This window comes from Vibrio ruber DSM 16370, assembly GCF_900163965.1.
GTDB classification, from domain to species: Bacteria; Pseudomonadota; Gammaproteobacteria; order Enterobacterales; family Vibrionaceae; genus Vibrio; species Vibrio ruber.
Genome location: NZ_FULE01000027.1, coordinates 1 through 57,671 on the forward strand (window position 1 = coordinate 1; position 57,671 = coordinate 57,671).

General features: G+C 46.8%; 54 protein-coding genes (1 of these 54 running past the window's edge). 21 read left to right on the top strand and 33 right to left on the bottom strand.

Annotation, left to right across the window (positions count from 1 at the left end; genetic code table 11):
• Nucleotides 1-1,172, bottom strand: a 1,172-nt coding sequence (locus tag VR7878_RS09510) for a YgiQ family radical SAM protein (protein ID WP_077335609.1), incomplete at its 3' end; no start/stop codon positions are given.
• 209 nt (nt 1,173-1,381) lie between these two features.
• Between VR7878_RS09510 and VR7878_RS09515 the strand changes: the two genes are divergently transcribed.
• Nucleotides 1,382-2,062, top strand: a complete 681-nt coding sequence (locus VR7878_RS09515) for an HI_1241 family integral membrane domain (RefSeq protein WP_077335784.1) — start codon at nt 1,382-1,384, stop codon at nt 2,060-2,062.
• A gap of 87 nt (nt 2,063-2,149) precedes the next feature.
• On the top strand, nt 2,150-2,347 hold the full coding sequence (locus VR7878_RS09520) for a DUF4250 domain-containing protein (RefSeq protein WP_059120617.1): 198 nt from the start codon (nt 2,150-2,152) through the stop codon (nt 2,345-2,347).
• An 88-nt stretch (nt 2,348-2,435) separates the two neighbouring features.
• On the opposite strand, the gene VR7878_RS09525 is transcribed toward VR7878_RS09520, so the two are convergent.
• A complete protein-coding gene (locus VR7878_RS09525) occupies nt 2,436-2,906 on the bottom strand; it encodes an Lrp/AsnC family transcriptional regulator (protein ID WP_077335611.1) in 471 nt (156 codons plus the stop codon).
• A gap of 193 nt (nt 2,907-3,099) precedes the next feature.
• On the opposite strand from VR7878_RS09525, the gene VR7878_RS09530 reads away from it, so the two are divergent.
• The 4 genes from VR7878_RS09530 to VR7878_RS09545 all read left to right on the top strand — a co-directional run bounded on the left by VR7878_RS09530 (nt 3,100) and on the right by VR7878_RS09545 (nt 7,201).
• Nucleotides 3,100-4,314 (top strand): trans-sulfuration enzyme family protein, encoded by a 1,215-nt coding sequence (locus VR7878_RS09530; protein ID WP_077335613.1) that lies wholly within the window; start codon nt 3,100-3,102, stop codon nt 4,312-4,314.
• A gap of 297 nt (nt 4,315-4,611) precedes the next feature.
• Nucleotides 4,612-5,418, top strand: coding sequence for a transporter substrate-binding domain-containing protein (locus VR7878_RS09535; protein WP_077335615.1), 807 nt, complete (start codon nt 4,612-4,614; stop codon nt 5,416-5,418).
• Nucleotides 5,419-5,508: 90 nt separating this feature from the next.
• Entirely contained in the window at nt 5,509-6,453 is a 945-nt protein-coding gene (locus VR7878_RS09540; protein ID WP_077335617.1) for an amino acid ABC transporter permease, read from the top strand.
• Nucleotides 6,454-6,475: 22 nt separating this feature from the next.
• Entirely contained in the window at nt 6,476-7,201 is a 726-nt protein-coding gene (locus VR7878_RS09545; RefSeq protein ID WP_077335786.1) for an amino acid ABC transporter ATP-binding protein, read from the top strand.
• 39 nt (nt 7,202-7,240) lie between these two features.
• Here VR7878_RS09545 and metR read toward each other — a convergent pair whose 3' ends face one another.
• Nucleotides 7,241-8,152 (bottom strand): HTH-type transcriptional regulator MetR, encoded by a 912-nt coding sequence (metR, locus tag VR7878_RS09550; RefSeq protein ID WP_077335619.1) that lies wholly within the window; start codon nt 8,150-8,152, stop codon nt 7,241-7,243.
• A gap of 286 nt (nt 8,153-8,438) precedes the next feature.
• Between metR and metE the strand changes: the two genes are divergently transcribed.
• On the top strand, nt 8,439-10,754 hold the full coding sequence (gene metE / locus VR7878_RS09555; RefSeq protein ID WP_077335621.1) for a 5-methyltetrahydropteroyltriglutamate--homocysteine S-methyltransferase: 2,316 nt from the start codon (nt 8,439-8,441) through the stop codon (nt 10,752-10,754).
• An 81-nt stretch (nt 10,755-10,835) separates the two neighbouring features.
• On the opposite strand, the gene VR7878_RS09560 is transcribed toward metE, so the two are convergent.
• The 4 genes from VR7878_RS09560 to VR7878_RS09575 form a co-directional block, all read right to left on the bottom strand.
• Nucleotides 10,836-11,234 (bottom strand): GspS/AspS pilotin family protein, encoded by a 399-nt coding sequence (locus VR7878_RS09560; protein WP_205409445.1) that lies wholly within the window; start codon nt 11,232-11,234, stop codon nt 10,836-10,838.
• Nucleotides 11,235-11,257: 23 nt separating this feature from the next.
• The gene (locus VR7878_RS09565) at nt 11,258-11,554 is read right to left on the bottom strand and encodes a YciI family protein (protein ID WP_077335625.1); all 297 of its coding nucleotides are present in this window, start codon (nt 11,552-11,554) and stop codon (nt 11,258-11,260) included.
• 84 nt (nt 11,555-11,638) lie between these two features.
• A complete protein-coding gene (gene yciA, locus VR7878_RS09570; RefSeq protein WP_077335627.1) occupies nt 11,639-12,040 on the bottom strand; it encodes an acyl-CoA thioester hydrolase YciA in 402 nt (133 codons plus the stop codon).
• A gap of 153 nt (nt 12,041-12,193) precedes the next feature.
• Nucleotides 12,194-12,736: a septation protein A gene (locus VR7878_RS09575; RefSeq protein ID WP_077335629.1), complete on the bottom strand. Its 543-nt coding sequence runs from the start codon at nt 12,734-12,736 to the stop codon at nt 12,194-12,196.
• A 465-nt stretch (nt 12,737-13,201) separates the two neighbouring features.
• Between VR7878_RS09575 and VR7878_RS09580 the strand changes: the two genes are divergently transcribed.
• Nucleotides 13,202-13,660, top strand: a complete 459-nt coding sequence (locus tag VR7878_RS09580) for a DUF2846 domain-containing protein (RefSeq protein WP_077335631.1) — start codon at nt 13,202-13,204, stop codon at nt 13,658-13,660.
• 179 nt (nt 13,661-13,839) lie between these two features.
• Here the strand turns inward: VR7878_RS09580 and VR7878_RS09585 are convergent, their stop codons facing one another.
• From VR7878_RS09585 to VR7878_RS09615, 7 genes are all read right to left on the bottom strand, one after another.
• Nucleotides 13,840-15,156, bottom strand: a complete 1,317-nt coding sequence (locus VR7878_RS09585; protein WP_205409444.1) for a dicarboxylate/amino acid:cation symporter — start codon at nt 15,154-15,156, stop codon at nt 13,840-13,842.
• Nucleotides 15,157-15,395: 239 nt separating this feature from the next.
• Entirely contained in the window at nt 15,396-16,202 is an 807-nt protein-coding gene (trpA, locus tag VR7878_RS09590) for a tryptophan synthase subunit alpha (protein ID WP_077335633.1), read from the bottom strand.
• Nucleotides 16,199-17,392 (bottom strand): tryptophan synthase subunit beta, encoded by a 1,194-nt coding sequence (gene trpB / locus VR7878_RS09595; protein ID WP_077335635.1) that lies wholly within the window; start codon nt 17,390-17,392, stop codon nt 16,199-16,201. Before trpB ends, trpA begins: the two co-directional genes overlap by 4 nt.
• Before the next feature lie 45 nt (nt 17,393-17,437).
• Nucleotides 17,438-18,847 (bottom strand): bifunctional indole-3-glycerol-phosphate synthase TrpC/phosphoribosylanthranilate isomerase TrpF, encoded by a 1,410-nt coding sequence (gene trpCF / locus VR7878_RS09600; protein ID WP_077335637.1) that lies wholly within the window; start codon nt 18,845-18,847, stop codon nt 17,438-17,440.
• A 6-nt stretch (nt 18,848-18,853) separates the two neighbouring features.
• The gene (gene trpD, locus VR7878_RS09605; RefSeq protein WP_077335639.1) at nt 18,854-19,852 is read right to left on the bottom strand and encodes an anthranilate phosphoribosyltransferase; all 999 of its coding nucleotides are present in this window, start codon (nt 19,850-19,852) and stop codon (nt 18,854-18,856) included.
• Nucleotides 19,853-19,903: 51 nt separating this feature from the next.
• Complete coding sequence (locus VR7878_RS09610) at nt 19,904-20,488, bottom strand: aminodeoxychorismate/anthranilate synthase component II (RefSeq protein ID WP_077335641.1); 585 nt, start codon at nt 20,486-20,488, stop codon at nt 19,904-19,906.
• Complete coding sequence (locus VR7878_RS09615; protein WP_077335643.1) at nt 20,481-22,079, bottom strand: anthranilate synthase component 1; 1,599 nt, start codon at nt 22,077-22,079, stop codon at nt 20,481-20,483. Before VR7878_RS09615 ends, VR7878_RS09610 begins: the two co-directional genes overlap by 8 nt.
• Before the next feature lie 267 nt (nt 22,080-22,346).
• Between VR7878_RS09615 and rnm the strand changes: the two genes are divergently transcribed.
• The 3 genes from rnm to rluB all read left to right on the top strand — a co-directional run bounded on the left by rnm (nt 22,347) and on the right by rluB (nt 24,914).
• Complete coding sequence (gene rnm / locus VR7878_RS09620; protein ID WP_077335645.1) at nt 22,347-23,189, top strand: RNase RNM; 843 nt, start codon at nt 22,347-22,349, stop codon at nt 23,187-23,189.
• Nucleotides 23,190-23,220: 31 nt separating this feature from the next.
• Entirely contained in the window at nt 23,221-23,841 is a 621-nt protein-coding gene (locus VR7878_RS09625; protein WP_059120634.1) for an L-threonylcarbamoyladenylate synthase, read from the top strand.
• Nucleotides 23,842-23,996: 155 nt separating this feature from the next.
• On the top strand, nt 23,997-24,914 hold the full coding sequence (gene rluB, locus VR7878_RS09630; RefSeq protein ID WP_059120635.1) for a 23S rRNA pseudouridine(2605) synthase RluB: 918 nt from the start codon (nt 23,997-23,999) through the stop codon (nt 24,912-24,914).
• 96 nt (nt 24,915-25,010) lie between these two features.
• Here the strand turns inward: rluB and cydC are convergent, their stop codons facing one another.
• The 3 genes from cydC to trxB form a co-directional block, all read right to left on the bottom strand.
• Nucleotides 25,011-26,732, bottom strand: coding sequence for a heme ABC transporter ATP-binding protein/permease CydC (gene cydC, locus VR7878_RS09635; RefSeq protein ID WP_077335647.1), 1,722 nt, complete (start codon nt 26,730-26,732; stop codon nt 25,011-25,013).
• Nucleotides 26,725-28,515: a heme ABC transporter permease/ATP-binding protein CydD gene (gene cydD / locus VR7878_RS09640; protein WP_077335649.1), complete on the bottom strand. Its 1,791-nt coding sequence runs from the start codon at nt 28,513-28,515 to the stop codon at nt 26,725-26,727. Before cydD ends, cydC begins: the two co-directional genes overlap by 8 nt.
• Before the next feature lie 153 nt (nt 28,516-28,668).
• Nucleotides 28,669-29,625 (bottom strand): thioredoxin-disulfide reductase, encoded by a 957-nt coding sequence (gene trxB / locus VR7878_RS09645; RefSeq protein WP_077335651.1) that lies wholly within the window; start codon nt 29,623-29,625, stop codon nt 28,669-28,671.
• A gap of 667 nt (nt 29,626-30,292) precedes the next feature.
• On the opposite strand from trxB, the gene VR7878_RS09650 reads away from it, so the two are divergent.
• Together VR7878_RS09650 and VR7878_RS09655 are read left to right on the top strand one after the other, a co-directional pair.
• Nucleotides 30,293-30,949 carry a 2OG-Fe dioxygenase family protein gene (locus VR7878_RS09650; RefSeq protein ID WP_077335653.1) on the top strand — a complete coding sequence of 219 codons (657 nt, stop codon included), beginning with the start codon at nt 30,293-30,295 and terminating at the stop codon, nt 30,947-30,949.
• Nucleotides 30,933-32,162, top strand: a complete 1,230-nt coding sequence (locus VR7878_RS09655) for a cysteine desulfurase-like protein (RefSeq protein ID WP_077335655.1) — start codon at nt 30,933-30,935, stop codon at nt 32,160-32,162. Before VR7878_RS09650 ends, VR7878_RS09655 begins: the two co-directional genes overlap by 17 nt.
• Before the next feature lie 134 nt (nt 32,163-32,296).
• On the opposite strand, the gene VR7878_RS09660 is transcribed toward VR7878_RS09655, so the two are convergent.
• The 4 genes from VR7878_RS09660 to VR7878_RS09675 form a co-directional block, all read right to left on the bottom strand.
• Entirely contained in the window at nt 32,297-33,133 is an 837-nt protein-coding gene (locus tag VR7878_RS09660) for a DUF2797 domain-containing protein (protein ID WP_077335657.1), read from the bottom strand.
• A gap of 153 nt (nt 33,134-33,286) precedes the next feature.
• A complete protein-coding gene (locus VR7878_RS09665) occupies nt 33,287-33,976 on the bottom strand; it encodes a SanA/YdcF family protein (RefSeq protein WP_077335659.1) in 690 nt (229 codons plus the stop codon).
• Between the two features lie 96 nt (nt 33,977-34,072).
• Nucleotides 34,073-34,396 carry a DUF3392 domain-containing protein gene (locus VR7878_RS09670; protein WP_077335661.1) on the bottom strand — a complete coding sequence of 108 codons (324 nt, stop codon included), beginning with the start codon at nt 34,394-34,396 and terminating at the stop codon, nt 34,073-34,075.
• Between the two features lie 76 nt (nt 34,397-34,472).
• Nucleotides 34,473-36,161, bottom strand: coding sequence for an NAD-dependent malic enzyme (locus tag VR7878_RS09675; RefSeq protein WP_077335663.1), 1,689 nt, complete (start codon nt 36,159-36,161; stop codon nt 34,473-34,475).
• A gap of 370 nt (nt 36,162-36,531) precedes the next feature.
• Between VR7878_RS09675 and VR7878_RS09680 the strand changes: the two genes are divergently transcribed.
• The gene (locus tag VR7878_RS09680) at nt 36,532-36,909 is read left to right on the top strand and encodes a hypothetical protein (RefSeq protein ID WP_077335665.1); all 378 of its coding nucleotides are present in this window, start codon (nt 36,532-36,534) and stop codon (nt 36,907-36,909) included.
• Between the two features lie 73 nt (nt 36,910-36,982).
• Here the strand turns inward: VR7878_RS09680 and VR7878_RS09685 are convergent, their stop codons facing one another.
• The 6 genes from VR7878_RS09685 to VR7878_RS09710 form a co-directional block, all read right to left on the bottom strand.
• Nucleotides 36,983-38,092, bottom strand: a complete 1,110-nt coding sequence (locus VR7878_RS09685; RefSeq protein ID WP_077335667.1) for a phosphoribosylaminoimidazolesuccinocarboxamide synthase — start codon at nt 38,090-38,092, stop codon at nt 36,983-36,985.
• Nucleotides 38,093-38,341: 249 nt separating this feature from the next.
• Nucleotides 38,342-38,752 carry a hypothetical protein gene (locus VR7878_RS09690; protein WP_077335669.1) on the bottom strand — a complete coding sequence of 137 codons (411 nt, stop codon included), beginning with the start codon at nt 38,750-38,752 and terminating at the stop codon, nt 38,342-38,344.
• A gap of 330 nt (nt 38,753-39,082) precedes the next feature.
• Nucleotides 39,083-40,165: a J domain-containing protein gene (locus tag VR7878_RS09695; protein ID WP_139344066.1), complete on the bottom strand. Its 1,083-nt coding sequence runs from the start codon at nt 40,163-40,165 to the stop codon at nt 39,083-39,085.
• A gap of 68 nt (nt 40,166-40,233) precedes the next feature.
• On the bottom strand, nt 40,234-40,884 hold the full coding sequence (locus VR7878_RS09700; protein ID WP_139344070.1) for a YiaD family glycine zipper/OmpA-like lipoprotein: 651 nt from the start codon (nt 40,882-40,884) through the stop codon (nt 40,234-40,236).
• Nucleotides 40,885-40,979: 95 nt separating this feature from the next.
• A complete protein-coding gene (locus VR7878_RS09705; RefSeq protein WP_038178358.1) occupies nt 40,980-41,663 on the bottom strand; it encodes a DUF2786 domain-containing protein in 684 nt (227 codons plus the stop codon).
• Nucleotides 41,664-41,891: 228 nt separating this feature from the next.
• A complete protein-coding gene (locus VR7878_RS09710) occupies nt 41,892-42,617 on the bottom strand; it encodes a DUF3334 family protein (protein WP_139344067.1) in 726 nt (241 codons plus the stop codon).
• 172 nt (nt 42,618-42,789) lie between these two features.
• On the opposite strand from VR7878_RS09710, the gene ydiJ reads away from it, so the two are divergent.
• A complete protein-coding gene (gene ydiJ / locus VR7878_RS09715; protein WP_077335675.1) occupies nt 42,790-45,855 on the top strand; it encodes a D-2-hydroxyglutarate dehydrogenase YdiJ in 3,066 nt (1,021 codons plus the stop codon).
• A 65-nt stretch (nt 45,856-45,920) separates the two neighbouring features.
• Entirely contained in the window at nt 45,921-46,382 is a 462-nt protein-coding gene (locus tag VR7878_RS09720; protein ID WP_077335677.1) for a methyltransferase family protein, read from the top strand.
• A 172-nt stretch (nt 46,383-46,554) separates the two neighbouring features.
• On the opposite strand, the gene VR7878_RS09725 is transcribed toward VR7878_RS09720, so the two are convergent.
• From VR7878_RS09725 to efpL, 3 genes are all read right to left on the bottom strand, one after another.
• Nucleotides 46,555-47,283, bottom strand: coding sequence for a DUF3581 domain-containing protein (locus VR7878_RS09725; protein ID WP_077335679.1), 729 nt, complete (start codon nt 47,281-47,283; stop codon nt 46,555-46,557).
• Between the two features lie 384 nt (nt 47,284-47,667).
• A complete protein-coding gene (locus VR7878_RS09730; RefSeq protein ID WP_077335792.1) occupies nt 47,668-47,988 on the bottom strand; it encodes an HI1450 family dsDNA-mimic protein in 321 nt (106 codons plus the stop codon).
• A gap of 5 nt (nt 47,989-47,993) precedes the next feature.
• On the bottom strand, nt 47,994-48,560 hold the full coding sequence (gene efpL, locus VR7878_RS09735) for an elongation factor P-like protein EfpL (protein ID WP_077335682.1): 567 nt from the start codon (nt 48,558-48,560) through the stop codon (nt 47,994-47,996).
• Between the two features lie 253 nt (nt 48,561-48,813).
• Here efpL and VR7878_RS09740 point away from each other — a divergent pair, with 253 nt between their 5' ends.
• On the top strand, nt 48,814-49,584 hold the full coding sequence (locus tag VR7878_RS09740) for a nucleotidyltransferase domain-containing protein (protein WP_077335684.1): 771 nt from the start codon (nt 48,814-48,816) through the stop codon (nt 49,582-49,584).
• A gap of 17 nt (nt 49,585-49,601) precedes the next feature.
• Here the strand turns inward: VR7878_RS09740 and VR7878_RS09745 are convergent, their stop codons facing one another.
• Nucleotides 49,602-51,995, bottom strand: coding sequence for a DNA polymerase II (locus VR7878_RS09745; RefSeq protein ID WP_077335686.1), 2,394 nt, complete (start codon nt 51,993-51,995; stop codon nt 49,602-49,604).
• Nucleotides 51,996-52,129: 134 nt separating this feature from the next.
• Here VR7878_RS09745 and VR7878_RS09750 point away from each other — a divergent pair, with 134 nt between their 5' ends.
• The 4 genes from VR7878_RS09750 to pgsA all read left to right on the top strand — a co-directional run bounded on the left by VR7878_RS09750 (nt 52,130) and on the right by pgsA (nt 55,911).
• A complete protein-coding gene (locus VR7878_RS09750) occupies nt 52,130-52,441 on the top strand; it encodes a hypothetical protein (RefSeq protein WP_159440449.1) in 312 nt (103 codons plus the stop codon).
• A 390-nt stretch (nt 52,442-52,831) separates the two neighbouring features.
• The gene (gene uvrY, locus VR7878_RS09755) at nt 52,832-53,476 is read left to right on the top strand and encodes a UvrY/SirA/GacA family response regulator transcription factor (protein ID WP_059122692.1); all 645 of its coding nucleotides are present in this window, start codon (nt 52,832-52,834) and stop codon (nt 53,474-53,476) included.
• Nucleotides 53,476-55,308, top strand: a complete 1,833-nt coding sequence (uvrC, locus tag VR7878_RS09760) for an excinuclease ABC subunit UvrC (protein ID WP_077335690.1) — start codon at nt 53,476-53,478, stop codon at nt 55,306-55,308. The genes uvrY and uvrC overlap by 1 nt, the downstream gene beginning before the upstream one ends.
• 45 nt (nt 55,309-55,353) lie before the next feature.
• Nucleotides 55,354-55,911 carry a CDP-diacylglycerol--glycerol-3-phosphate 3-phosphatidyltransferase gene (gene pgsA / locus VR7878_RS09765; RefSeq protein WP_077335692.1) on the top strand — a complete coding sequence of 186 codons (558 nt, stop codon included), beginning with the start codon at nt 55,354-55,356 and terminating at the stop codon, nt 55,909-55,911.
• Nucleotides 55,912-56,214: 303 nt separating this feature from the next.
• Here the strand turns inward: pgsA and VR7878_RS09770 are convergent, their stop codons facing one another.
• Together VR7878_RS09770 and VR7878_RS09775 are read right to left on the bottom strand one after the other, a co-directional pair.
• Nucleotides 56,215-57,015, bottom strand: coding sequence for an ABC transporter permease (locus tag VR7878_RS09770; protein WP_077335694.1), 801 nt, complete (start codon nt 57,013-57,015; stop codon nt 56,215-56,217).
• A gap of 96 nt (nt 57,016-57,111) precedes the next feature.
• A protein-coding gene (locus VR7878_RS09775) for a DUF2927 domain-containing protein (protein ID WP_077335696.1) crosses the window boundary here: on the bottom strand, nt 57,112-57,671 show its 3' portion. It continues 229 nt past the right edge of the window; the window shows 560 of its 789 coding nt (coding positions 230-789); the start codon falls outside the window, past its right edge — the gene reads right to left on this strand; it ends in the stop codon at nt 57,112-57,114.

A 57,671-nucleotide genomic window follows, 5' to 3' on the forward strand; every position in this document is an offset into this window, starting at 1 on the left:
CGGCCTTCGTGTTCGGTGATGGAGCAGAAAGAGCAGCCCCCGAAGCATCCGCGCATAATATTGACTGATGTTTTGATCATATCGTAGGCCGGAATTTTTGCTTTGCCGTAACGCGGATGCGGTACCCGGGCGTAAGGCAGGCCAAATACAAAGTCCATCTCTTCGGTCGAAAGCGGAATCGGTGCCTGATTGACCCATAATTCCCGGTCACCATGTTTCTGGATTAAAGCGCGGCCAGAGTAGGGGTTGGTCTCCAGATGGAGTACCCGGCTTGCATGTGCATAGAGAATTCGGTCATTCACCAGTTTTTCATACGACGGCAGACGTACCGCAGTGGTTTCAGCATCGTGGCGGGAGGGACGCACCGTAATCGGCTGGGCTTGCGCCTCACTGGTGTTGGTTTCACAGGCGGGTTCGGCCTGATACGGATTGGTCGGTACAAACGGTTTTCCCGGCTTTTCTATCCGCGAAGAGTCAATGATTCGGTGGGTGTCCGGCGCTTGAGAGCAGATCACTGCCGTGCCGCGAATACGCGTCATCGACTGAATTGATTCTCCCTGTGCCAGCCGGTGAGCGACTTCGACCAGTGCCCGCTCGGCATTACCAAATAGCAGAATATCAGCCTTGGCATCAAATAAGATCGAACGACGGATTTTATCCGACCAATAGTCATAGTGGGCAACGCGGCGCAGGCTCGCTTCAATGCCCCCTAAAACAATCGGGGTTTCTTTATAGGCTTCACGACAACGTTGGGAATAGACCAGTGTCGCGCGATCCGGCCGTTTTCCACCTTCGTTTCCGGGCGTATAGGCATCATCATGACGCAATTTTTTATCCGCGGTATAACGATTAATCATCGAGTCCATGTTACCGGCAGTAATGCCAAAAAACAGGTTGGGTTGCCCCAGCGTCATGAAGTCTTCTTTGTTATGCCATGCCGGCTGAGCAATAATCCCGACCCGGAATCCCTGAGCTTCGAGCAGACGGCCGATAATCGCCATGCCAAAGCTCGGGTGATCAACATAGGCATCACCGGTCACGATGATGACATCACAGCTATCCCAGCCCAACTGATCCATTTCTTCTCGACTGGTCGGCAAAAATGGTGCGTGACCGAAGCATTTGGCCCAGTAGGGTTCATAGTGATGAATTGGCGTGGTGATACTGTGCATATTTTGACCTCATGAAAGTGCGGCGGGCATTATAGCGGCAAGTGAGAGGCGTCGCCAGCATCATCAGTCCACAAAATAAATCGGGATATTCGTGGGTCGCGATAAACCATGGTTCACTCAATGTTCCTCAACAGAATCTGTATCATTCGCTTTCATCCGGCAATGTTTTTGGTATGATCGTATTATCTAATTTTATGCTAGATTTCGTTATGTTGAACGCTTTTATTGCCGTATTGTTTCCAATGACCGCCGGAGCACAATTTATTCTTACGCTTGTTTTGATCAAAGGGGAAATTTGTCCGGGACAACGGGGGAGAATTCACCGCATCTTACCGCTGTTGCTGGTGCTATGGTTGCTGGTCGCTTCCCAGCATTTATGGGCGCTATTGAATGTTGCTTTGATCGGTTATTTCTATTCTCAGGTCAAAACAGGCAAGACACGACAAGAAGGGCCACTGAAAGTCCTTTATTGCGCCAACGGAGTGGCCGGACTGACGCTGTTGTATGCCATTCTGAGTGCTCCGAACTGGGTTGCTGCGGTCACGTTAGTCTTGTCATGTTTGTTGTTAGGGGCGATTGCCGCTCATTGGTTACTGACCATTGCCAGAACTCGCTTGCAAGCTTTTCATCGTTTATTACCGGTTATCGGCATTCTGACAGCAATATTACTGACGCTGTGTATTGTGCCACTGGCTGCCAGTATGGATCCGATTCAGTTGCAAAACGTATTGCACTCGATTCTGCTCAGTTTTTCTCTGTTAGTGACGGCCGTGATTATCTGGTCATGGCATTTACTGACGACTAAAAATGCGGATAAAGTACAGCTGGGAATTTCCTGTCTGGTGCTTTTAACGGCGATGAGCGGGTTCCACCAGTTGTATTTTTATTAAGTTACTTGTCACGATTTCGCACTACACTTAAATCAGGTTGACTTCATTCAGGCTTACAACCTCAGAATCACCGAAAGGAGTGTAGTGATGGACTTTTCAAATATTGACCGTTTAGACCATTCGATTTTGCTGGGCATCGTCAATGAGAAACTGCGACTCGAATGTGAAAGTTTTGATGATTTGGTGACGACGTATGAGTGTGACTCTCAAGCCGTGCTCGATAAGTTAGGTCATCTGGGTTATCAGTACGATCCGCTGACCAATCAGTTTAAAGCCGATCATTGAGCCGCTTCATTGGTCGAGAGGCAGTCATGATTGACGACCGGTGACAACAGAAAGGCGACTCGGGCCGGATGGTGACATCCGGCCTTTGCTATTCTGATTCACTGACGGGCGTGTAAAATGAGCGTTTCGGACTGTCGAGCACCACATGGGTCGTAACCCGGCGGATTTTGGGATTTTCCTGCATCAGTTTTTCGATAAATGCATCATATTCCAGCGCGGTTGCCGCGGTCACCAAGACTATCAGATCAAACTGCCCGGTGACATAATAGATCTGTTGGATATTTTCTTTCTGCTCAGCCCAGATTTTGAAGTGGGAGAGAGTCTGGTAGTTGTCCCGTTCGATTTCTAAACCGGCTAAAAAGCTCATATGATTGATCAGATACTGCGGATCAATGACTGCCACTTCCTGTTGAATCACGCCTTCCTGACGTAATTTTTTGATCCGGCGCTGTACCGCGGACGCCGATAATCCAATTTGTTCGGCAATCCGTTCGGTTTGCAGGCGGCAATTGTGCTGCATGATATCCAGTATCTTCCTGTCGAATAAGTCAAGTTGCATATTTTAAGATCTCGAAATGCGGTTTTTCTGCATATTATGATAAAAAATGCAGAAAATCATAGTTTGATTCGGTTATTTCTCCGTTCAGCCGCTCTTGTTTCCCCGATACTATCGACTCCGGGATGGTGTGTATCCAGTACATGCCTGTCTCGTTTTCTCACTGCTGTTATGAACCTTACGGAAGCTTGTATCGATGTCTGAGTCTAAGTCCCCGCAGTATTGTCCGGAAACACTGGCACTTTCAGCCGGTTTTGTGCCGGATCACCAAACCAAAACCACAACTCCCGATATTACGATGTCGGTGAACCACTGTTTTGTACCGGAGGAAGGGTCGTTTTCTGCCAACGGGATTGAGGATTTGGCCGATGCGCCTTTTTTGTATGCCGGCTGGACCAATCCGACCGTCCGACAGCTTGAACAGCGGATTGCAGCACTGGAATGTACCGATGATGCCTATGCAACGATGACAGGAATGGCGGCACTGTCAGCGGTGTTTTTTTCACTGTTACGTGCCGGCGATCATTTGATTATCAGCGATGTCTGCTATGCCGCAGTTTATGAGTTGGCAAGAGACGTTTTGCCTGACTACGGGATTGAAGTGACCGCGGTGAATCTGACCGATCTCGATGCGGTGGTGCAGGCAATTCGGCCCAATACCCGGTTGATCCATGCCGAGAGCCCTTGCAACCCTTTATTGCGTCTGACTGATCTGGCGCAACTGGCACATGTCGCCAAACAGCATCAGGTGTTGCTGTCGGTGGATTCAACCTTTGCGACACCGGTGATTACGCGTCCGGCAGTGCTGGGGGCTGATCTTGTCATTCACTCACTGACCAAGTTTATCAATGGTCACGGTGATGCATTGGGTGGGTGTGTCGCGGGGAACAAAGCTTTGATTGCACAAATTCGTTCCAGAGCGGCAGCGCATTTTGGAGCTACGATCAGCGCACAAAATGCCTGGCTGATTATGCGTGGCATCGAGACCTTGTATCCCCGGATGAAAACCATCAGTGATTCGGCGCATCAAATCGCGCAATGGCTGGAAAATCATCCCCGGGTGAAGCAAGTCAATTATCCGGGGCTCACATCTCATCCTCAATATGCACTGGCACAGGAACAGATGGCTTATGGTGGCGGGATTATCGTTTTTCAGGTCGATGCGCTGGATGATATTGCACAGCGGTTTGCCAGAGATGCCCGTTTATTTTACTACGCTTATTCTATCGGGCACCAGCGGAGTCTGGCGGTCTTACTGAAGACGGCTGACTTGATGACATCGACTTACCGGATGACAGCGGAACAGGAACAACAGTTTCGACATTATGCCGGAGACGGGGTATTGCGGTTGTCAATTGGTCTGGAAAACCCGCACGATCTGATAGAAGAGCTTGAGCAGCTATTGCGTTGATGCGCGCCTTTGTTTGTTGAGTACGTTTCTCATCCTGCTCAATCAAAAGAAGAAAATAGTCCATCAAAGAGAAGGGAGACAGATAAAGCGGAAAACGGCAACAGTTGAATGTCCCAGTGACTTGACTCTTTTGTAAACAAGCGTGTGATTGATTGTGACGAAAGTATTGAAAAGTGCTACTGTTCTGTCGCACTATACTAAAGATAACTTTGCTGAATAATTCGGCAAAGTTGATAACACAACATCGCATTTCTTGAAAGAAATGGTCACGGAATATAAAAATCATAAAGGGATAGTATGAATAAAATATTAAAATCAGCGATTGCCGGAGCGGTACTTGCCTGCTCTGCATGGACGACTCAGGTTTATGCCGCACAATCTGCACTGGAAAACATCCTCAATAAAGGAGAGCTCAGAGCTTGTTTTGATGCGGGTTATGTACCATTTGAAATGAAGACCAAAGATGGTCGTTTTGTCGGCTTCGACTTAGATATAGCAAAACATATGGCACGTTCTATCGGCGTGAAATTTGTGCCGGTCAATACCGCATGGGACGGGATTATTCCTGCTTTGCAGACCGACAAATGCGATATCATCATTTCCGGGATGACCATTACACCGGAACGCAATCTGAAAGTTAATTTTGCCGACCCTTATATTGTTATCGGACAGTCGGTACTGATTTCCCCTAAACTGGCGGGCAAAGTGAAAAGTTATCAGGACCTCAACGATCCGAAATATACTTTAACCAGCAAGCTGGGAACAACGGGAGCAGAAGCGGCAAAACGGTATATCTCGAAGGCGAAGCTGGATCTCTATGACACTGAAGTCGATGCTGTACTGCAAGTCTCCAACGGTAAAGCCGACGCTTATGTATATGACTTGCCGTATAATGCTATCTATGCCGCACAGCACCCTCAGCAAGTAACACATCTGGATACGCCATTTACCTATGAACCGCTGGGATGGGCGATTCGTCAGGATGACCCTAATTTCCTCAACTTCCTGAATAATTACCTGCGTCAGGTAAAAGGAGACGGGACTTATCAGCGTATTTATGATAAATGGTTCAAGTCTGATAGCTGGTTGAAGGACGTTCAGTAATTTCCTCGCTATTATACTCAATTAATATGAAGTACCGGACTTGGGGTTTCCCTTGTCCGGGTGAGCAGTAAACACAAGAGAATCATTGTAATGCAGTCAAAATCCAGCCGTTGGATAGGTCATGGAATTTATGCCGTAATTATGGTGTTGTTGGTGAGTGGTATTTATTTCTCCGGCAAAACGATTAATTATAACTGGCATTGGGATCGGTTATGGCCTTATGTTGTTAATACTGAGATGCAGGATATCCGTGCCCATGGGGATGGTGTATCTGTTATCGAAGGCCATACAATCATTGTGAAATTTGATAACGGAGCCCCTGATCAGGTCATCAAATCATATGATCAACGAGCGATTGGTAATGGTGACTTAATTTTCGAAGGGGATACGGTTGCCCGGGTTGAAGATTGGAAGTTCGGGCCGATCGCTGTCGGGCTTTGGGTGACGGTAAAAATCTCGTTCATCTCACTCTTTTTTGCCATTTTCTTGGGGCTGATTTTCGGACTGATGCGGGTCGCAAAAAATCAGACTGCCCGGGACCTGTCTCTGACGTATGTTGAAATTATTCGCGGTACACCGTTACTGGTGCAAATTTTCATCGTCTATTTCTTTATTGGTACTGTACTGGATTTGGATCGATTTACCGCGGGTGTGGTTGCACTGTCGGTGTTTACCGGTGCTTATGTTGCAGAAATTATCCGGGCGGGGATTCAGTCGGTATCCAGTGGTCAAATGGAAGCTGCACGTTCATTGGGGATGACTTATCCTCAGGCGATGATGTATGTCATATTGCCACAAGCGTTTAAGAGAACGCTGCCACCGCTCGCCGGGCAATTTATTAATTTGATTAAGGATTCGTCATTGGTTTCGGTGATTTCAATTACGGATCTGACCAAGGCTGGTCGGGAAGTCGTTGCAGGGAGCTTTGCCCCTTTTGAAGTCTGGTTTACCGTTGCAGCACTTTATCTGCTCGTCACCGGCTCACTTTCGTGGGCGATCCAAGTGTTAGAAAAGAGGTTATCCGCTAGTGACTAATAATCAATATTCCGGTGAAGATATGATTGTTGCCAAAGGGATTGAAAAATTTTATCCCAATGGCTGCCACGCACTAAAATCGGTCAGTGCGACGGTGAGAAGAGGTGAAGTCGTTGCGATTATCGGGCCTTCCGGCTCAGGGAAATCCACGTTCTTGCGGACCTTGAATCAACTTGAAGCCATTAATGAAGGTTCGATTATCGTCGATGGTATCGATATGTATGCCAAATCAACAGATATCAATCAACTGCGACAAAATGTCGGGATGGTGTTTCAAAGCTTTAACTTATTTCCCCATAAGACAGCTTTAGAAAATGTGATGCTGGCACCGATGAAAGTGGCCAAACGTCCGGTGAAAGAGGTGGAAGTCGCCGCGAAAGCGTTGATGAAGCGTGTTGGTCTGGCTGATCGGATGAACAACTATCCTTCTCATCTGTCCGGCGGCCAGCAGCAACGTGTGGCGATTGCCCGGGCGTTGGCGATGGAGCCGGATTTGATGTTGTTCGATGAACCCACTTCGGCGCTTGACCCGGAAATGGTCGGTGAAGTGTTGGATGTGATTAAAGGATTGGCAGCAGAGGGTATGACGATGGTGATCGTGACTCATGAAATGGGATTCGCCAAAGAGGTTGCCGACCGCGTGTTATTCATGGAGGAAGGCGCATTGTTGGTTGATGATACGCCTCAGGTGGTATTTGAATCGCCGCCTCATCCTCGCTTACAACAATTTCTTGCCAAAATTTTATAATACAATCTTCCGCCAGTTGACTGGCGGAAGTCGTTTCTATCAGGCGATTTTTATCCCTTCTAAGTGTGTTTTACACTGTTGTCGGGCTGTCGCAAAGAAAGCCTGTAGATAGCGTTTCTCTTTTTCCCCATGCCGTACAGCAGCAAACAGTCGCCGCCATAATCCTTGCCCCAGTGGTTTACTGGTGATCAGACGCTGGCGGGAGAATTCACTGATGGCCCAGTTGGGGAGTGCCGCAACCCCCAGTCCGGCTGAAACCATCTGCACCAGCATGAGCGTATTGTCTGCCTGTTTCCATTTCATCGGCTCTACACCGGCCGGTTGAAGAAAGTGTTTGTATACATCAAGACGCTGTTTGGGAACCGGATAAGTCAACATGGTCTGTCCGGTTAAATCTGTCGGTTGAATCGCAGCGGCGTCTGCCAGCGGATGATTGATTGCAGTGACGAGACGCATTTCAAAATCAAACAACGGTTCATAATGGATTTCTGAGCGGGGCATAATGTCCGAGGTGATCAAGAGATCAAGCTCTCCCGCGAGTAGCGCAGGCAGCGGTTCAAACCCAAATCCGGAAGAAAAATCCAACGTTACATCCGGCCAGCTGATCTGATATTCCTTAAGTGCCGGCATCAGCCATTGAAAGCAAGAATGGCAGTCGATTGCCATGTGCAGGCGACCATTGACATCTTCTTTGAGACTGGCGATTTGGTGCTCGGCCTGAGCCATTCGCGGCAAGACATCTTCCGCCAGTCTGAGCAAAATTTCACCTTCGGAGGTAAACCGAACCGGCCGTGTTTTTCTGAGAAACAGCGGGCTGCCAATGCGTGATTCCAGATCTTTAATCTGATGAGACAGAGCGGATTGGGTCAGGTGCAGCGCGGTCGCCGTTGCGGTTAAAGAACCGGTATCTCGAAGGGAAATCAATGTCTTAAGATGTTTGATTTCTAACATGAGTTTTCCTCATTCATGATAAATCATGTTGAATATTTTTACTAAACTACGCTGAAATCAGGCGCATGTAAACATCCGGACGTCTATATGAGTTACTTAATTTCAATTTATTTTTATGACTATGAATTTTATTAATGTAACGGTTGAACAATTGGCGATTGGCAGGGAAATCATTTTGTACGATATTTTAGCCATCCAGACATCTTTAATGGTCTGAACGATTAGTCAGTAACCCGATCAATCCGTATCAATATTCACGGCAAACAATAATCAAAGGATGGTATTCATGGCAACCACAACACATATTCTGGGCTTTCCTCGTATCGGCGGTAAAAGAGAACTTAAATTTGCTTTAGAAGGGTATTGGCGCGGGGCGCTTGACCAGTCTCAGCTGGCAGTGACTGGTGCATCGATTCGTCAGGAGAATTGGACACTGCAAGCGGACAATCAGCTCAGCTTTGTGACAGTGGGTGATTTTGCCTGGTATGATCATGTGCTGAATACGTCGCTGTTATTAGGCCATGTGCCTCAACGCCACCGGGACGGTGATATCGGTCTTGATACACTGTTTAAAATTGCCAGAGGTCAGTCCCGACAAGGGTGTGACTGTCAAGGAGGCCATGCCGCTTCTGATATGACCAAATGGTTCAATACCAACTATCACTATATTGTGCCGGAATTTTCAGCCGATGATACGTTTGAGGTGAGCTGGTCACAGCTATTTGATGAAGTCGGTGAAGCCATTCAGCAAGGGCATCAGGTGAAGCCCGTATTATTGGGACCACTCAGTTATCTGTATCTGGGGAAATCCGTGACAGAGGGGTTTGACCGCTTGTCGTTATTACCTCAGTTAACGGTTGCCTATCAAACCATTGTGGAGAAATTGGCAGCACTGGGGGTTGAGTGGGTTCAGATTGATGAGCCAATTTTGGCGCTGGAGTTACCACAAGTCTGGCTTGATGCGTTTCAGACTGCTTATACGCAATTACAGGGAAAAAATAAACAGGGAAGTCCCAAGTTGTTGCTAACCACTTATTTTGATTCAATCACCGATGTTTTAGAACGTGTGATTGCCTTACCGGTCAATGGACTGCATATCGATGTCGTCTCCGCACCACAGCAGTTGGATGAAATTGCCGGGAAACTCCCTGCCGATTGGGTTCTGTCTGTGGGCGTCATTAACGGACGTAATGTCTGGCGCGCTGATCTGGCAGCATTACTCCGACAGTTACAACCCCTTAAAGCACAGCTCGGTGACCGATTGTGGGTCGCAAGCTCATGCTCGCTGCTACATAGTCCGGTTGATCTTTCACTGGAGACGGAACTGAGTGAAGAGACGCGCAGTTGGTTTGCCTTTGCCCGTCAAAAAGTCGCCGAGCTGGGGTTACTTGGCGCTGCGTTAGATGGTGATGTTAAAGCTGTTGAAGCGTGTCAGCACTATAGCCGTCCGATTGAACAGCGGCGCGCCTCTCAGCAGGTCAATAAACCCCATGTTCGTCAACGGGTTGAAGCGATTACCGAGGCTTTGGCGACAAGGGCGCTGCCTTACCGGGAGCGGGCGACATATCAGAAGGAGGCATTGGGGTTACCATTCTTACCGACCACAACAATCGGCTCTTTCCCTCAGACCAGCGAAATCAGAAAATTGCGCAATGATTTTAAGCAGGGACGTTTATCTGAAAGTCATTATAAAACCGCGCTGAAAGCTCATATTCATGAAGCGGTTGAGCGACAGGAAGCTCTGGGACTGGATGTTTTGGTTCATGGTGAAGCTGAGCGCAATGATATGGTGGAGTATTTCGCGGAGAACTTATCCGGATTTCAGACGACCCGTTTCGGCTGGGTACAGAGTTATGGGTCACGCTGTGTTAAACCGGCTATTGTCGTGGCTGATATCGAACGTGAAAAACCGATCACGGTGGAATGGTCGCAGTACGCCCAATCGCTCACTGCAAAGCAGATGAAAGGAATGTTGACCGGCCCTGTTACCATCCTGTGCTGGACATTCCCCCGGGAAGATATCTCCCGGAAAACGATCACGCAGCAACTGGCTCTGGCGCTGCGTGATGAGGTTGCTGATTTGCAAACCGCCGGTATCAATATCATCCAGATTGATGAGCCGGCAATCCGGGAAGGTTTACCGCTGAAAAAACGCGATCATCAGGCTTATCTGGACTGGGCTGTTGAGTCTTTCCGTATCGCTGCGTCCAGTGCTGCGCCGCAAACACAGATTCATACGCATATGTGTTACAGTGAATTCAATGAAATTATTGAATCAGTCGCTGCTTTGGATGCAGATGTGATCACCATTGAAACGTCGCGGTCAAATATGGCGCTGCTCGATGCATTTGAGGCTTTCAATTATCCGAATGAGATTGGCCCGGGTGTTTATGATATCCATTCACCGAATATTCCGTCTCAGGCGTGGATGATTGAGTTATTGAAAAAGGCAGCACAAGCCATTCCTGCCGAGCGGTTATGGGTCAACCCTGACTGTGGTTTGAAAACCCGGGGCTGGCCGGAAACAGAAGCCGCGTTACATAATATGGTCGCTGCCGCTAAAACGCTTCGTAAGCATTGGGAAGAACAGGGCGCATCATAATGATTGCCATAAACCAAGGGCCCCGATATTGGGGCTCTTGATCATTTGACGCAAGCAAATTGACGAAGATAAATCGCTGAGTTATTGCTTCTGTGCATATTTTTTACAAGCGTTTTGGTCGATTAGTTGATCAATCATCAGCTGACCACGGGTATTGCGGATTTTTATCCGGTAGGCAAGACCCGCCTGGAGATTTGATAGCGTTTCCGCATTGGTACAATAACTTTTGATACTCTGCGCTAAGAGTGCCTGCGTTGACTTGGCTTTAGGCGCATCATTGTTATAAATCATCATGATCTCAATGATGTTCCCCTTTGAAGAGGCGCGCATGATGGACAATGGTCCGGACTTAATCGGAAGCTCGGCATGAAGAATACTGGCGCGGTTGGATGCAAGTAGCTCCAGCTGTTTTTGCTCATTATGACTACTACAACCGATTAAGACAGCACTTAGCCCAACTGCAATACATATTTTTCTTATCATGAAATGCTATTCTCAGATCGTTAAAAAACTTGTTTATAGGGTTTGACGATAACGGATTGGTAAACACCGGCTACGACATAAGGATCGGCATCCGCCCATGCTTTGGCTTCATCCAGAGATGCGAAATCAGCGATCACGGTTGACCCGGTGAATCCTGCCTCTCCGGGGTTTTCAGAGTCAATTGCTGGCAGAGGCCCGGCAGTGAGTAAGCGCCCTTCATTTTGTAATTGCTGTAATCTTTCCAGATGTTGCGGCCGGGCACCCATCCGCTTCTCTAAAGAGTTTTCCACATCTTGAGAAAATATGACATACCACATATTTATATCCTTATACAAAAGTCGGGTCGTTGACTCGACTTGGGTTCTCTCCGGCCGATGGCTTTGAGAGAACAATGATTTATCTTATGGGTGAAGCTCAATCATTCTCGGGCGCCCGTCACTATCAACGGCCACGTAGTTAAATGTGGCTTCACAGACCTGAAACCGTTCACCAATGCCGTGTGCATGAACGGGTTTAACCCAGACTTCAAGCTCAATTGACATCGAGCTACGACCGATACGGACACATTCACCATAGCAACAAACTACATCACCGACACTGACTGGTTTCTTAAAGGTAATGCTTGATACCGAAACCGTGACGATTCTGCCGTGTGAGATTTCTTTTGCCAGAATGCCACCGGCCAAATCCAGCTGCGACATAATCCAGCCGCCAAAAATATCGCCGTTCGCATTGGTATCCGCCGGCATTGCAAGCGTTCGTGAAAGGAGCTGGCCTTTCGGGGTATTCACTTCAGAGTTCATAATTTCGTACTACACAGGTTGAATGCTTTCAGGAGAAGCGTTGACTGATCAATCAAATACAGTGAATTCATCCAACTTCGAAACAATAACAGATGGTGCATCGGATTTCACACAGATGCAAGAAAGAACCGATGCAAGTTCACGTTTTTCAGGTTACTGATGTTTGTCTTCATCTTTGGGTAACCGGGTATAAATGTATACACCAGTCAGTAAGGTGTATACCAGCGTCGCAATCAGCAGACCAAAAACTTTGAAATCGACCCAGACATCTAAAGGCAGTCTGAAAGCGATATAGACATTAATACCTGCACAGGCAACGAAAAAAAACACCCAAGCCCAGTTAATTTTTGACCAGACATCATCAGGCAGGTGTAGCTCTTTGCCCAACATGCCTTTAATGGCTGATTTGCCCATCAGGTGGCTGGCAGTCAGGCCGATGGCAAAGACAAGATAGACAATGGTGACTTTCCACTTAATGAAGTTGTCATCATGGAGGAAGATCGTCATTCCACCGAACACTGCGACCAAAATAAAAGTAATGACCTGCATTTTTTCGACTTTTTTATACCAAAAGTAGGTAATGACAATTTGCAGAGCACTGGCAACGATCAGGGCTCCTGTTGCCACATAGATGTCGTACAGTTTGAACAGCACGAAAAACACAATAAGTGGAATAAAGTCGATCAGTTGTTTCATGGGTATTCAGTCCTTCACTAGAGAGCGGTACAGTCTAACTAAAATTGACAGGTATCTGAATAGTCAGATCACGTTTTGTCACGATTTCTGGCTGGTTTGAGCCTGATCTGGATATTTGTGGCTGAGTCGGCCTCTATCGATTGTTGCCAGCGGAGTCATTGAATCGAAGAGAAGTATAAAAAATAAGCGCTATAGACTTTCCCGTTACTAAAAATATAACCATAAGTGATCTGGTTTATATTTTTCATTACATATCATATTGATATTTAAGAGCTAGATCAGATTATCGTGTACAGGTTCGTTTCATCAGTGATATATCTATTTATAATGTTTTCGCTTTATAAGTCATTCAATTGAATTGAGAAAAAGTGATACTTAATCAGCAGATAAGGGCGGTGGGATATCGCTGGTTCATCATGACAACAACGAGTGATGTATATATTTTTAACAACAAGGAAATTCATCATGTATAAAAGGCTAGTTGCAGTCGCTTGTGCTTCTATTTTATTTGCTGGTTGTGCATCGGTTCCATTGGAAGATGATGCGACAACTAATCAAGCAAAAGCGTTTAACCCACCTTCTAAAGGTCATGCCGGATTATATATTTATCGTTCAGGCGCTTTAGGCGGAGCGTTGAAAAAAGACGTATGGGTTGACGGTGAGTGTGTCGGGGAAACTGCACCTGATGTTTTCTTTTATAAAGAAGTGGCCGGTAATCAAGCCCATCAGGTTTCAACTGAATCAGAGTTTTCTCCGAATGTATTATCGGTGGCAACAAAGAGTGGTGAAAACTACTTTATTAAACAATATATTAAACTGGGTGTATTTGTCGGCGGTGCCGGTCTGGAAGAAATGAATGCCGAAGAAGCCAAGAAAACCATTCAAAAGCTAAAAATGGCAAAGCAGGGTCACTGTAGTCAATAGTGATCGGATTGAGTCTTTTTTGAACTGATGAAGCAGGTTCCGTGATGAGCGTTGAACCTGTTTTTTTATGGGAGCAGTACAAAGTATTGAGCGCCCAGCTTATATAACAAGAAGCGATATAACAAAAAACCACTCACGAATGAGTGGTTTTTGAAGATCAATCTACAATGAATAAGGCGTTATGCTTCTTGTTCTACGGTCTTTTCTTCTGTTGCCGGCTCTTCGATAAGAGAATCGACAATCACTGCACAGGCGGCGTCACCGGTAATATTCAGTGCGGTACGAATCATGTCGAAGATACGATCCAGTGCAAATAATAGCGGCAGGCCTTCAATTGGAATCCCGGCTGCAAGCAGGACGGCAACGACAAGGAAAGAAGGTCCCGGAACACCAGCCTGACCGACAGCACCGAGTGTTGCTGTGACGATAATGGCGATGTAAGACCCCATGCTCAGATCGATGTTAAACAGTTGAGCAAAGAAAATGGCAACCAGTCCGTAGTAAATTGCGTTACCGGACATATTGATCGTCGCACCCAGCGGGAGAACGAATGATGCGGTTGAGTTTCTGACACCAAGGTCGTTTTCAACGGTATCCATCGTGACTGGCAGGGTAGCCATTGATGATGCTGTCGAAAGGGCAACGGCTTGTGGTTTTTTCATTGCGCCAATGAACTTACGTGCAGACGTTTTGGTAAACACCTGAATCATCAGTGGATAGACAATGAAACCAAAAATCAGAATAGCGGCAACATAGACAACAAAGAGTTTAAGCACAACCGTCAGGGCACTGAAACCAAATGTACCGACCGCTTCTGCCATCAGGCCGAAAACACCGATTGGTGCAATAACCATGACTTTGTTGATCATCCAAACCATCGCATCAACAATCGTGTTGACACCATTGATGATGGGTTGACGTCTTTCTTCACTCTGTTTGGCCAGCGCGACACCGAAGAAGAGGCAGAATACCAATATTTGTAGAATATTCGCGTTATTCAGTGATTTGAAAACGTTGGTTGGGATCATACCGATAATAGTCGCCCAAAAAGTAGGAAGCTCACCTTTTGATGCATATTCAGAAGAGAACATCCCCTCAACACCTGAAACATCAATACCGATACCGGGTTGGAAAATGTGTCCCATCAAGAGTGCTAAGGCAACTGCCAGCGCTGAAGTGACGGCAAAGTACCCTAGAGTCACGGCACCGACTTTACCTGCGGAATGGCTGTTCCCCAAACCGGCAGAGCCTGAAATCAGTGCAACGGCAACCAATGGAATGACCAGCATCTTAATCAGATTGATAAAGATAGCCCCGAGTGGTGAGAACATTGCAGCATCGTGCCCCATAGTGGCACCTACAATCGAACCCAGAATCATCGCAATGACAACCTGAACACCAATATTTGATAATAAACTCTTCTCTTTTAACACTTCCGTAACCCTTGTGTTATTAATTTGCAATTTCCTAGGATTACCCACTAACATTAATAACATTTGTGGGTAAATATTCCGGTTAGGTTTTTACACTGATATCTTTTCCTGATCAAGGTATCTGTTATCAAAAATCTCAATAGACAGAAAATTTACGCAAACGTTTGGCAAAAGATATCGAGAGTAGGAAATTATGCTGAATTATGTCTTAAATGTAAAATAATTGTTTATGTGAATGAGTTTGAATAACCCTATGTGGTATGATTGGCGGTTTCTGTTGTAGAAACCGCCGATTCAATGGATTATAACTGCGTAGCAGCTTTCATCTCAGAGACAAACTGATGGAGCTGTGTCAGAAGTGTTGAGGTATCGTGTTGATTGGATTCAATAATTTTGACTACTGCTGAGCCTGAGATTGCGCCTGCCGCACCCGCAGCCAAAGCCTGTTTCACCTGCTCCGGTTCTGAAATACCGAAGCCGAGTAATGCAGGCGGAGCCTGATATTCTTTCAGGGTTTTCAGGAGATTATCTACAGGCATTCCGGCTTTGGTTTCTACACCGGTGACTCCCGCACGAGAAAGGAGATAAGTATAGCCTTTGCTGTATGATGCGACAGTTTGTAAGGTTTGCTGGTCTGCCGTTGGCGGAGCAATGAAAATCGGTTCAATCCCATACTTTTCGGCTGAACGAATAAAATCTTCGCTTTCGTTGGTCGGCACATCAGCGATCAGAACGGAATCGACTCCGGCCCGTTGGCAGCGATGATAAAAATCGTCAATGCCACGGGTGTAGACCAGATTGGCATACACAAGCAGACCAATCGGTAAATCCGGATGGTTTTGCCGCACTTGCGTAATGAGTTCAAAGCAGATATCAGGCGTGGTATTTGCTTCGAGAGCCCGCATATTCGCTCCCTGAATCGTTGGTCCGTCTGCAAGTGGATCAGAGAACGGGATACCCAATTCCAGTGCGTCCGCACCTGCTTCAATCAACGTATTGATAATTTCTAAAGAGAGTGACGGAGTCGGGTCACCAATGGTTACAAAAGGAACAAATGCACCTTGATTCTTTTCCGCCAGTTGTTGGAAAAGTGTTTGGTAACGATTCATGACAGCACTCCTTTTTCTTCTAATATTTTGTGGACGGTGAAAATATCTTTATCACCCCGTCCGGATAGGTTCACCACCAGAACTTGCTCTTTTTCGGGTTCGCTGCGTGCCATCTTCAGCGCATGTGCTAAAGCATGAGATGACTCAAGGGCAGGGATAATCCCTTCATGGCGAGCCAGTTCCTGAAATGCATCCAGTGCTTCGTCATCAGTAATGTTTTCATATTCGGCTCTGCCGATAGCATTTAAATGGGCATGTTGCGGACCGACGGACGGGAAATCGAGGCCGGCAGAAACAGAGTAAGATTCTTCAATCTGGCCGTGCGCATCCTGCATCAGTGGTGATTTCATGCCGAGATAAATACCGGTTTTACCATATTTCAACGGGGCGCCGTGTTGATGGGTTTCAATCCCTTTTCCGCCGGGTTCGACACCGATGAGGCGAACATTTTCTTCTTCGATAAAGTCAGCAAAGATACCAATTGCATTCGAGCCACCGCCGACACAGGCGATGATGGCATCCGGTAGTTTGCCTTCCCGAGCCAAAATTTGATGCTTTGTTTCTTCTCCGATGATGCGTTGGAATTCCCTGACAATCGTCGGGAATGGGTGGGGGCCTGCAGCCGTCCCTAATAAATAGTGGGATGTTTCGTAGCTTGCAGACCAGTCTCGCATTGCCTCGTTACAAGCATCTTTGAGTGTTGATGATCCCGAGTGGACAGGAATAACGGTTGCCCCCATCAAACGCATCCGAAACACATTCGGGCTTTGACGTTCAACATCTTTGGCCCCCATGTAGACGCGGCACTTTAACCCCAACAGGGCACAGGCAATCGCTGTGGCCACACCGTGCTGACCGGCACCGGTTTCTGCGATGATTTCATGCTTACCCATGCGTTTTGCCAACAGGGCTTGTCCGAGTACCTGATTGGTTTTATGGGCTCCTCCGTGTAGTAAATCCTCTCGTTTGAGGTACAGTTTGGTTTTGGTATTTTTGGTTAGATTTTTAGTAAGAGTGAGTGCTGTCGGACGGCCCGCATATTCTTGCAGCAGCGACATGAATTCGGCTTGGAATTCAGGATCTTCCTGAGCGTCGATAAAAGCCTGTTCTAACTGATCGAGTGCCGGAACCAGTATTTGTGGGACAAACTGGCCACCGAACTCGCCGAAGTAGGCGTTAAGTTTAGACATGATTGATTCCTTTTGCTGTTCTGTCAGGTATCGGTATTCCGACCTTTAGTAATCTCTGATTTTTTGAAATGCTTGCTGTAACTTGTCTGCGTCCTTGATGCCGGGTGCCGATTCGACTCCTGAATTGAAATCCAGTCCGTTACATCCGAGCGCGGCCGCTTGTTTGGCATTCTCCGGCGATAAACCGCCGGCAAGTATGACGCCTTCTACTTGGGTCAGTTGTTGCCAGTCAAATGTTTGTCCGGTACCGCCGCTCTGTTGACCAACTTTGGTATCGTATAAATGACGATCGATATGCTGTGATAATCGTGCCGGAAGCTGGTCTGAAACCGGGTAAGCTTTCCAGATCGCGATATCAGGAGCCAGCACCTCTCTGAGCTGGTTCACATAGGCTTGATCTTCGTCACCGTGGAGCTGAACCGCGCTTAATTGCAGTTGATGCGCAATTTCTGTCACCTGTTCAACCGTGTGATTTTGAAATACACCGACATATTTGAGTGGTGCACCGGACATGGTCACACGAGCGGACTCCGGTGAGGTATAGCGCGGGGAGGCTTCGACAAAAATGAGTCCGCCATAGACGGCACCGGCACGGAAAGCCTGAGCAGCATCATCCGGACGGGTCAGTCCGCAAACTTTGTTGTCACCGAGCACCACACGGCGAACCGCCATTTCCAGATTTTGCTCGGACATTAAAGAACTGCCGATCAGGAAACCTTGCGCATAGGCAGAGAGCTCCCGGACTTGCTGATGGGTATATATGCCAGACTCCGAAATAATCGTGGTGCCTTTTGGTAGTTTCGGTGCCAGTGCTTTGGTTCGACTCAGGTCGGTTGTTAAGTCTCTCAGATTACGGTTATTAATCCCGATCACTTTTGCGTTGAGGGCGACGGCTCGCTCCAGTTCAGCCTCATTGCTGACTTCAGTTAAAATCCCCATGTTAAGTTGATGAGCAACCTGAGCCAGTGTCTGATAAGTTTCATCGTCTAAAACGGAGAGCATGAGCAGGATGGCATCCGCCCCATAGTGGCGAGCCAGATAAACCTGATAAGTATCGACCATGAAATCTTTACACAGAACCGGCTGAGTCACCTGATTGCGCACCTGAGGAATAAATTCAAAATTTCCCTGAAAATACTTCTCGTCGGTCAGAATCGAAATTGCATTGGCATACTGCTTGTAGACCGATGCGATATAGTCGAGATCAAATACGTCGCGGATCAGCCCTTTGGAAGGCGATGCTTTTTTGCATTCGAGAATAAACGCTGCTTTTCCTGTGTTTAACGCATCATAAAAACTGCGGTCTGAAGGTTTAAGTAAATGCTTAAAGCTGGCTAATGGCTGACTTTGTTGACGTTGTTCAAGCCAGAGATGTTTATCGCGCACAATCTTGACGAGGACTTCTGCCATTTCCGTATGTTCTGTAGTGATGTGTTCTGATAACTGTGTCGTCATGTTGTATTAGCTCCGCTGTGCAAGTTGACGGACTCGTTGGAATGCCTGTCCTGATTGCATAATATCAATTGCTTGTTGGGTATTGGCTTTTAAATCTTCGCGGCCGAAGAGACGCAGTAATAGTGCAACATTCACTGCGACTGCCGCCATTTGTGCCTCTGTTCCTTTACCCGTCAACAGATTTTCAATCAGTTGACGGTTTTCTTCAGGTGTTCCGCCCTGAATCGCAGATAAAGGATACGTTTTTAATCCGAAGTCTTCTGGTGTTAAGAGATATTCAGTGATTGTTTGATCTCGTATTTCTGCCACCAGTGTCGGGCCGTGAATGGCGACTTCATCCAGCCCGGAACCATGAACCACCGCTGCGCGTTTCATGCCCATTTTCAACATGGTCTGAGCAATCGGCTGAATGAGGTCTGGGTCATAAACGCCCATCAGCTCGATATTCGGCCGTGCCGGATTGATAAGCGGACCGAGAATATTGAAAATCGTTCGGGTTTTGAGGGTTTGACGCACAGGCATTGCGTGCCGGACGCCACCATGGTACTGCGGGGCAAACAGAAAAGCGACCCCCAGTTCGTCGAGTGCTTCCCGGGTTGCCAGAGGTGTCATCGCCAGATCGATACCGAATGCATCCAGCAGGTCAGACGATCCGGATTTGCTTGATACGCCCCGGTTACCATGCTTGGCAACTTTGACACCGCAGGCCGCAGCGACAAATGCAGCGGTCGTCGAAATATTAAAGGTATTTGCACCGTCGCCACCGGTACCGACAATATCGGCAAAATCGTAGTCAGGGCGAGGGAATGGGGTAGCGTTATCCAACAACGCCTGTACGGCACCGGAGATTTCTTCGGGCGTTTCACCTTTGAGTTTCAGTGCCGTTAACATTGCGGCCATCAGAATCGGTGCCATTTCACCCCGAATAATCTGACTAAAAAGGATATGGGCTTCCTCTTGAGATAATGAAACCTGTGAGAACAGTTTATCAATGATTGGTTGCATGTGGTCCTTTTCCTTCGCTTGATACTTTAGTTTGGTCAATCATATTTCGGTTTAGTTCTTTTGAAGTGCCCACTCAATGGTATTGGCCAGTAGTTTTGCGCCATAAGTTGTCATGATTGATTCCGGATGAAATTGAAAGCCGCACACTTTGTGTTGTTCATGAATCACAGACATGGTTAAGCCGTCCACTTCAGCGGTGATGGTTAATGTTTCGGGAATCTCTAAGGCAACCAAAGAGTGGTATCTTGCCACGGTCATCGGTGATGGTAAGCCCTGATAAACGGTATGAGCTTGATGTGCCATCAGTGAGACTTTGCCGTGGACGATTTCTCCCGCACCTGCAACCCGGCCGCCATAGGCTTCAACAATCGCCTGATGACCCAGACAGATACCGATCACCGGCACCTGACCTATTACCTGTTGTAACAGTTCCGGCATACAGCCCGCTTCAGAAGGAGCACCCGGGCCGGGTGAAAGAACAACGACAGGATCTTCAGTCTGATTGATTGTCGCCATGATTTGAGAGGCTTCGATATTATTCCGATAAATAGTGACCTGATGGCCGAGTGAACGGAACTGATCAACCAGGTTGTAGGTAAATGAATCAAAATTGTCGATAAAAATGAGATTAGCCATGACGTTTTTCTCCCTGTGGGCGGTCTGATGCCTGATGAGCCATCTGAATTGCAGCAATGACGGCCTGAGCCTTTCCTCTGGTTTCATCCGCTTCTGCCTGTGGGTCAGAATCGTAAACGACACCGGCACCAGCCTGAACGCTGGCAATACCATTTTCGATATAAGCTGAGCGAATCACGATACAAGTATCGAGATCACCTTCACCTGTCATATAACCGACGGCACCGCCGTAGCTGCCCCGGCGCTCTTGTTCAACTGCACGAATTAATTGCATCGCTCTGATCTTGGGCGCTCCGGTCAACGTTCCCATATTCATACACGCCTGATAGGCGTGCAGGGCATCCAGATCATGTCTCAGTTGACCCACGACCCGGGAAACTAAGTGCATCACATGACTGTAGCGGTCAGTTTTCAGCAGATCAGCAAGATAGCGGGTGCCGGGTTCAGCAATTCTGGCGACGTCATTGCGGGCTAAATCAACCAGCATCATGTGTTCGGCATTCTCTTTTTTGTCATTACGAAGATCTAATTCCAGCCGGCCATCAAGATCGAAATTGATTGAACCGTCAGGGTTTTTACCACGCGGGCGGGTTCCCGCAATTGGATAGATCTCAATTTGATTGTTATCACTGCCATATTTGAGGGCGCTTTCCGGAGAGGCGCCGAACAAGGTAAACTTTTCATCCTGAATGTAAAACATATAAGGACTTGGGTTGGTTTCTTTGAGTTTTTTATAAGCGGCTAACGGGGACGGGCATGGCAGAATAAAACGCCGGGAAGGGACAACCTGAAAAATATCCCCTTGAACAATATACTGTTTCAGATTATCGACCACATCACAGTATTCAGTGTCACTCATCGAGGGGGAAACCGTCACATCATGGCCGACTGCTACCGGAGGAAGCGGCTGAATGTCCTGACATTGATGAACAATCGATTTCAGTCGTTGTGATAGCCTCTCGGTTGTCTGTTCATCCGGATTAAACAGCGACCCCTGAACATGACAACTGCCGTTTTGATGGTCAATAATCATCAAGGATTCAGCCACATAAAATACATAGTCAGGGCATTGGTTGGTGGCCTCAGCATTACCCAGCGGCTCAAAATTGGCAACGAGGTCGTAAGCAAACAGTCCGCCTAAAAATATGGCATGTTTGTCCAGTCCGGTCAGGTCGAAACTATGCTGAATCAGACGCAGGGCATCAAACGACGAAGACTGTTGCAAGCGGCTGTCTTCATCAAGCCCCGTCTGTGGTGCCTCGAAGTGGAGCGTCAGCGTTTGCCCGGTCAGAGTTCTGGCAACTCCGGGTTTAATATTCTGAATCAGGTGATGAATCAGATGTTCTCCGTTGTCTGTCAGTGCATGAAACGTCACTTCATGTCCAAAACAGATCACTCGCACCGCAGCATCAATCAGAAGCAGACTTTTCAGATTTGCTTTCGAATCAATCTCTGCCGATTCGAGCAGCAGGCAATCGCTTCTGTCGCCACATAAGGTGTGAAATACAGCGGTTGGGTCTGCAGAATAGGGCAAGGTTTCTGACAGAAGGCGCAGTGTGCCGAGCTGCGTAATATCAATGGTGTTATTCATTTACTGATCCTTTATTCTTAATACCTTCGTCGCCAGCGACTTGCGTTGTCAGCGCGCAGACGCGATGCTGATAGAGATTCAATCCGTTCTACAACCGATCTGCCTGCCCGTCAGAAACCTGTCTAATCAAAATCAGGGTGAGAGATTTTGGATTAATGTTGAATTCTTGTAACATGGGGGCTCTGAGTCCAGTTGTGTATTTTTGTACTAGTAAACTAGTGCGAAGGTTTGAAGTCAAGCTTTTATTGGTGAAAAATCAAAAAAATGATGAAAATAGATTTACATAGTCACACCATCGCTTCCGATGGAAAATTATCTCCGGAAGAACTTCTGCTTCGTGCTGTTTCGTTTGATATTGATGTGCTGGCGATTACTGATCATGATTGTGTGGATGGTTTAGATGCGGCGCACCGGTTTATCGATGCACAACAGTTACCGATCCGTTTGATTGATGGCATTGAAATCTCGACGGTTTGGCAAAACAAAGATATTCATATCGTCGGGCTGAATGTCGATGTTACTTCTGCGGCGTTGCATGATCTGATAACACAGCAAAAGCAGCGTCGCGATACGCGTGCGACGATAATTGCGGAACGCCTGGAGAAAGTGACCCGACCGGGCATTCTCGCAGAAGTCAAAGCAATTGCCGGTGATGCGGCGATAACCCGGGCTCACTTTGCACAATGGCTGGTTGAAAATGGCTATGTGAAGACCATGCAGCAGGTATTTAAAAAATATTTAACCCGCAATCAGCCGGGCTATGTCCCGCCGGACTGGTGTTCGATGCAGGATGCGATTGAAGCAATTCACGCGGCCGGCGGACAAGCAGTATTGGCGCATCCGGGACGATATCAACTGACAACCAAATGGCTGAAACGTTTGATTGAAGCATTTGCCGAGGCCGGTGGAGATGCGATGGAAGTGGCTCAACCACAACAAGCCCCTCAGGAAAGGCGCAATCTGACCAATTATGCGTTACAATACAAACTGCTAGCCTCTCAGGGTAGTGATTTCCATTATCCTTCTCCGTGGATGGAGTTAGGTCGGAATCTTTGGTTGCCTTCTGATATTGAACCTGTATGGAAAGATTGGGGCTTGTCCGTAGAGTAAGCATCGAGTTGCTCGATGGTGAGGAGTAATAATGAGTCAGTATTTTTATGTTCATCCAGAAAATCCACAAGCCCGACTAATCAATCAGGCTGTGGCGATTATTCGTAATGGCGGGGTTGTTGTTTATCCGACTGACTCTGGTTATGCATTGGGATGCCAATTAGAGAATAAACGGGCACTGGAACGCATTTGCCAAATCCGTCGTTTGGATGATAAACACAATTTTACGCTGTTGTGCCGGGATCTGTCTGAGCTTTCGCTGTATGCCAGAGTGGATAATACTGCGTTCCGATTGTTGCGAAACAATACCCCGGGGCCTTATACCTTTATCTTTAAAGGCACCAAAGAAGTCCCGCGGCGGTTAATGAATCCGAAACGGAAAACCATTGGTATCCGGGTGCCGGACAACCGGATTGCGCTGGATTTGCTCGAAGCGCTCGGCGAGCCACTGATGTCAACCTCGTTGATTCTGCCGGGCAAAGACACCACGGAATCCGATCCGGATGAAATTCGTGATTCGCTGGAACATGTTGTTGATGTGATTCTCAATGGGGGATACCTCGGAGAGCAGCCGACAACCGTGATTGACTTCAGTGAAGATGAAATGGTGGTTCAACGGCTGGGAGCGGGTGATCCGGCACCGTTTAAATGACGATGTTGCAACGACAGTTTTGCTGAAATCGTATGGCCAAAACGTATTATCAAAATAGATGCTTTTTTCACTTTGATTTGAGATAATGTGCGACCGCGATTTTGTGGTCGCATTTTTTATTCGACGTCTGAGAAGACGACAAGCAAGGTAAGTTAATGAGCGAGAAGTTACAAAAGGTTTTAGCACGCGCAGGTCATGGCTCACGTCGTGAGTTAGAAACGTTGATTCGGGCCGGGCGTGTCAGTGTTAATGGCAAGGTAGCTGTTTTGGGTGAGCGCTTAGAAGATGAAAGTGCCGTGATTCGGATTGACGGACACGTCGTCTCAATGAAAGCCGATGAAGAATTGGTATGTCGGGTGCTCGCTTACTATAAACCTGAAGGGGAATTATGCACACGGCATGATCCCGAAGGGCGCAGAACTGTTTTTGACCGACTGCCGAAAATCCGGGGTTCACGCTGGATTTCAGTTGGTCGTCTGGATGCGAATACGTCCGGACTGTTGTTATTTACAACCGATGGCGAACTTGCCAACCGATTGATGCATCCAAGCCGTCAGGTTGAACGTGAGTATTTAGTGCGTGTATTTGGCGAAATTAACGAGCAGAAAATCAAGAACCTTGTTCGTGGGGTTGAGCTGGAAGACGGGGTTGCACGTTTTGAAGACGTCGTATACGCCGGTGGGGAAGGAATGAATCACACATTTTATGTGGTGATCAACGAAGGACGTAACCGCGAAGTCCGTCGCTTGTGGGAGTCGCAAGACACGACCGTGAGCCGGTTGAAGCGTGTCCGTTACGGCGATATCTTTCTCGATAAAGCGTTACCTCGCGGTGGCTGGGTTGAACTCAGTTTATCGGAAGTGAATTATTTGCGTAAACTGGTTGAACTGCGACCAGAACAACGCACTATGATCGATGTGTCTAAAGACAATACTTCCCGCAAGCGCGAACGGGCAAGAAGTCAGAAAATTCGCCGGGCAGTCAAACGTCACGAAGAGCGAATTTCCGCACCGAAAGGAAGAAACCAGCGAGGCCAGAAAGCAGCGCCTCAGGCGAAAGGGCGTCAACGCTAGACCGCAGTGGTTGAATGAACATCGTGAGATTCAATAAAAAAGGTGCTTTGAAAGCACCTTTTTTTATCCCGTGTTTTGTCCGGTAAGCCGACACCATTACAGTGTCTGGTTGAGCGTATAATACCGCCCTTGCTGTGCCATGAGCGCTTCATGACGGCCATATTCAACAATCTGACCCTGTTCAATCAAGCAGATCGCGTCCATCCGTTCCAGCTCTATTAAGCGGTGCGTAATGAAAATAACGGTTTTGTGTGCATAATGAGTGCGCAACAAATCCATAATTTGTTGTTCGGTCTGCTTATCCAGTCCTTCTGTCGGTTCATCCAACAAGAGAATATCGCCCTGATGGAGCAGAGCCCGGGCAATCCCCAGGCGACGTTTTTCACCACCGGAGAGATGACGACCACCATCGCCTAACCAGATATCCAGTCCCGGTTCGTCAAGGAGTTTATCCAGCCCGACTTGACTGAGAACTTGGGTGTAAGTCATATCATCAGCATCCGGTGCCGCGATTTGTAAGTTCTCACGTAGTGTACCGTTTAAGATATCAACCCGTTGACTGACAATACTCATACAGGCGCGAAGATCGTGTTCATTCCAGTTTTTCAGATCCGTTCCGGCAATTGAAACTTTACCCTGACTCGGATCCCAGTAGCGGGAAATTAACTGGAGCAGGGTCGATTTGCCGGAACCTGTCTGACCGACAATTGCGACTTTATGTCCGGCGGGAATATGGAGATCAATCTCTGTCAGTACACGTTGCTGATGTTCCGGATAATGAAAATGAACTTGCTCAAAGCGGATGTCGAATGCGCCATTATGTTGTGTCGGCTCGGTCTGAAATGTGACTTCAGGCGCTGATGATAACACCTCATTCAAGCGTCTCGCTGACGTGAGCGTCTGACCTAAATGCTGAAATGCACCGGCAATCGGCATTAACAGTTCAAAACTGGCCATGGTGGCAAATACCACCATGGCGATCATCGGATCCGGCTCGGCCTGACCGACACCATTGCCGACAAACCATAGCATGAATACCAGTGTCCAGCCGCTGGCCAGCATGAGCAGTGCCTGAGCAAATCCGCTATAACGGGTGTTGATGTACTGCCGTGAGATCAAATCTTGCTGATCGTGCAGCATCGCTTGGCGATACGTTGGTTCTGCACCAAAAATCGTCAGCTCGCTATAGCCTTGAATCCAGTCGAGCAGGGTCACCCGAAAATTCGCTTTGCTTTGGGTAAGCGCTGCACCGTTACGTTTGCCGAGTTTGTAAAATAGCACCGGCCAAGACAGCAGCAAGACCAGTAAAATTGCACCGAGAGTCAGGCCGACCGCCGGGTCAAACCAGTACAGAAATGCAGAAAGCACCAATACGCCCAATACACCGATCATCACGGGGCTGATCAGACGCAGATAGACATGATCCATCGCATCAACATCAGCGACCAGACGATTGAGCAGATCGGCATCGCGGAGATTGGCGATTCGCCCGGGAATAAGTGGCGACAGTTGCTTAAAAAAGAAAATCCGTAGATCTGCCAACACTTTAAAGGTTGCATTGTGACTGACCACTCGTTCGCCCCATCGCCCCGCGGTGCGTCCGATTGCGAAACCGCGGACAAAAGCACTGGGTAACATGTAGTTGAACGATTGTCGGGCGACACCTAAACCGGCCACTGCTGCTGCTGACAAAAACCAGCCGGATAGTGTCAGTAAGCCAATAGATGCGCATAGGGTCAAGAAAGCCAGTATCATCCCGAGTGTCAGGCCAAACCAATGTTTTCTATACAGTTTGAGAAATGGGATCAAATCACGCATCAAGATTCCCCTTCTGATGTTCAGGTTGCGGTGTATGATTGGCGGCTAACATCGATTTAAATAACCCCTCTTCATGACTGAGTGTCTGATAATGGCCTGACTGGACGATTCTCCCGTCTTGCATCACAAGAATGTTATCTACGCTCTGGAGTTGGGCAAGTTGATGCGTGACCAGTAAAGTCGTGTGCTGATGAATCTGTTTGGCCAGCCCCTGCATGACTAACTGTTCACTTCTGGCATCAAGGCTGGCAGTCGGTTCATCCAGCAACCAGAACGAACCGTTTTGCAGCATGGCCCGGGCGAGGGCAAGTCGCTGAGCCTGACCGACAGACAGCCCGCCGGAACGGTCACTGATCAGGTAATCCAGCCCGTGGTTTTCGACAAAGTCAGCCGCAAAAGAATCTTTGAGGGCATTTTCAAGTTGTTCATCAGTAATCTGGCGTTTACTTAAGGTGACGTTGTCACGAATTGTCCCGTGAACCAGTAACGGATTTTGCCCGACCCAGCTAATCAGTTGCCGCCAGTCTTCATGGGAGAGATCGTGCAAGTCAACGCCATTGATCAGCAATTTTCCCCGATAAGGCATAAAGCCTAAAATCGCCTGTACCAGCGAGGTTTTTCCCGCACCGCTCGGACCGACTAAAGCGGTCGTTTCGTGAGAATTGAGGCGGAATGAAACCGGGCCGACCAATCTTTTTCCTTCGGGGCTGATGACTTCCAGGCCATCTGCTTCGATGGTGATCTCTTCAGGTGTCGGAACCGGTTGTGTGCCGGATTTAACCTCATTGACATCGATTTGGAGAAACTCAACGATACTTTCGGCTGCGCCAACGGCTTGCTGTTTTGCATGGTAGAAGGTTCCCAAATCCCGCAATGGCTGATAAAACTCAGGTGCGAGGATCAGCACAAATAGTCCGGTGAATAAGGTAATTTCTGCCCCGTAATAACCGAAATTCAGTTCCCCGATAAAACTGAAACCGAAATAGACCGCAGTCAGGGCAATAGAAACAGAAGTGAAAAATTCCAATACCGCAGAGGAAAGGAAAGCAATTCTCAGAACATCCATGGTTCTCATCCGAAACACTTCGGATGCTGCACGTAGATGTTCGGCTTCGGCTTGGGTCCGGTCAAACATACGAATCGTGGTCATCGCCTGAAGGCGATCATAAAAATGGCCGGAGAGGCGTTGCAGTGCTTTGAAGTTTTTTTGTGCCGCTTCCGCAGCTTTAATTCCGACCAGCGCCATAAACAGAGGGACTAATGGTGCAGTCAGCAGAAAAATCAATCCGGCAGCCCAATTGACAGGGAACACCGCGACGAGGATGACAAACGGAATCATCACGGACAGTGACATCTGGGGGAGGTACCGGGCAAAAAAGTCGTGCATGTTTTCGACTTGTTCAAGGACGAGTGTCGCCCAGCTACCTGCCGGTTTTCCTTTGATATAGGCCGGCCCCATCTCTCTGAGTTTATCCAGAATCAGTTGCCTGATATAGATTCTGATCTGCTCTCCGCATTTGAATCCGGCGATCTCTCGTCCCCAACTCAGTCCTGCTCTCACAGCAATGAGCGCTGCAAGTCCCAGAAAATGAGGGATTAAATCCGTTTTCGGCGTCTGTTCAATAATCAGTTGGTGTAAGATCGAGGCCAGCAAAGCCGCTTGGAACAGTAAGAAAATACTGGAGAGGACACCGAGCCCGACAGCAAGCATCAGCCAGCGCTTTGCCAGTTTGCTTTGTTGGCGGAGCCAGTGGTTTAAGCTACGTTGTTTATTCTTATCCATTGTAAAGGCTTTTATAGGAATGAGTTGATTAAGGTGCGTTTACCAGTCGGTATCACGGTACACCCGCAAGCAACTAGTATACAAAATAAAACCCAGTGGGGACACCACCGGGTTGAGGGGATTTCACTTCAAAAATGGTGAAAAATAATGCACTTATTCTGACAGGCTATCAAGATAACGTTCTGCATCTAGTGCAGCCATGCAACCTGTTCCAGCCGAGGTAATTGCCTGACGATAATTATGATCCATCACATCACCGGCAGCGAAAATACCCGCAATACTGGTTTGCGTCGCATTTCCTTCCAGACCGGACTGAACGATAATATAACCGTTCTTCATTTCTAACTGGCCTTGAAACATTTCAGTATTCGGTTGATGACCAATAGCAATGAATACGCCCATCACATCAAGCGACTCAATCGTATCTGATTTGGTGTCTTTCAGACGTACGCCGGTGACACCCATTTCATCACCCGTGACTTCTTCCAGCGTGCGGTCAGTATGTAAAATAATCTGACCGTTCGCGACTCTATCCATCAAACGATCAATCAGAATTTTCTCCGCACGGAAACTATCCCGGCGGTGGATGAGGTGTACTTCAGACGCGATGTTGGCTAAGTATAGTGCTTCTTCAACTGCGGTATTACCACCCCCGACAACTGCGACTTTCTGATTACGATAAAAGAAACCATCACACGTTGCGCAAGCAGACACCCCGCGACCCTGAAATGCTTCTTCTGAAGGAAGTCCCAAATATTTGGCTGATGCGCCAGTTGAGATGATCAGGGCATCACAGGTGTAGGTTTGACTGTCACCTTTGAGCGTAAAAGGTCGCTGGCTGAAATCTACTTCATTAATGTGATCAAAAATAATCTCGGTCTGGAAACGTTCTGCATGAGCTTTCATGCGCTCCATTAACCCCGGTCCGGTGAGCCCTTCTGCGTCTCCGGGCCAGTTTTCGACTTCCGTCGTTGTGGTCAGCTGACCACCCTGTTGCATACCGGTAATCAGCACAGGATTCAGATTGGCGCGAGCTGCATAAACCGCGGCTGTATAACCGGCAGGTCCGGAACCAAGAATCATCAATTTAGAATGCTTTATGTTGCTCATCTTATCCTCGAGGGAATCGTTTTATTCTATCTGACTCATGATTGTAGGAGATTCCTTCATTCAATAAAAGTATGAAAAAAAGCATATTATGAAAGAAAAGGTTATAGATGGCAGTGGGGAGATAAAGCAATGGGTTACGCGAACTTTTTAGTCGTGATTTCGGTTGGCGTTATCCGCGTTCATTAGGTGTGAGGATCTAGGGGCTGTTGATCTTTCGTGATGTTTTTTGCAGCAATTTGTCGTGCATTTAGTCAAGGCAGGTCATGTGAAGTGTAGCGATCTACATGAACCATGACCTAACGCTGGATAAATGAGCGACAAATGCTGCCCAGAGGGTTCATCTGAACGTGTCTTGCTCTTTGTTGCGGGTCATTTGCTTAGGATAGCTAAGCGGCATGCCCCGCGCCGCGATCAATACCCGTTCAGATTGAACAAAATTCAACCACGAAAGGTCAACAACCCCTAGGTAAAAGTTCCGAATATTGCTGTGCTTTTGTTGCTTTGTTGAAGGGATAGTACAGTTTTTAATGATGTTTTAGTTCAATATCCTGAATTTGTTATTTTTAATTGTATTTTGATTTACTTTTTATGGAAAATACAAATGAATCGACTATTCTTTTGTTATAAAAATGTAAAATCATGCTAATTCTTGGTAGAGGAATTGAATATGATTCATCAACATGAGAATACACTGCATATTACTCATCTGAGTGATACGGCGATCCATCAACTGGCACCTTCGTTCCGACAACTCCCTCATACAACCCATGCCGACGGGCAATACCGGCTCAGACGTTATTCGGTGGTTCAGTTCGTCGGTGGCAAGGTGGTTGAAGTGGATAAACACGATTTCACGCAATCCAGTCAATATAACCCGTTTCAGGGGGATATTAAGCGTCAGTTTGAACCCGTGTTGCAAGAAACACTGAAGAGTGAGGGTTTACGGGAGATGTGCGAGTTATTTGTCGAAGCCAATGGTTTACCGGACGGACAAATTATCGATATTCATCAAATGCGCATAGCATCGGTGTTCGATGAAACAATGGTGTCCCCGGAAGGGGTTCATCAGGACGGTTACGACTATATCGCGATGATCGGGATTGATCGTCATAATATTGTCGGCGGAGAACTGATGCTTTATCAGGATAATCATGCCGCTCCGTTTTTCCGTAAGGTGTTGGAGGATGGTGAAGTGGCGATGGTGGCCGATAGTGCGCTCTGGCATAACGCGACCCCGATCCGTGCGATAGAACATGGTGAAGAAGGGCATATGGATGTGTTTGTCCTTACGGCGAAGGATGGTAACCATGAATTTCACGCCTGAGGCTGCCCGCCAGCAATTTCCGGTATTCCGGCAGGATGAATCAGCATTACCGCTGTTCTTTGACGGGCCGGGCGGAAGCCAAGTCCCGGCGATTGTCGGAGAGCAAATCACACAGTATCTTTCCGGCGGGACTGCAAATGTGGGCGGGTATTACCCGACGAGTTTTCACACCAGTCGGCTGGTGACGCAGGCGAGAGAAGCGGGTCAGGCATTGCTGAATGCCCCGGCACCGGAGAATATTGTGTTCGGGGCAAATATGACCACGCTGACGTTCCATCTGAGCCGGATTATCAGTCGCGAATGGCAAAGTGGGGATGAAGTGATTGTCACTGAGCTGGATCATTATGCCAATGTGTCGAGCTGGCAGCAGGCAGCCACTGACCGAGGAGCCGTGATCCGTCAGGCCCGGGTGGATGAGAATCAATGTTCACTGGATGTTGAGCATCTCCTCTCTCTCATCGGTGAACGAACGCGGCTGGTGGCCGTGACCTATGCGTCGAATACCACGGGAGCGATTGTTGATATCCGGCGCATCATCGAAGCTGCGCATCGGGTCGGGGCATTGGTCTATGTTGATGCGGTTCATTTTGCCCCGCATCAGTTAATTGATGTTCAGGCATTGGATTGTGATTTCCTTGTCTGTTCCGCGTATAAATTTTATGGTCCCCATATCGGTATTTTGTACATTGCGCCACGCTGGCTGGCGCATTTTATGCCATATAAAGTTGAGCCGGCGCCAAATGCCGGCCCGGGGCGTTATGAAACGGGGACACTGAATTTTGAAGGTTTGGCTGGTGTGATCGGTGCCATTGAATATCTTGCTCAATGGGGCAACGCGGAGGACTCACTTAGAATGAGGCTGGCTGAGAGCTTCACACAGTATCAACAGCATGAGCAACGGTTAGCTGCGTTGTTCTTATCACTGACAGATACGTTGACTTCAGCACAGTTGTACGGCGCTGATGTCGCTGACAGTGCGGTAAGAACCCCGACGTTTGCGCTGCGTTTTGCACATCATACCCCGGCGGTAATTGCCAAAGCTTTGGGAGAGCAGAATATTTGTGTCTGGCATGGCCACTTTTATGCTTTGGGGTTGGTGCGACGCTTAGGACTTGAAAGTCATGGTGTGCTGCGTATCGGAATGATGCACTACAACACTGAAGCGGAAATTCATCATTTATTTGAACATTTGCGTCGTCTGGAAGAAGCTTAATTGCAGTGATCGGGATAAGGGATAAGTGGGCGAATATGATGTGTGGAACATGATTGTTCTCACACATCATATACCACACATCATCGTGGTAATATTAATGCTACCCGGTGAGTTCTCTAACTATCGAGGTGGTTTCAATTGGACTCAAGCGGTTGAAATTCAACTTCATATGATGTGAATTTACGAATGTTAATCACCCCGGTATCCAGAATCAGATACTGTCCTTTAATCCCCTGTAAGAGGCCGGATACTTGGGGATTTTTATCAAAATTGTGTGACACGATTTTGGTCGGGTGTTGTTGCACCGGGAACTGGATATCAGTGATGTCCGGATTGACCGCTGTGACGGCATCTTCTCCGTATGTTTGACGGATGGTTGCAATCGTCTCCTCAACTAATGGGCGCAGTTTTTCTGCCTGTTCATGAAGCGCAAGCGGATCTTGATCTTCTTTTAATAAGGTGCGCCAGTTGGTTTTATCGGCAATATGCTGCGCCAATTCGACTTCGATTAAGCCGGAAATATAACGATTCTTCACTTTGAAAATCGGTAATCCTTGTGTCGCCCCTTGATCGATCCAGCGGGTCGGAATCTGAGAATGACGGGTAATACCGACTTTGAGACCGGATGTGTTAGATAGATAGACATAATGGTCGGTCATACAGTGTGATTGTGCCCATTCCGGTTCCCGGCAGGTCCCTTGCTCATAGTGACAGGTTTCCGGCTTCATAATACACATATCGCAACTGGCTAACTTCTGCATACAGACATAGCAATGCCCCTGCGCGTAACTTTTTTTCGTGCGTTTGCCGCAATGACAGCAATATATATTGCCGGTATAGGTGAGGGATAGTGAGCGACCGATCAGTGGATTTAAGGCGACTTCCGTTTCTCCGACCGGGAGAAAATACTCGGTGCTTGGGTTGAGGGTCGCACGTAGTTTACTGAGGGTTCCCTTGATGACTGAAGACATGACATTGCTCTTTTTTATGGTTGAAATAAATAATCAATGAAGCGGTTTACAGCAAAACGGGCTGCAGCTTATTGGACCGCGTGATGTTCCCGTTTTGATGATTGACCGCCATTATCCGCTGATCTTAACAGAATCGGGTCTCTTCTCGCGAGTTTACTCAGCGGTGTGAGGATTTTTTGTATCGGCAGAGGGGCTTTCAGATATTTGTGCCGGTGCATCATCGGAGAAAATCGGCTCTTTAGGACCAAGGAACTTCGGTTTGGCATCGATGATAAACAGATCGAGGATCGCCCGGGCCCGGGCAAAAATCTCACGGATTCTTATTTTGAGATCCGTTCCGTGAGTCGGGCCGGGGACAGCGAAACAAGCAGCATCAATTTGATGATAGTTGGCGATAAACAGAGCCCGTTCACAATGGAAACGTTGCGTAATAATCAGAAAATGATTGGTATCAAAGATCTTTTTAGCGCGGACAATCGAATCGAGCGTTCTGAACCCGGCATAGTCTAAAGCGATATCTTGCTCCGGGATACCAGCTTTCATCAGATCACGTTTCATGGTCCATGGTTCATTGTAGGAACGGTGCGCATTATCACCGCTGAGTAAAAAATGGGTCACTTTGTCTGAACGGTAGAGCTCAATCGCGGCCTCTATACGATGGGTGTAATACGCATTGAGGACTCGTCCCAGATATTTACTGGTGCCTAACACCACTGCAACTTGGTAATGCTCAAGATGATCTGTATTGGTGAGTATCTGGTTTTGTGTTTTCCAACTAATCCAGCGATCGATGGCGTACAGCGACACGGCCAGAATCAGCAGCATGACAAGCAAGCCTTTCATTACCTGAAAGCACCAGCGGCATATCCTGCTGATATAACCGCTGTCGGTGCAATATTTACTGAAACGAGAGTGGATAACGATATACCTTTTACTGAATTATATTTGCCGGTTTTTTTGGGCCCAGAGCCCAATACCAACAAAACTGACAATGACAACGACAAACATGGTGCCTCGTTCTAAATGGGCAAGTGTCCGAGCTAAGTCAGGGCTTAGTTTGACGATGATAAATCCATAACCGAATGCATTGAGTAATATAAAGGTAAATGTGCGAATGACAAAGTGCTGATTACGCAACATGCGGCGTAATAGCGCATTAATTTCGCCACCCAGCATCACCAGCAGGCAGGCAATCAATGCAATGGCAATCTCTTCCAGATAAGGGGCGAGATATTGTCCCGCAGGATTGAAAAAGTGCAACATGGTATGAATGATCCTTGCAAATAAAAAGCCTCTGTAACAGAGGCTTATTTTATCATATTGATATCGTTAACTGTTTTTAGAATGCAACTCGCTTATAACGACGATAAACCGGTTGCCAGAAGTTACGCTCGATTGCTTGCTCCAGTGCTTCCGGTGTAATTGCATCAGCAACGCCTTGTTCAATGGCTTTTTTCGCGACCGCCATTGCAATTTTCTTCGAAACAGAGTGAATTGCTTCCAAAGGTGGCAGGAGTGAACCGTGACCATTGATGGCCAGTGGTGAACATTCAGCCAATGCCCGGCTTGATTCCATCAGCATTTCCTTGGTGACACGTTTTGCATTGGCTGCCAGTACACCAAGCCCGATGCCGGGGAAAATATAACTATTGTTACACTGAGCAATCGGATAGAGCTTGTCGCCTAACATGACCGGTTCAAACGGGCTACCGGTTGCAACCAGCGCTTCGCCGTTTGTCCATGCGATCAAATCGCTTGGCAAAGCTTCCACCCGGCTTGTCGGGTTAGATAACGGGAAGATAATCGGACGCGGACAGTGTTGGTGCATTTCGCGGATGATTTCTTCGCTGAAGAGTCCCGGAGCACCGGATACACCGATCAACACGGTTGGCTTGGCTTCGCGAACCACATCGTGCAGTGAGAACCCTGTTCCTTCTGCTTCCCAATCTTGGGTATTGGATTTTTTCTGAACCAGACGTTGTTGGAAATCCAGCAGGTTTGGCATACCTTCTTGAAGTAATCCCCAACGGTCAACCATATAGACCTGTGAGCGCGCTTGCTGATCGGAAATACCTTCTGAAACCATCTGAGCAATAATTGCTTCGGCAATCCCGCATCCAGCGGATCCGGCACCTAAGAAGGTGATTCGCTGTTCTGAAAGTTTGCTGCCCGCAGCTTTACATGCAGCCAGTAAAGAACCGACGGTAATTGCGGCCGTCCCCTGAATATCATCGTTAAAACAGCAAATCCGGTCTTTGTAACGCTCAAGCAGTGGCATGGCATTTTTCTGGGCGAAGTCTTCAAACTGAACCAGTGCATCCGGCCAGCGGCGTTGTACGGCTTGGATGAACTCTTCAACGAAAGCATCGTATTCAGCGCCGGTAATTCGCGGATGACGCCAGCCCATATACATTGGGTCTGCCAGTCGTTGGGGATTATTGGTACCGACATCCAACACGATCGGCAGGGTATAAGCCGGGCTAATGCCACCACAGGCGGTATACAGAGCCAGTTTTCCGATTGGAATACCCATACCGCCGATCCCCTGATCGCCCAGACCAAGAATGCGCTCACCGTCGGTTACGACGATGACTTTGACGTGATGGTTAGAAGCATTATTGAGGATGTCATCAATTTGATTGCGGTTCGGATAGGAAATAAATAATCCCCGACCACGGCGATAAATATTAGAGAAGTTTTCACATGCTGCACCGACAGTCGGTGTATAGATGATCGGCATCATCTCGGTGATGTGATTCTGAACCAGCCGGTAGAAGAGTGTCTCGTTGGTATCTTGTATATTACGAAGATAGATGTGCTTATCCATGTCATTATCGAAATTACAATATTGCTGATACGCACGGACAACTTGTTCCTGAATGGTTTCCGTTGCTTCGGGAAGCAGACCGGCAAGGTTAAATGAGCTTCTTTCTTCTGCGGTAAAAGCTGCACCTTTGTTGAGCAGTGGTGTACTGAGAAGCATGGAGCCCGCATGGGAGATATATAAAGGGCGTTTGTCGTTGTTCATTGTATGCCTATATTTTGTAGGATGATGAAGGGGGAACCGGAGCAAATTTTACGGATACTCCTGTCGGTTGTAAATAGAGGCAATTTGACGTTTCCCTCATTCTCGCAGGTTAATTGTCGGATTTTTTGAAGCTGGTTTATCAATGTTTGCGTTTTAGTGAATAAACACAAGTTTATTTGTTAAACAAAATATGAATTATTCATATCAGTAAGCTAAATATTTGTTCAACAGTTGTTATTTATATGCATCTGATAGAGCAATTATATATATGTTTTCGGTCATAAAATATCGTTTTCTTATATTCTATTGCTATAACCGGATTGTCGGATCATAGTGTGTCTATGGTGCTGTCACTTTCGTGGGGGACGAAATGATTCAACCGAGCCGAGTCCGGGGAGTATTTGATTACACCGCATTCCTGGACGCTGCATGTCATAAACAATGGACACTGTTTGAAGTCTTTTTTCATATAGAGCATATTGTGCATGATGAAACACCGCAAATGGCTGGTCAGAGATTAGCCCCGGATGAACGTTTGTGGAAGAAAGCCCTCCAAAATCTGTCATTGGGACGTAGTGATCAAGAAAATCTGATGATCTTGTCAAAGTTAGCAAAAGCGGAAGGTATTAATACGTTACAAGTGATGATGCCTTATGCCTTAGATACACAACAGCTACATGAGATAGAAAGGCTGGGGTGTCATGCGACTCAGATGACAGAGGCTGACGAACTGTTGATTGAGTGGTAAAAGCAAACCGTAATTTGAATCCGCTCATCGTCAGTGTCGCGATGAGCGGATAAGATTATTGTTCAGCCGGGCATTATGAATGCTGAATCAGGCCATATTCACGGTCAAGTATTTCAATAATTTCTTGTTTGGGGTTGTCACTCAGGTGAATCGGCTGACCCGTAATCTTCTCGGCAATACCGGTATAAGTTTCAGATACGTCCAGTAATGCTTTTAATGGTAAGGCATTATCTCTGGCGAGAGCTTCTCGTTCAGGCATCCGCGTCTTGTTGAGCAAAATATCCGGGTCAGGGAAGTAGTTCAGCAAAAATTGACGGAAGCCTTCTTTTGAATTTTCGACAATATTGCCGGCCACATATTGCTGAGCATCCCAGATTCTTGAGGAATCCGGTGTACCGACTTCATCCATATAAATGAGTTTATCTTGCCCCTGAGCATCGGTGACATAACCAAATTCAAATTTGGTATCAACGAAGATCTGATCGATATCCGCAAGCGCCTGACTGATCACATCAAAGCCTTCTTTGAGTAACTTCTCATATAAATCGATATCAGCCGGACGACGGAAGTTAAATGCAGCGTAGTTTGCTTCGATATCTTGGCGGCTGATATTGACATCATCGGCCTCTGGCACACCGGGAATCCCTTTGAGAATACCTTTGGTCGATGGCGTGATCAGCATCTCAGGCAGTTGCTTATCTTTTTCTAACCCTTCGGGAAGCTGAATCCCACAAAACTCCCGCTCACCTTTTTCATAGGCTCGCCACATTGAACCGGTAATGTAGTTGCGACAGATTGCTTCAATTTTAATTGGAGTGGCTTTTTGAACGATCCAGACGAACGGATGGGGAATATCAAGGATATGACTGTCTGCCAGACCCTGTTGACGAAACAGTTCGAACCAGTGATTGGAAATTGCGTTCAGTGCGGCGCCTTTTCCCGGAACCCCGGCAACATCACCTTCAGCGTGCCAGATACAATCAAAAGCAGAGATGCGGTCACTAATCACCATAATCGCCAGCGGGGCATCCGCTGCGACGTTGTAACCTTTTTGTTGAATCAGGCGGCGGCTATCTTCTTCAGTTAACCAGTAAACGGAACGCACTTTTCCACTGTGAACGGGTTTACTGGTGCGAATGGGGAGGTCGTCATTGACGGCGAGAATTTGATCGGCGAGGCTCATTCAGACATTCCTATCTAAAAAGTAATCGGTTCAACTGACAGATACCCGTTAACCAGACACAAAGTGAAGTCATCACGGGATATCCGATTTCTGAGCGCATCATACCAGAACTATTTTTCACTGCCAGAGAAAAAGCAAACGTTTGCTTTAAGGGGGATATTTTTCCGCGGTCGCAGTTCAAAAATCCCCCAAGTCTGAAAGAAATAGTGAGCGTCGTATAGGTTGGTGTACGGTGTTTCTCAACAGCCCCTAGTGATAGTGACGGTTGGACTCTGCCACAAAGAAAACCTCACAGTGATATTGTTGCCCCAGTTGGATGAGTCGTGTTTGTGCTTGTTCCGTAAGCTGTTGCGAAGCGACGATGGCACAGGCATTGCCCGATAGAATCGCTTTGCGGATTACATGATATTCATCCATTGTCCGTGAGGGTCTCAGTTGCACGACTTGATGGCTCGGAATCTTATATGAGTCAAGGGCGCGCAGATCAGGCCGGTAGGATTCAGAGGTAACCAGAATCCACTGTGGCAGTCGAGAGAGTTGCGCCAAACGATCATAAAGCGAGCTTTCCATGACACAGTGCCGGGTCGCACCTTTGGGTGTATGACGACCGACATAGTGGGGGGCTCCGGATGAGTTCATAAAATCATTCAACAAACGCATAATACTGTTTCCCTATACATGCTGTTCATATATACAGTATTTTATATTGGATGACTGATCAAGTACCAATTGGCTTAAATTTGTACTTTTCTGTTATCAAGATCTCATTATGACTATTTCTTTGCCGTGAATGCGAACTGATATAGCGGTGAGATACGTGTGTGGTCTGACTAAATCTGAAGTCAAAAGGGATGAGGCAAACAGAAAATTAGGGAGGACACGAGTTGTGAATTAATACGCTTTGAGTGACGTTATCAATCGGTTTCTTACGAGCTGATTCAATTTATTGGCTACAGTAAAGGTGCCACTATACAGACACGATTCGGGGACTTATTGCGTGGAGGTTTTTTGCTGATGAGCTAAAAGAGATTTTAGTGCTTGATTTAAACGTTTCATCTCTTCATCGCTGCCCTTCATATCGGGGTGATAGATTTTGCTTAGCTGTTTATAACGCAGTTTGATGTGTTTGATATCCGGAATAGCTGTGGTTGAAAAACCAAATAAGGCACATGCCAGATCGAGGTTCTCTACCCGGGCTGGTTGGGGTTGCTGTTTGGGTTGTGCCTGCTGTAAGCGTTTCAGCTCCTGAAACAGCATCGTCATCTGTTGCTTTTGTTTGCGAATCGTTTGTTCCTGCTGTTTGATTTTGTGCTGTTGCATATTAGTGCCGGACTGAATCGGGGCAGGTTCCGATGGGTGTGGCTGAAGCTCAGGGGATATGGATTCCGCTGTGCTGAGCTGTTTTTTGAGTCGCTTTTTGAGCCGGGCATAAGCAATGCCCAGTAATGTTACTGCCAGTAATAGAAATGCTCCGATGATACCGGATACAATTTGGGTCAGAGTGATTTGGGTGGTATCGATTTGCGCGCTTTTAGGCAGAGGAGATACAGAAGTTGTGGTTTGAGTGCCCTCAAGTGCCTTCCGCTGAGAAATCTCTTTCATTCTGCGATGATTGAACTGTTGTTCGAGTAACTGGCTATAGCGTTGTTCTGCGGTTGGGTCGGATAGCCCGGCAATCCGATACCAGATCAGGGCTTGGGTTTCACCCGATAGCTCTGTCACTCGTTCATAGAGTTGCCCGAGCCTGAGTTGTGCTGAAGCATCGCCTTGCGTCGCCAACCGGGTCAGCCAATAAATTGCTTGGGTCTGATCCGGTGTGACACCATTGCTGCCATTGAGATAGGCATTCGCGACCTGTAGTTGTGCCTGCGTATGGCCGTTTTCTGCGGCTTGTTCCATCCAGTAAAATGCTTGTTTAGCATCAGCTTTGACACCTTGGCCCTGTTGATAATGCAAGGCAAGTTGATACTGGGCGTCTCTGTCACGCAAGATAGCCTGTTGACGCAGGGAATTGATGTCGGCTGCATGAGCAGATGAGAGCAACAGCAGCAAACCTATCAGTAATAATCTCAATGGCACTCCGATCCCGAAGGTTGATATTCCGGAGTCAGCGTAACATCTGATCCGGAATAGGTGTCAGTTTATTTCAGCGGTAGGATCTGTATTTCAACCCGTCGGTTACACTGTCTTCCCTGTGGGGTGCTGTTGGTGCACAGCGGACGGCGCTCACCAATACCCCGGGCAATAGCCCGACCGGGAGCAACACCTTGCGAGACAAGATACTGGCGTACCGATTCTGCCCGTTTTTCTGATAATACTTGGTTGGTGCGGTCACTACCGGTGCTATCGGTATGACCTTCAATGACTAAACTGGTCTCGGGATATTCGACTAAAATTTTGGCCACACCGTTTAATGTATTGTGAATCGAAGCATTGAGGTGGTAATCGTTGGTATTAAAGCCGATCCCGTTTTCCATGCGTAAACGTAATTGATGTTCTCCTACACGCTCAACCTGAACGCCCGAATTGACAAGAGAACGTCTTAATGCGGCTTCCTGTTTGTCAAAGTAGTAGCCGACACCACCACCGATAGCGGCTCCTCCGGCAGCACCAACGAGTGCTCGTTGTCGCCGTTCTCTGGCGTTGTCACCGGAGGCGAGGCCAACGGCAATTCCTGAAATCGCACCAATCAATGCGCCTTTTGTGGTTGAATTGGTTTCGTTTTCACCCGTTGTTGCATTCTGCCTTTGTGTTGCCTCGCACCCGGCCAGTAGCGAGAGCAGAGAAAGCATAATAATGGTTCGTTTCACTGAGATACTCCCTGATTGTTATTCTCATATTATGAATCAAAATTATCTATCACATTGTAGACAATAATTCGGATGAATTATTTCAATAATTTTGGTGCCTGTGCACCATCAATCGGTCTGTTGACAGAAATTTTACGTCCTTTTTTCAATCCGGTTTCGTAATCTTCGGTCAAATTTTTCATCGCCTCTTTGAGCTGTTTCTTAAAAGTCTCTCGGTCAATGTTCTGGAATTCTCGATCAATATAGCTGTTGATCTTATCTGCGGAATCCTGATCGGGGGTGATATCCGGTAGTTTTTCCAGTGCGCCTTCGATCCAGCCGGAGACAAAAGAGTTCACCCGGCGCGACACTTCTTGTGTCGATGTACCACTACCGGCAAAACTATTACGGAATTGTCCCGTCTGTTCGTTCATTTCCCGGTAAATCACATCAAAAGCAAAAGCAGCGAAAATAGCGCGATCCGCTTCACCGATAAATTCTGCTCTTTTGAGCCCCTTATGATTCAGCAATACTGCTTCAACACCAAACTTGGTGTTGATGCCGCGAATAATACGCAGCAAATGACTGCTGATTTGCGTGGGAAGCAGGTGAGATGACTGGGTTTTCCCCATTTTGATGAATTCAATATCATCTTTATGCAGACCATATTTTAACATCAGGCTATGCGCCATTTTGATGGCACTTGCCGCCTCATTCACATTAGCGGAATTACCAAGTTCCAAGCATTTGGCTATTTTTTTAAGGGCTTTTTCTTTATTCATTGACCTGAAATATAGGGAGTTGAGATGTACAGCAAAGTTCGCCATTCTAACTTTTCTGACGGGAAATGAAAAGGTAGTCGTCGGTTGCAGCGCATGAAGATTCTGGGTTGAGAGTACCGAATACGAATATCAATATAACGATGGGTTTTCTGTGCTTGATGGCGTGAAAGTGGATCCGGATAAAAGCGACTTTATCCGGATAAAATTGCTTGAGAGTGGGGCGCTCGCTTATAGGCCGAGTTGATCGAGTAAATCGGTAGCGTTGGCGTTATCCTGTTGTTCATCTTGATTTTTCTGACGATTATCGGACACTTGCGTGGATGACTTGTGAGCCGATTGTTGCCATGTTGATTCCAGAATATCGTCTGGATTTTCATCTTCAGAAACGTCAAACTCTTCCAACTGAATGAATTCGGTTTTGTCCATTGCAAGCTCAAGATAGAAAATGTTGTTTTTTTCAGTAGAGAAGGTCACCCGACGAGCCTGAGGACGATCGAGATTGGTATCAACAGACAGCAGAACCTGTTTGTTGAGTGACAGCATTTTCGGCTGGTTTTGGGTAATATTGGTTTGTAGTTCTTTGCGGACTTTATTGGTGAAATCACCCACGAGTTGATTCATCAGTTCGCCGAGTACGTCACCGACCTCGTCTGATGTATGCAGTACGGCCAGTTCTTCTTCCGGCATTCCCATATTACGCATGTAATTACTATAAATCTCCAGTGCCGCTTTAGCATTGAAGTTAATGACAACCAATCCGGTAAACCCGCCATCGAAAAGCACAAAACAACCAAAATCAGGCTTGAGTGCAGTTTTGTTAATTTTCTGAACCATAGCAGAATAATGAATCTGCGAAGCGGTTGCTGTCGTAAGCACCTTAGAAACAGACTGGCACAACATCAGCAGAATATCTTCTGTGGTGACTACTTGACTTTTTTTCATATGATTGTCCATCAAAATATTTCAACAACAAGGCATCACATCATGCCTTTTCCTATTCTTGAACCGAGATTCTGTTTTAATCGCCTCTTTAAATGTTGTAAAGTGACCTGATTCAAAGATCAAGAACAAAAAAGTATTTAACCCATCGCTGCATTGAAGTCAGCGTCGTACGGACAGGAAGCAAATGTTACCGAGACTTCACCATCAATCCGATATTGATCCCGTCATATTCCAATTTTTACAAGAGCTTGAATCTCACGGATTTTCCGGTGATATAGAAACCCATTATTCAAGCCGTCTTGCGGTGTCTACAGACAATAGTGTTTATCAGCAGTTACCGCAAGCAGTCATTCATCCCAAAACTACAGAAGATGTTGCGCTGATAGGGAAAATGAGTGCGAAATCGGTTTATAAAACCGTGACTTTTTCGGCTCGCGGCGGTGGAACAGGGACGAATGGACAATCGTTGACGAAAGGCATAGTCGTCGATTTATCCCGCCATATGAACAATATTCTCGAAATCAATCCTGAAGAAGGATGGGTCCGGGTGCAGGCCGGGGTGATCAAAGATCAACTCAATGATGCTGTCAGACCTTATGGCTATTTCTTTTCTCCTGACCTTTCTACCAGTAACCGGGCGACGCTCGGCGGCATGATAAACACCGATGCATCGGGACAAGGATCGCTCAAATATGGCAAAACCTCGGATCATGTCTTGTCATTACAAGCCGTGTTCGCTGATGGTTCGATTCTGGAAACTGATCTGTCGGCTGGCTTACCGCAACAATCGACCTATGCGGCCAACGCACTGGCAGTTACGGAATCCGTTTGTCGGGAAAAACGCGCGCAGATTCTGGATAAATTTCCGCCTTTGAATCGGTTTTTGACAGGGTATGACCTGAAAAACGCACTCGATGAGGCCAATGATACGTTTAATTTCACGCGCGTTTTGTGTGGCGCTGAAGGATCGTTGGCATTTATTACCGAGGCCAAGCTGAATTTAACACCGATTCCCAAGGTGCGGGTGCTGGTCAATGTCAAGTATAACAGCTTTGAATCGGCACTCAGAAATGCGCCATTGATGGTAGAAGCACAGGCCTTATCTGTCGAAACGGTCGATTCGAAAGTGTTGAATCTGGCAAAACAGGATATTGTCTGGCACAGCGTCAAAGATTTGTTGTCTGATGTCCCCGGCCAAGAGATGCAGGGGATTAATATTGTTGAATACGCAGGCCAGGATCTGGCTGAAATCGAGTCTCAGGTTCAGGCGTTGACTGACAAACTCGATCAGATGATAGCAAGTGAAGCTGCGGGTATTATCGGCTATCAGGTCTGTCAGGATCTGGCCAGTATCAATCGTATTTACAATATGAGAAAGAAAGCCGTTGGTTTACTCGGGGCTGCGCAGGGGCGGGCTAAACCCGTCGCGTTTACTGAAGATACCTGTGTTCCGCCTGAGAATCTGGCCGATTTTATTGCTGAATTTCGCACCTTGCTCGATTCTAAATCACTGGCTTACGGGATGTTTGGCCATGTGGATGCCGGAGTCTTACATGTACGTCCTGCATTAGATCTGTGCGATCCGCAACAAGAAGCAATGATGCACCGCATTTCGGATGAAGTGGTCAAACTGGTTGCCAAATACGGCGGTTTGATGTGGGGAGAGCACGGTAAAGGCTATCGTTCTGAGTATGGTCCGGAATTCTTCGGTGAAGAACTGTTTCAGGAACTCCGGCGTGTTAAGGCTGCTTTTGACCCGCATAATCAGATGAATCCGGGGAAAATCTGTACCCCGCTGGATAGTGATCATCAACTGGTGAAAGTCTCGGATGTCAAACGGGGTTATTTTGATCGCCAAATCGATATTCAGGTGCGTGACAGTTTCAAGCAGGCGATGGAATGTAACGGCAATGGCCTCTGTTTTAATTATGAAACCAGCTCTCCGATGTGCCCCTCAATGAAAGTGACAGCAGATCGACGTCATTCTCCTAAAGGCCGGGCCGGATTAGTTCGCGAATGGTTGCGTCAGCTAACTGAACAGGGGATTGATATTCTTGATTTAGAACGACAAACCTTGAACTCGACGTTATCGGTGAAAACGCTGATTGATCGGATTCGCCATGCTTGGAAGAAAGAGCAAGACGGTGATTTTTCTCATGAAGTTTATGAAGCGATGAATGGGTGTCTGGCTTGTAAAGCCTGTGCCAGCCAATGTCCGATTAAAGTGGATGTGCCGAGTTTCCGTGCCCGTTTTCTGAATCTTTACCATACCCGCTATCCGCGCCCTGCCAAAGATTATCTGGTTGCCAATATTGAAACCATGCTGCCGCTGATGGCAAAAGTGCCCACGTTAGTGAATGGTGTTTTATCACAGCAGTGGATGCAACGCCTTACACGTTCGACAATGGGTTACATTGATGCGCCTTTGCTGACGGTGCCGACACTTGCCAAACGGGTTCGTCATAAGGCACTGATTCCTTATCATTCTGACGGGCTGGCTCAAATTCCTGAATCTCTGCGTCAGGACTATGTCATCATTGTTCAGGATCCGTTTACCAGCTATTACGATGCGGATGTGGTCGATGACTTTATTGAATTAGTGATCCGGTTAGGCAAACATCCGGTGCTGCTGCCGTTTAAACCCAACGGTAAAGCACAACATGTGAAGGGGTTCCTCAAACAGTTTACGGCAACGGCCGGTTCAACTGCTGCGTTTCTCCGTGAGGTTGCTGAACTGGGGATTCCGATGGTTGGTGTCGATCCTGCCACCGTGTTGTGTTACCGCGATGAGTATCAGGAAATTTTGGGGGAACAACGCGGCGAATTTCAGGTTTTGAGTGTTCATGAATGGATGGCGCCACGTTTAGCTGAATTCCATATCGAGTCGTTTCAGCCATCAGCAGAGACCCCGTGGTATCTTTTTTCACACTGTACTGAAAAAACCAAGTTGCCGAATAGTGAGAAAGAGTGGACGATGATTTTCAGTCACTTTGGTGCCAAACTTGAACCGGTTGCTGTCGGCTGTTGTGGGATGGCCGGAACTTTCGGGCATGAAGCGGATAAATTTGAGATGTCAAAAGATATCTATGGATTGAGTTGGCAACCAAATTTTGAACAGTTGCCGGCGGAACGTTGTCTGGCGACGGGATATTCATGTCGGAGTCAGGTGAAGCGGTTTGAGAAGATCAAACCCAAACACCCGTTACAGGCGCTGCTTACACATCTTCAGGAGCCCGCACTCCGGGGATAAGCTGTGCTTGCTGAGACCGGGAGTGTCGCAGGTGATGTGACGATGAGAACAGGCCGGGAGAATTTATGACCGAACGTTTAGCATTGAAAGTGCCCCCCGTGATTGTCTTTGTTGTTGCGCTGATGTTGATTCATTTGGGAAGCTGGTGGTTACCGGGTTCGGTTGAATTACCGTTTCGCTGGGGTGTGGTTATCGGATGTTTATTATTGTCCGGTTGGCTGGGATTATCTGCTTTGTTCACTTTTTACCGGGTCAGAACAACGGTGAATCCGGTGCGGCCTGACTTAGCTGCAACGGTGGTCACACACGGTGTGTTTCGATTTTCCCGTAACCCGATGTATCTGGGACTGGTACTCATTCTGATCGCGGATGTGTATTGGCTGGGAAGTTTCATCGGGCTGATTTGGATCATCGGATTCGTGATGTATATGACCTATTTTCAGATTATACCTGAAGAGCGGATATTAGCGGCTCGCTTTGGCGAGCCTTACCGCGTTTATCTGCAACGAGTTCGTCGCTGGCTATGATGAGCGCGTTGTCACACCGGGTTGTATTATGAACCGGCACCTTAAAAAAACAAAAACCGCTGAGATATACAGCGGTTTTTTTATGTTGATCAGCAAGTATTTTGACGAGGGGAGCATTTATCTGATGATGACAGTGTATCCGCTCCGATTTTTGTCCGGATTGCTATCGCTATCAGGCTGCCTGACCGGCAATTCGCGCCTGAAATGCATTTTTAAGCTCATGGAATCGGGCAACCAGATTGTCAATGGCATTGTCGTCATAAGGGCGTAGGCCACTGACGACCAAGCGTTTGGTTCCCTGACCAACAATCTGATCGTGATTGATGAAATTAAAATGCAACGTGACGAGGCCGCGTTTTCCGTCCACATCGAATGTGGTATGACTAAGTTCGACGGTCGGATGTGTCAAATCAAGGTGAGTGAACGTCGCTTCCATACTTTCATACATGATCAACGGACGATCACAGTTAATCATCACATTTTTATCTTTCATCAGCGGGACAAGCAAATGGGGAAAGTTCATTCCGGAAAAACGGGCATAACTGGTAACGAAATGTTCGATGAATGCGTCATTGTGGCTGACTTCCCCGTCACGACTCATATGAAGGTATTCTTTGCCGTTTTCATCAACGACGGCACTTTCCTGACCTTGGGTATTTTCGATATGCAGCGGTGTCTCTTCTCCGACCATACCAGAAAATTTAAATTTCATGTTCTGGCTAATCCCTTCTTTTTTCAATAGCACCGCAAAGAGTAAGTCACCGGGCACACAAAAGCGTCTGTTATCCTCGTCGTGAATAGGATTGAAATCACCGGCAACTTTTTTAGCAAAGTGGCTTGCTTGCTGGCGTGTAAATTGAAACTGATGGTTATTGCTTGAGAAATAAGGATTTAGGAACATATTTAATAGTAAGCAGTCAAAACTGACAGCAATTATATACGATTTTTAGCAAAAAAATGGTCTATCCAGATCAAGATTAAGTACAGACCACGAGAAACTATCCGCGGCTAGTGTAGTTTGTCAGGGTGTGGGTGTCAATATTTTGTCAATTTCATTGATTTCACTGGTATTTTTTACATTACACAGAATTGAAACAAGTTAACTAATAAAATACCAATTGCATAATGTATTGTGTCAAGCCTGTCTGAATATATCGGGGGGAGTGCAGCAGTGTTATGTGGGGGAACAATCGCAGACATGGTGTAATGATGTGAAATACTTGTGCACACCAATAAGCTGCGGTTACCTGTCCGGCAACCGCAACTCAGTGTTCAGCCGTTTCCGTTAGTCTCGTTTCCAGAATATATGGCAAAACTTATGTTCCGGATCCCGGCTAATCAACATCCGAGCGAAAACATCATCTAAGGTATCATTTTCTTCGTTGACCAGACCGATATGAACTTCAGCATAAGTTTCTTTATCGACATCAAAACCAACCTGGTTATTCCAGTCGTCTTTGACATCGACCAACTCGGCCGCGCCGCGATCATCAAATTGTGCCGTAAACAGAATAATATCTGCAGGTTCGAGATTATCCGGAGCCATTTCGAGAAAGATATCGTAAGCTGTATCGATGGCGTCATCGTAAGAAATGAGTTTATCCATTTGCATTATGCCCGGTTCATGAATTTACGTTCTGTAGTGTTGACGACAACGCGGTCACCCGTTGCGATATATTCAGGTACCTGAACCACCAAGCCAGTTGCAAAACGCGCCGGTTTGGTTCTTGCTGATGCTGAAGCGCCTTTAATCGACGGGTCAGTCTCTTCAATCACCAATTCAACCGATGCGGGGAGATCCAATGCAACCACTTGTTGATTAACGAGTACCGCATATAGCCCTTGAGTCTCTTCATTAATGAAGAGTAACTCGTCAGCGATGTCATCGTGTTTAAATGTGTATTGGGTAAAATCTTCGGTATCCATGAAGATATATTCATCACCGTCGATATACGAAAAACTGATCGGACGTTTGGTCATATCAACCGTTTCAAGAACATCATCAGATTTAAAGCGCTCATCGACCCGGGCGCCGGTGGTTAAATCGTTACAGCGAAACTTATAGATTTTTGCACCGCCACGGCCGCCGGGGGTTGTAATTTCAATATCTTTCACCAATAACATTTTGCCATTGGTATCGATGACAAAGCCTTTTTTAATTTCACTTGCCTTCGGCATTGCTTTTCCTTACATGGATTGATTTGAGAAAAGCCGATTATATACTGACTCAAGTGCGTTGATCATCTCTTGTTCTCTTCTTTTAGAAGAAACGTCGCTGCCAAGCGCTTCAGACCGATGTTGAGTGAGGGGGAGGGGGACAAAAAAATTGAGGTCGCTATCTTTTATAATATCTTTTAGCGCAACGATTCGTGTATGATAGCGGTGCTTTTCAACTGCATTTTTTGAGTTTTTATCATGACATATTCCGGTTATGCAATTACCAGTGATTAATCCGAACACTCCTTTTCAGCCGCAGTATCAGCCTGTCGTCAGCTCCCTGATTGCTTATTTAAGAGCCGGGCTGAAAGATAATTTACACAGCGTCTACATATACGGCAGTGTCGCTCGAAAAACCGCTTCTCCCGGGCATTCAAATATCGATGTTGTCGTCGTGACGCATCGCCATTTTGACAATCAGAAAACGACGATTTTCAATACATTACGCTGGCGTTTTAAAAAGGACTATCCGTTTGTCACTGATGTGTCCATTGAAACGGCTTTGGTCGAAGAGGTGGCATCGCTCGATAGCCTGTTTTCATGGGGATTTCTGCTTCGCCATTGTTCTGTTTGCATTTATGGCCCGGATTTAGCGGAGTGTTTTGGTCATTATGAGCCGAGCTGGGAAATCGCCAAGTTCTGGAATATGGATGTTGCGGACTGGGTCAGTTACTACCGGGATAAAATCGCGAAAGCGAACTCTCCGGAAGAACAGGTGCAAGCCCAGCAGCGTATCGCTAAAAAATTACTCCGTGCCAGCTATTCTCTGGTGATGTATCGCGACAAGCAATGGTTTGACGACCCCGTTGCTTGCGGAGCGCAGTTTCTTCACTATCATCCGGAGCGGCAAACCGATATCGAACGACTGGGGATATTACTGAAGACGTCGCGCGTGATCCCGAAACGTTCAGTGATCGGCCTGCTGGATGATTACGGGCAATGGTTAGTCAAACAGTATCAGAAAACCGAATTCCGAATTGGTTGATGGGCGCTTAATCGCTGTCAGAACAGGCCTAACTGAGGCAGGGTTAATTCATCAAACCGATAGCCGATAAATGGCAGAATTGCATCAGCAACCGGTCTGAGCTGTTTATCGATATAGTGCTGATAATCAAGTTGACTCGACTGATAGGCAACGGGCTCCGGACCATTGAGGGTGATCACGTATTCAATGACGCCTTTATTTTGATATTGCAGCGGCTTACTCTGTTGCTGATTCATTGCGTCGGCCATCCGGGCTGCACGGACTTGCGGTGGAATATTTTTCTGATATTCATGAAGTTTACGGCGTAGTCGTTTACGGTAGATCAGTTCCTGATCGTATTGCCCAGCGAGGGTGCCGGCAACAAGTTCGCGAATATAGTCACAGGGATTTTCACCGTGGAAAACCCGCAGATAAAGTTGCTGCTGAAAACGTTTGGCGAGTTCAGTCCAGTCCGTTCTGGCACTCTCCAGCCCCTTGAAAATAAGCTGCTCTCCGTCATTCGTCTGAATCAGTCCCGCATAGCGTTTTTTGGAACCGGTATCAGCCCCGCGGATCGTGGGCATTAAAAATTTGATGTAATGGGTCTCATATTCGATTTCGAGGAAGCTATTCAAGCGATAGGTATCCCATAAATGCGTTTTCCACCACTGATTCACCGACGCAACAAGTTGTCGGCCGATGTCGTCGGCATCCGATTGAGCATAAGCTTTCCCTAACGACACGAACGTCGAGTCAGTATCGCCATAAATGACCTGATAACCTTGCGCTTCAATCAATGTTTTTGTCTGCTTCATGATTTCGTGACCGCGCATTGTAATGCTTGATGCCAGTCGGGTATCGAAAAAGCGGCACCCCGAAGAACCCAGCACCCCGTAAAATGAGTTCATGATGATTTTAATTGCTTGAGAGAACGCTTTTTCCTGATTTTTTTTGGCTTCATCTCTGGCGGCCCAAAGCGTCTCGATCATTTGTGGCAGAAAATGTCGGGTACGGTGAAATTGCCCGCCACGAAATCCGGGTACGGCCTGATGCGCTTCAGGGCCCACGTCGAGTTTTAGTCCTTCTATCAGCCCTAATGGATCAATCAGGAAAGAACGGATGATGGAGGGATACAGACTTTTAAAATCGAGCACAAGTACCGAGTCGTAAAGATTAGGGATGGAGTCCATCACATAACCACCCGGACTGGCTTGCCAATCGGCAGCACTTAGGTTTGGTGCGATATAACCGGCCCGGTGGAGTTGCGGTAAATAAAGATTGGTAAAAGAAGCCACTGAACCACCGATTCGATCCAGTTCGATACCGGTGAGTCGAGAGCGCTGAATGACAAAGTCGAGAAGGTGAGTCTGGGCAAATATCCGGTTTACTAAATGGCAATCTTTGAGGTTATACACGGCCAGCCGGGTTTTATCATGACGGAACATCATGTTGATTTCTTCCATTCGGTCATGTACCTGATGGATGGCTTTTCCTTCGTTGAGTAAGGTTTGCGATACTGATTCCAGTGACCAGGATGGGAATTGGTAAGTTGCTGTTTTCAACGTATCAATACCATCGAGAACAACACGGCCGGGAATTGTGACAAACCCTTGCTGTGATTGATTGGATGTTCTGAAGTAACTACTTTGATGGTTGCGTCCCAGCATTAGTTTCAGATGGTGTTTTTCTGCCCGGCGATGTAACAGACGGAAATCGAAATCAATGACGTTCCAGCCAATAATGATGTCCGGATCATAGGTGTGAAACCAAGCTACCATCGCCAACAAAAGTGCCCGTTCATCTTCAACCCATTGAATTACGGGGATATCATCGGCATGATCAGGGGATGCACGACCATCCGTTTGTGGGTCACCGATCATGATGACCCGAGCATCTTTCTCACTGTCGAAACCAATCGAGTATAAATGTCCTTTTTCGGAGCACTCTAGATCCAGAGAAACGACGTTGAGTGTGGGTAAAAAATCTCCCTGACGACACTTTGCATCCTGAACGATGGTGACATTGCCATGTTGTGTCATTTGGCCTGTGAATTCAAAGCTTCCCCGAATAAAGCGTTCCATCAAGTAGCGTTCGGCCAGTTTGATGTCACTTTCAAGCACTTCAATCTCTTCCTGACGGCAGAGCTCATGGATACGGGTCGCATCTTGTAGTGTGTTGGTATAACAAGCCGTCAGCGGCTCATGGGAAAAGCTTGTGAGTGGCAGTGTTTTTAATTCAGCCGAGATGCCCGTTTGAGTCACTTTCCGGGCCATATACTTTGCTTTTGTTGTCGGGATAAAACAGACGGGCTTCTCATGATGGATTAAGATTTGGGTCGGCCCTTCAGGGGTTGCCGCCCAAAGTTCTATCTGTGTGGTGCCGTTTATATCCCGGGCATGGCGGGTTAAAAGAAAACCTTTCCGGAGCGTCAAGCTTGGTTACTCATTTTGTCATTTATGATCACAATAATTGCATCAATTAATCGAATCCAGATCAATCTTCATTATCGTTTTATCGGTAAAATTTAGTGCTTATTCTACACTATATAAGGATGTCTGGTATCAGCATGTCTGGAGGAGCTATGATCACTGTACACAGAGAATACTTATTAGTTCATCGCGGAAACAGAGATCACGCTCATGTGAAGGTTAATCCTGTTGGTCATATTGACATTGAGTTAAACTCATGTGAAGCGTGTTATCACTCCGCATTTGAAGATGTCCATTTTGAAAAGACGGGTCAGAAAACCAAACTGACTGGGAATCATCATTCATCTTCACCCTGGCAGGTGATGTTGTCTGATAATGATGCTAAAGAGCTCAATCATTTGATTAAAGAAGCAAATGAGGAGTATGAGGCATTGATGCGAGATTTGTAGTCAATGTGATTCGTTGAATAAAGATTATATTCCCTGAAAATTTGTAAATTGGATTGATGCGCCAGGAAGGGGAGCTGAGAGTGACCCGTTCAAGGCGTTTTTTTTTGAATACTTACTTATGGTGACGTTTTATCCAGTCTACGATATTATGATGTAAGCTACTTATTATAAAGTAATTTGTGTTTACTTTTTGCGACAGAGGAACGGCTCCGAAAGCAAGTTTTTGAGGTCGCTTAGATTAACAGGCTGAGAGACAAAGAAGTGCTTGCCAAAGCGATTGTTTGGGCTCATAGTCAGGGAATAGTTAGGTTTTGGGCCAGACATGATAGTGTTTGCCCGATGATGTTGAACCAATTGGGTGTTGAGCCAATTGATTGTGGAGATGCAAGTTTGATTAGCGTATTCCTTGTAGATGATCATGAGCTGGTTCGCACAGGGATTCGACGTATTATTGAAGACGTCCGTGGCATGAGCGTAGCAGGGGAAGCTGATAGCGGTGAACAAGCTGTAAAATGGTGTCGTAATAACCATGTTGATGTTGTTTTAATGGATATGAATATGCCGGGGATCGGCGGCCTTGAAGCAACGAAAAAGATACTGCGTTATAACCCGGATATTCGGATTATTGTACTGACCGTACATACGGAAAATCCGTTTCCGACCAAAGTGATGCAGGCTGGTGCTGCTGGATATTTGTCCAAAGGTGCCGGGCCGGATGAAATGGTGAATGCAATTCGGGTTGTCCATAGCGGGCAGCGTTATATTTCTCCTGAAATTGCACAGCAAATGGCACTCAGTCAGTTTTCACCTGCGTCTGAAAATCCGTTTGCCGATTTATCGGAACGTGAATTACAGATCATGATGATGATCACCAAAGGGCAAAAAGTCACTGATATTTCAGAACAGCTGAATTTGAGTCCGAAAACCGTTAACAGCTATCGTTATCGCCTGTTTGCCAAACTGGATATTAACGGTGATGTCGAGTTAACCCATTTAGCGATACGACACGGAATGCTGGATACTGAGACGTTGTAGTGACTCGAGCATTTGACCCTTCTTCTTTTTTAGCGACCGTTACCAATCAGCCCGGTGTTTATCGAATGTATAACACCGAGGCTGAGGTGATCTATGTCGGTAAAGCGAAAGATCTCAAAAAACGTTTGTCCAGTTACTTTCGCAAAACGCTGGATAACGAAAAGACCAAAGCATTAGTCAGCCATATTGCCAGAATCGATGTCACGGTGACGCATACCGAAACCGAAGCACTCATTCTGGAGCATAATTACATCAAGCAATACCTGCCTAAATACAATGTCTTATTGCGTGATGATAAGTCTTATCCCTATATTTTTGTGAGCGCCCACAAGCATCCGAGAGTATCGGTATACCGTGGTGCAAAAAAGAAAAAGGGTGAGTATTTCGGACCTTACCCCGATGCCGGTGCAGTGCGTGAGACGCTGCATTTAATTCAGAGAATCTTCCCGGTTCGCCAATGTGAAGACTCCGTCTACAACCATCGGACACGTCCCTGCCTGATGTATCAGATTGGTCGTTGTTCTGGCCCGTGTGTGCCGGATTTAATTTCGGATGAATCCTACCAAGAGCTGGTTGAAGATCTGCGGTTATTCTTACGCGGTAAAGATCAACAGGTTGTCTCAATGCTGGTGGAGAGAATGACATCCGCCAGCCAGGCATTACGCTTTGAGGATGCTGCAAAATACCGCGATCAGATTCAGGCCATTCGCCGCATTCAGGAGCAGCAGTTTGTTTCGGCCGACAGCCTTGATGACATCGATGTGCTGGGATTTGCCCAGGAAAATGGCTTGGCATGTATACATGTGTTGATGATTCGGCAGGGTAAAATTCTCGGCAGCCGGAGTTTCTTCCCGAAAATTCCCGGCAATACCACGCACGAAGAAGTATTTGAAAGCTTTCTCAAACAGTATTATCTCTCTCATAATGAGTCGCGGACACTACCGACTAAAGTGATTGTTAATCGGGGACTGCTCGATGATGTTCAGGTTTTTCAGGAATTATTGACCGAGATGGCCGGGCGAAGAGTGCAATTCTTTACTGAGCCGTCAGGCGTACGTGGGCGATACCTGAAACTGGCGAATACCAATGCTCAAACCGCAATCACCACCCGTCAAAATCATCGCATGACTATCTTGCAACGCGTTAAAGCACTTCAAGACGCGTTAGAGATGGAGCAGATTCAACGGATGGAATGTTTTGATATCTCCCATACGATGGGGGAAAGTACCATTGCATCTTGTGTGGTATTTAATCAGGAAGGGCCGGTGAAACAGGAATATCGTCGTTATAACATTACCGGTATTACCGGTGGCGATGATTATGCTGCGATGGGGCAGGTTCTCGAGCGGCGTTATTCAAAACAGATCGATGTCGATAAAATTCCGGATATTATCTTTATCGACGGGGGTAAAGGTCAGCTGGCGCGGGCGCATCAGATTGTTTCTCGTTACTGGGACGATTGGCCCAAACGCCCTTTATTGATGGGCATTGCCAAAGGGGTTACCCGTAAACCGGGGCTGGAAACTTTGCTGACCGTTGAAGGCGATGAATTTCATCTGGCGAGTGATGCACCGGCGTTACATTTAATTCAACATATCCGGGATGAAAGTCATAACCATGCGATTAGCGGTCACCGTAACAAACGCGGGAAAACACGACGGACAAGTGCACTGGAAGGTATCGAAGGTGTCGGGCCGAAACGGCGTCAGTCTTTGTTGCAATTTATGGGCGGGCTACAAGAACTAAAACGCGCCAGTGTTGAAGAAATCGCCAAAGTTCCGGGGATTAGCCGATCTTTGGCAGAAAATATCCATCAAGCATTGAAACAATAGCGAAAATACAGCAACATAACAGCGCAAACAATAAGAGCGAAGCATATGCGTTTAAATATTCCTAATATATTGTCCCTGATTCGACTTTTCCTCATTCCGGTATTTGTGGTCGCTTTTTATTTACCTTATAGCTGGTCTTCTTTTGCAGCGGCTGTTGTCTTCTGGATCGCCGGTGTAACTGACTGGCTCGATGGGATGCTTGCGCGAAAATTACAACAAACTTCTCGCTTCGGGGCTTTCATTGATCCCGTTGCAGATAAGGTGTTGGTTGCCACGGCATTGATTTTGATTACGGAATACTTTCATAGTATCTGGATTACCATTCCTGCTGTCACGATGATTGCCAGAGAAATTATTATTTCTGCACTGCGGGAGTGGATGGCAGAAATCGGTAAGCGGGCAAGCGTTGCGGTATCTTGGATTGGTAAAGTAAAAACCATGACCCAGATGTTTGCATTGTTCGCGCTGATTTGGCGTTATGATGACTGGATGATTTGGTTAGGATATATCTCAATTTATGTCGCAACGATCTTGACTTACTGGTCGATGTGGCAATACCTGCTTGCTGCTAAGGATGATCTTCTGAGTGAGGAAAATCATTGATCGCACGCTGTTCTTGATGATAGACCCTGATATGGCTACTTTCATATCAGGGTTTTTTAATGATATATAACAACTTATTGAATTATATCAAATAAATAATATATTCACTGACCTTGGTTTAATGTCTCAGCTGAATCAAGTCATGTTCTCCTGCCTGAACCTTCTTCCTAATTGTCGGACTCATGCCAGTTATCCACAAAATCTGTGGATAAGATGTTTTAAAGGCAGTGAGTAACAATAACTTTCTGATTTAAAAAACGAAGGTGCACAAAAAAGAACATTTTTGTGCACGGTTTTAGCGCATTAAGTCGAGGGGGATTTCTTGAACTGAACCAGAACTTTACCTTCTTTGGTCAGTACTGCTTTCAGCATATATTCCATCGATAGTGCAAGTGAGATATTCAGCATGACGAAAATCGCAATCATGATCATAAACTGATATTTGGCGGCAATGATTGGAGAGGCGCCCCCTAAAATTTGTCCCGTCATCATCCCCGGCAGAGTGACTAAACCAATGGTTGCCATCGACGCTAAAATGGGTGCATTCGCTTTTTGGATTGCATTTTGAATAAATGGCCGTGATGCATAACGAGGGGAGGCACCTAAAGAGAGCGCCGCCTCATATTCACTTCTGCGGTCTTGATAGGCACTAAACAGATTTTGCAGGGCAACAATATTGCCACTCAGTGTGTTACCCATCAACATTCCTGCTAAAGGAATCATGTATTGCGTGTTGTAAAAGGGAACCGGTTGGACGATCAATAAACACAGGACGGCTAGTATGGGGAATAAACCAATCATCATGCCCGTCATCAACGGGATGATTAAGCGACGTTTCGGCAGATGCGCTTTTGACAGAATTGCGCTCGCGCCCACACCGATAATAATGAACAACCAGCAGGTATTCACGATAAGGCTATTGAGTGCGAATAAATATTCCAGATAAATACCGACAAGGCACAGTTGCAGCCCCATGCGGAACACAGAGATAACAATATCTTTGCCGATCATCAGATGGTATCGAACACTCATGACGAGCGGAATCAGTAGCGTCAGGCTAAATATTGCCAGCTGCCACCAAGAAATATCAATGACACTATTCATTGCAGGCGGTTAAATTAGTGAACGGAATGGCTACTCTATCTGAATTTATCGTATCACCACAACTGGAATCAATAATGCTGACGATGATTGTTACTTTTACCGGCCGAACTGTTCGACAATCGGTGCATGTCTGGACTGATATAAAGCTTGTTTGAGTTTACCTTGTTGTTGATATTGCAGTAATAACTGTTGAAGCAAGGGCTGAAGCACTGAAGGGCTCATGCCGGAAGTAAGCGTCGGTTCATAGAGGAGTTTCAGTAATATGATATCCAAAGGAGACAGGAAATCATCGGGGGTTTTGTCATTGAATATCGAAGGGTAAGCCTGCTCCGAATCATTGAATAGCCCAAGTGCCTGAGTCGATTCTTCAATAATACATCCGAGTAATTTACCGTGAGAGCGAGCCTGATCGACAGGAATAATCACGGTTGCCCGACGGATTTCATGGCTGTCGGGGTCGAGCTTGACACCAAACATACAGACCGAGCCATAGATATTGTTTAGGGCTTTTTCCCCCAGCTCCGTCCGAATAATTTTTTGCCACTCAGACTGGCGTGTAAAATACCAAATAAAATTGGCATCGGCACGCCGGGCAACAACCGTGATCGGGAGATGTGTCAGTTGGGCGAGGTGAGCCAGATGAAGGCGGGCCATTT

Bases quoted from the DNA above. Each gene is read 5' to 3' on its own strand.
- VR7878_RS09515 (WP_077335784.1), top strand. From the start codon at position 1,382: ATGTTGAACGCTTTTATTGCCGTATTGTTTCCAATGACCGCCGGAGCA.
- VR7878_RS09520 (WP_059120617.1), top strand. From the start codon at position 2,150: ATGGACTTTTCAAATATTGACCGTTTAGACCATTCGATTTTGCTGGGC.
- VR7878_RS09525 (WP_077335611.1), bottom strand. From the start codon at position 2,906: ATGCAACTTGACTTATTCGACAGGAAGATACTGGATATCATGCAGCAC.
- VR7878_RS09530 (WP_077335613.1), top strand. From the start codon at position 3,100: ATGTCTGAGTCTAAGTCCCCGCAGTATTGTCCGGAAACACTGGCACTT.
- VR7878_RS09535 (WP_077335615.1), top strand. From the start codon at position 4,612: ATGAATAAAATATTAAAATCAGCGATTGCCGGAGCGGTACTTGCCTGC.
- VR7878_RS09540 (WP_077335617.1), top strand. From the start codon at position 5,509: ATGCAGTCAAAATCCAGCCGTTGGATAGGTCATGGAATTTATGCCGTA.
- VR7878_RS09545 (WP_077335786.1), top strand. From the start codon at position 6,476: ATGATTGTTGCCAAAGGGATTGAAAAATTTTATCCCAATGGCTGCCAC.
- metR (WP_077335619.1), bottom strand. From the start codon at position 8,152: ATGTTAGAAATCAAACATCTTAAGACATTGATTTCCCTTCGAGATACC.
- metE (WP_077335621.1), top strand. From the start codon at position 8,439: ATGGCAACCACAACACATATTCTGGGCTTTCCTCGTATCGGCGGTAAA.
- VR7878_RS09565 (WP_077335625.1), bottom strand. From the start codon at position 11,554: ATGTGGTATGTCATATTTTCTCAAGATGTGGAAAACTCTTTAGAGAAG.
- yciA (WP_077335627.1), bottom strand. From the start codon at position 12,040: ATGAACTCTGAAGTGAATACCCCGAAAGGCCAGCTCCTTTCACGAACG.
- VR7878_RS09575 (WP_077335629.1), bottom strand. From the start codon at position 12,736: ATGAAACAACTGATCGACTTTATTCCACTTATTGTGTTTTTCGTGCTG.
- VR7878_RS09580 (WP_077335631.1), top strand. From the start codon at position 13,202: ATGTATAAAAGGCTAGTTGCAGTCGCTTGTGCTTCTATTTTATTTGCT.
- VR7878_RS09585 (WP_205409444.1), bottom strand. From the start codon at position 15,156: ATGTTATTAATGTTAGTGGGTAATCCTAGGAAATTGCAAATTAATAAC.
- trpA (WP_077335633.1), bottom strand. From the start codon at position 16,202: ATGAATCGTTACCAAACACTTTTCCAACAACTGGCGGAAAAGAATCAA.
- trpB (WP_077335635.1), bottom strand. From the start codon at position 17,392: ATGTCTAAACTTAACGCCTACTTCGGCGAGTTCGGTGGCCAGTTTGTC.
- trpCF (WP_077335637.1), bottom strand. From the start codon at position 18,847: ATGACGACACAGTTATCAGAACACATCACTACAGAACATACGGAAATG.
- trpD (WP_077335639.1), bottom strand. From the start codon at position 19,852: ATGCAACCAATCATTGATAAACTGTTCTCACAGGTTTCATTATCTCAA.
- VR7878_RS09610 (WP_077335641.1), bottom strand. From the start codon at position 20,488: ATGGCTAATCTCATTTTTATCGACAATTTTGATTCATTTACCTACAAC.
- VR7878_RS09615 (WP_077335643.1), bottom strand. From the start codon at position 22,079: ATGAATAACACCATTGATATTACGCAGCTCGGCACACTGCGCCTTCTG.
- rnm (WP_077335645.1), top strand. From the start codon at position 22,347: ATGAAAATAGATTTACATAGTCACACCATCGCTTCCGATGGAAAATTA.
- VR7878_RS09625 (WP_059120634.1), top strand. From the start codon at position 23,221: ATGAGTCAGTATTTTTATGTTCATCCAGAAAATCCACAAGCCCGACTA.
- rluB (WP_059120635.1), top strand. From the start codon at position 23,997: ATGAGCGAGAAGTTACAAAAGGTTTTAGCACGCGCAGGTCATGGCTCA.
- cydC (WP_077335647.1), bottom strand. From the start codon at position 26,732: ATGCGTGATTTGATCCCATTTCTCAAACTGTATAGAAAACATTGGTTT.
- cydD (WP_077335649.1), bottom strand. From the start codon at position 28,515: ATGGATAAGAATAAACAACGTAGCTTAAACCACTGGCTCCGCCAACAA.
- trxB (WP_077335651.1), bottom strand. From the start codon at position 29,625: ATGAGCAACATAAAGCATTCTAAATTGATGATTCTTGGTTCCGGACCT.
- VR7878_RS09650 (WP_077335653.1), top strand. From the start codon at position 30,293: ATGATTCATCAACATGAGAATACACTGCATATTACTCATCTGAGTGAT.
- VR7878_RS09655 (WP_077335655.1), top strand. From the start codon at position 30,933: ATGAATTTCACGCCTGAGGCTGCCCGCCAGCAATTTCCGGTATTCCGG.
- VR7878_RS09660 (WP_077335657.1), bottom strand. From the start codon at position 33,133: ATGTCTTCAGTCATCAAGGGAACCCTCAGTAAACTACGTGCGACCCTC.
- VR7878_RS09665 (WP_077335659.1), bottom strand. From the start codon at position 33,976: ATGAAAGGCTTGCTTGTCATGCTGCTGATTCTGGCCGTGTCGCTGTAC.
- VR7878_RS09670 (WP_077335661.1), bottom strand. From the start codon at position 34,396: ATGTTGCACTTTTTCAATCCTGCGGGACAATATCTCGCCCCTTATCTG.
- VR7878_RS09675 (WP_077335663.1), bottom strand. From the start codon at position 36,161: ATGAACAACGACAAACGCCCTTTATATATCTCCCATGCGGGCTCCATG.
- VR7878_RS09680 (WP_077335665.1), top strand. From the start codon at position 36,532: ATGATTCAACCGAGCCGAGTCCGGGGAGTATTTGATTACACCGCATTC.
- VR7878_RS09685 (WP_077335667.1), bottom strand. From the start codon at position 38,092: ATGAGCCTCGCCGATCAAATTCTCGCCGTCAATGACGACCTCCCCATT.
- VR7878_RS09690 (WP_077335669.1), bottom strand. From the start codon at position 38,752: ATGCGTTTGTTGAATGATTTTATGAACTCATCCGGAGCCCCCCACTAT.
- VR7878_RS09700 (WP_139344070.1), bottom strand. From the start codon at position 40,884: ATGCTTTCTCTGCTCTCGCTACTGGCCGGGTGCGAGGCAACACAAAGG.
- VR7878_RS09705 (WP_038178358.1), bottom strand. From the start codon at position 41,663: ATGAATAAAGAAAAAGCCCTTAAAAAAATAGCCAAATGCTTGGAACTT.
- VR7878_RS09710 (WP_139344067.1), bottom strand. From the start codon at position 42,617: ATGGACAATCATATGAAAAAAAGTCAAGTAGTCACCACAGAAGATATT.
- ydiJ (WP_077335675.1), top strand. From the start codon at position 42,790: ATGTTACCGAGACTTCACCATCAATCCGATATTGATCCCGTCATATTC.
- VR7878_RS09720 (WP_077335677.1), top strand. From the start codon at position 45,921: ATGACCGAACGTTTAGCATTGAAAGTGCCCCCCGTGATTGTCTTTGTT.
- VR7878_RS09725 (WP_077335679.1), bottom strand. From the start codon at position 47,283: ATGTTCCTAAATCCTTATTTCTCAAGCAATAACCATCAGTTTCAATTT.
- VR7878_RS09730 (WP_077335792.1), bottom strand. From the start codon at position 47,988: ATGGATAAACTCATTTCTTACGATGACGCCATCGATACAGCTTACGAT.
- efpL (WP_077335682.1), bottom strand. From the start codon at position 48,560: ATGCCGAAGGCAAGTGAAATTAAAAAAGGCTTTGTCATCGATACCAAT.
- VR7878_RS09740 (WP_077335684.1), top strand. From the start codon at position 48,814: ATGCAATTACCAGTGATTAATCCGAACACTCCTTTTCAGCCGCAGTAT.
- VR7878_RS09750 (WP_159440449.1), top strand. From the start codon at position 52,130: ATGTCTGGAGGAGCTATGATCACTGTACACAGAGAATACTTATTAGTT.
- pgsA (WP_077335692.1), top strand. From the start codon at position 55,354: ATGCGTTTAAATATTCCTAATATATTGTCCCTGATTCGACTTTTCCTC.
- VR7878_RS09770 (WP_077335694.1), bottom strand. From the start codon at position 57,015: ATGAATAGTGTCATTGATATTTCTTGGTGGCAGCTGGCAATATTTAGC.